This is a genomic window from Mucilaginibacter sp. P25 (assembly GCF_050859465.1).
Lineage (GTDB): Bacteria > Bacteroidota > Bacteroidia > Sphingobacteriales > Sphingobacteriaceae > Mucilaginibacter > Mucilaginibacter gossypii.
The window spans coordinates 4,309,426-4,367,096 of the sequence record NZ_CP193937.1 but is presented as its reverse complement, the minus strand read 5'-3'; the positions used below and the strand labels follow the sequence as shown (position 1 = coordinate 4,367,096).

The following is a 57,671-nucleotide window of genomic DNA, read 5'->3' as shown; positions in this document are numbered from 1 at the left end:
TGTAATAATGCCCTTGAACAATTGCTGTAAGGAAGTGGCGAGGTATTGCGCCTCTGCATCCGTATCCGCTGCCACTACATTCACACAGGCCAGCACATAGGGCTCGGACAAATGACGGGATGGCTTAAAAGTTTTCCGGTAGAGTTCAATAGCCTGCAGAAAATAGGCCGGTGCGAAATGGCTCGCGAAAGCATAAGGCAGGCCTTTGGCAGCCGCCAATTTAGCGCTGTCCAGGCTGGAACCGAGTATCCAGACCGGGATGTCCAAACCCTCGCCGGGAACGGCGCTGACCCCGTTCGGATGATCGCCCGCAAATAATGCTGGAGCAATGCCACATTCTGCGGAAAGTGAAAGGCTGCATTCATGTTCTCACCCCTGATGGCCAGGGCCGTCGCCTGATCGCTGCCTGGCGCCCTGCCCAATCCCAGGTCAATCCGGCCCGAATAGAGCGTTTCCAGCGTACCGAACTGCTCGGCGACTACCAGGGGTGAATGATTGGGCAACATAATACCGCCGGAGCTGACACGGATCGTGGAGGTATTACCGGCGATATGCCCGATCAGCAAACTGGTAGCGGAACTGGCCACGCTCATCATATTATGATGTTCGGCGAACCAATAACGTGTGTAGCCTAAAGCTTCTGCCTGTTGGTGGGTAGCCCATTACTTTGCAGGCCTGTGATACGCTACCTAAATGCTAGGCGAGTTCTAATATGCCCAGTTTGTTCCTGGTGATCTTTGCTTGTGTTGTCATTATTCGAATCTCAGTCAGGTTCTTTAATTTATCGTAACTGTCAGATTAAATTGTGACTATCTCAAGTAATCCTTATCAAATCGGCATAAGTGAATCGATAAACATCGCCTGCTATGAAACTCAAACAAGTATTTAAAGTCATGAGGTGTGATTTTGTCCTTTAGCGTGATGAATGAGTTGTTACCATAACTTGCCAATTATTGCTTGGAAGATTATAAAGAACATTGCAAGCTTCACGTATTGCATTGGGGTGTAACATATTTGCGTGCATTTTCTTCCGGGTGTTCATTTCATGGATTATATGGTGAAAAATCTATGAACCGCGACGTAAAGAGAGTCAAAGAATTGCCCCTCAGGACTTGATCAATTGAAAAATCCCAAAACCTTTCAGTCCCGCCGGTTTCTATACCTGCTTCCTCATTGACATGAACTATGGCTCTGCCGCTCAGTTGTATTGTTTCTCCGTTTGTAAAATCAAGCAGTAAAATCCCGGCGGGAGGATTAACGTAAAAATTCCCAAGCGTATTAAACATACTGTTGCCGGGGTAATCGGGGATTCGTAAAGTACGCTCATCTTTAAGTTGTATAAAACCGATATTCCCTCCCCTGTTTGACATATCGGCGTTTCCCTGGTCGTCCGCACTGGCGACAAATATCGTATCGGTCCTGCTGAGCCAATCTTTTAAATCACCGGCATTGTTTGTGGGGTTAACCCGATCGTAAAAGAGGTCTCTTCGCTGTATGTATTTCGGACAAACAGAATATACTTGGCAAATCCTGATCACTAACAAGTCGCCGTTTCTGCTTATACGCCCGTTGATACGTAAACGGCGCCGGCTGACCATGTCTATGCATAAAAGCCCTATGCCTGACTTTTCAGTAATATTTGTCCAAAAAATATCAGATCTGTCCGACAGAATCAAAGAAAGGTTAATAGTCAGATGTTGGTGATCTGATAACGAGATAAAGCCCTTTGACCCGGACAACACAGATGCCCATAATCCTCCCTCCGCGTCCACCGATGCTGCATAAATAACCTGTTGCTCTTGTAGGAACATGGCTGAGCTACCTGTAATTTTATCGCTTATCATTGCTGCATTGCGGGAAGCCATCGCACTTTCACCTGATTCCCTTTGAATGTATTTTTCTCCTCTGTGAAATATGCTGCTTGCCATCTTTCAGATTTTAAATAATGATTTAACTGTTACCCGATACCTGTTCCGTTTCAAAAGCAGGTGATCCTAAATGTTAAAAAACAGCTGTAGAATATCAGTCCCGTTCTGTCTATTGTTTGTTTGATAGTAAATCAAAAAAACGTGCCTGAGCGACTGAGGCGGATATTGCTCCTTTCTGTTCTTTTTTGCCGGGATCAAAAAATCGCTGACCTGCAAAACTTTTCATCTTATTCCAAGTAATACTTCTGCTGCAAATTCAGCGATCATCAGGGTAGGTGCATTGGTGTTGGCTGTGGGTATCCGGGGCATGACTGAAGCATCTGCTATGGTAAGCCCTTCCACTCCATATACTTTAAGCCGATCATTGACGACCGCATCGCCCCCTTTGCCCATAGAACAGGTACCTGCAGGATGAAAATAGGTAGAACATGCGTCACGCAGGAAGTGTCTGATCTCACTGCGGTCAAGTCTTCTGTCCGGTGCCACCCAGCTCTTCAGGATCGCATTCAGTTCGGGTTCTTCTGCCAGATCCATGCAAAATTCAATTCCTTTAACCAATGCCTCAAAATCGTCCGGATCCTGCATTAAATTCGGCTGAATTTCAAGGGGAGAGTCAGGCGAAGCGCCGGTCATCCTGATATATCCCCTACTCTTGACATCGACGAGGGTTACAAAAACACTGAAGGCATTTTCGGGAACCGGATATCGTTCAGAAATTTCAGCCGTCAGAATAGGATACTGGATCGGAATTAGCATCAGATCTGCTTTTTTAATTCCGGATTGCTTTTCCAGTACAGGTTAATTCCGCCGAGGTTGTAGGTGAGTTCTCCGAGTGGCTTTAAAAACTGATAGGTTACCGAAACTAACGGATGATCCTGAAAATTCTTACCAACACCCGGCAGATTTACTTTGGTTTCGATACCTGTTTTTTTCAGTTCGTCTGCATCACCGATTCCTGAGAGCATGAGTATCCTCGGGCTTTCTATAGCCCCCGCACACAGAATGGTCTCTTTCAGCGCCTGCACATTAACAACCTCTCCGTCTTTTATAAAAGCCAGCCCGGTGCATTTTTCGTTATCAATAATCAATTTAATGACTCTTGCTCCCGTGAGGATAGTAAGGTTTTCAGCATGCATGACAGGTTTCAGATAACCGGTAAACGGACTGCTCCTCGTACCCTTGTCAATATTCATACTCATTGGGCCGGCACCCAACGGTTCAGCGATATTTGAATCATCCATATAGGGCAGCCCATAGGTTCCCGCTGCACGAATAACTGCCGCATCTATCTGATGAAGATTCGCAGGACGAGCTACGTGGATAGGACCTCCAGCTCCGTGAAGAGCATTTGCCCCCGTATCCCAGTCTTCGATTTTTTTAAACAGGGGTAAAACGGACCCGTAGTCCCAACCCTGGTTGCCAGCCTTCTCCCAATCGTCATAATCGTGCCTGTTGCCCCGCGCCCAGACCATTGCATTGATGCTTCCGGAACCACCCAGCAACTTCCCTCTAGGCGCGTAAATAATCCTGTTATTAATTACCGGTGTTGGCTGATATTGATAAAGATAATCCTGGGCAGAGCCTATGTTTTCCAGCCAGCGGAGCGGGTTTTTGATCCGGTCCAGATCGTCAGCACCTTCGCCGGCCTCCAATATCAAAATATTTGCTTCTGTACTTTCAGAAAGACGTCTTGCCAATACGCACCCCGCCGAACCGGCCCCCACAATAATGTAGTCATAACTGATAGTCAGCCGGGATTTACCCTCAGCTGATACATTCACTGTTTCTTCCAACTTTTTCATAAACAAATACCTAGTTGATATAAACTGAATGAATACCGTACCAAAAAAACTAACAATTTAATTACCAACTACTTAAACAAAAAAAGAAATGTGTAACTATTGAAATAAAGTAATTATACGATCTATTAACTAAATATCGATAGTTTATAAATGCCGCAAACGGCCTTTAATTGCAGATAACTCTTGCATCGATCAACCTTAAACATGCTAAAACACTAAGCCAAATCTAACGGTTAAATATCGCCACCATCAGTATCGGTATTTAACTAATTGTTTCGCGATTTTACTTTATATCACGAATTGAAAAACAAGAAAATCAGCAAATCACTACATATCAATCAATTACAAAAAAGGCATTCAATTTGAATACATAGCGAAAAAATAGATCTGACATGCGTTGAGCGCGAAAAGCAAGCTGCCTTAAAAAACAAGCTCATGCGTATCAGCAAGTAATCACAGTTATACATAGCAATCAAAAAGTCATGAAAAAGACATTAAAAAAAGTAATTACAAGACACCTCATTACGGTTTCAGCCATTATTCTAACCGCTATTTTTTACGGAATCGATGCGGCGGCACAAGAGCAGCCTTCGGTTAAGAACATCGTCATCGTGCATGGAGCACTAGCTGATGGTTCTGGATGGCAGGGTGTTTTTAAAGTTCTTACTAAACAGGGTTATCATGTAACCATTGTACAAAATCCGTGTACTTCACTGAAAGCGGATGTTGATGCGACTAACTTTGCTTTAAGCAAGATGGATGGCCCTGTAGTTTTAGTTGGCCATTCCTGGGGTGGTACGGTAATCACTCAGGCAGGAGTCAACCCTAAAGTAAAAGCCTTGGTTTATGTAAATGCTTTTCAGCCTGAGCTTGGTGAAAACACGGTCAGTCTGGCCACCAGTCTGCCACCCAAACCCGAAAATGGCTTGCTTCCACCCGACTCGAGTGGTAATGTTTACTATGACAAAGCGAAATTCCATGCAGGTTTTTGTGCAGACGTATCTCAGGATTTAGCCGATTTCATGTTTGCTTCCCAGGGATTTATACCGGGAGCCGCATTTGGGACACCGGTAACCGAAGTGGCGTGGAAAATGAAGCCGACTTTTGGTATTTCATCCTATGATGACAAAAGTATCAACCCTGACATTACGATGAACATGTACCACAGATCGAAAAGTATCATAACCAGGATCAAAGGCAGCCATGTAGTCTTTATTACGCACCCTAAGGAAGTTGCAGACGTGATCATAGCGGCTTCAGTAAAAGCCGGTTCAAAATAACTTGTGATGTCTGGCAGTTAAGAGGCTGGCATTTTTTCAATCTGTTTTACGGAGCACTCTTTTTGAAAAACTCATCATTTAAAAATGATTGGTTAAGCTCAAAAATAGTAAATGATGAGTGCAGCCGCACTTTCCTGACTGAATCAGAAGAGAACAGTGTATCGCCTGTTATGTTTTCATGCCTAAGTAATCGGCTCAATAATAAAATTGTTTACGTATCGCTACCGGGTTCATTATATGAGCGGATGGATATATCAGAGAAGGGGTTCTACGCTTCAGATTTGAATTTTATTTGCAGCTGAAAAAGGCACGAAAGTTTCCCGACGATTACCGGACCTGATCATGTGCATCTGCGCGTTATGACCGAATGGAGACAGCACAGCGCTTCATTTTAAACCCGTGAACCGAGGCGCGATCCGTGATAAATCAGGTGTATGGGTGCTGGTTATAACCGGTACATATCTATCAATAGCAACGACACTTTATCTCAAACGGAAGGGTAGTTTTGCATTGTAGTAAATCACAGATGTATTAAATACGGCATAATTAGGGCCATGTCGCTTAAGCACAATGATCAATACTGATAGCACCGGCTGAAAAGCTTTTGGATAACTTTTATTAATGATAATGCAGAAATGTTCAGCCAGGCCCGATTCTCACATTCAAAATCAGGCACATGATGGATTTAAAAAGTAAATATGGCTTTTCTCTGATTGAGTTCATTAATCGCGATCTCCAATTAGATGAATATACTATTAATTTAATAAGCGACAATTGCAAGGAATTAACTTTTGCTAAAGGTGATATTATTTTAAAACAGGGCGAAGTAAGTAAATATGCTTACTTCATCGTTTCCGGAGAAGGCAGATCTTTTTACACAGATTTTACAGGAAAAACCACCACCTGGCTGTTCCATTTCAATAATGCCTCAAGTAATATCAAAAACTTGTTTATGGTAGATTATAAAAGCTTTCTGACCGGAAAGCCGGGAACTTTGGGAATAGAAACACTTTCCGAAGTTAAAGCTGTACGTTTAAGTTATAAACAGGTAAGATTTTTGCTTAAACATTCACCGTCATATGAAAAATGGACCAGACTGCTTAATGAAAAAGTTTTTATAGTGGCCTATAACAGGGTCTTTACTTTACTGACAATGAATGCCACTCAGCGATATGAAAAACTACTCGCTGAAGAGCCTCACCTTTTAATTTTGTTTTCGAACTATTATATTGCTTCTTACCTAAACATAACCCCTCAGTCTCTCAGCAGAATCAGAAAGAACCTTGTGAAAATTCCCATTTCCGGGCATGGTCAAGTATCTCATTAAAAAACAAAAGATTGCGTTTACAATCTTTTGTTTTTTTTCATCTTAATTCACCTGATTGCCCGGTCTTGCCCCCGGCGGACCCAGGATAGCGTCACCGAGTTTTTCAGAAACTGCCATAAACAATTCGATATCGTTTTTTTCTGAGCCGTCAGACCCGGGTTTATACGGAATACCCGTCAGTCGGATCAGTTCTGCAAATCCACTGGGAGATGAAATAGTTATACCTCTGCTGGGCACAGGGGCCGAAGCCGCAACCACGTGCGGTGCTCCTTTAGGTATAAAGGCCGTTTCACCTGGTTTCAGTACGATTACCTCTTCATCCAGGTATACAGTAAACTCACCTTCCAATACATATATGCTTTCGGAGTATTGATTGTGCACATGTAAAGGTGTCTCAACTCCGGGGAAAAGGTTCCCTCGATCAGGTCGTAAAGACCGCCGGATTGCTTTTCGTCGCTCAGGATCTCAACACCGGTTCCGAATAACCAAAATTTTTGTTTCATATCACTTAATTTATAACAATTTAAATCGAACTATTACAACGAATCAACAATAGTGTCCGAGATAACGTAAGACGTGGCAAACATCACTAATCCTTAAAACTGAAATATTACCATATGGTAATAAATGAAACAAAAGACTGAATATTTCCCACTAACTAAACTTAAGGCGGGTTGGCTGTCCTTTTTCCAGAATCATGAGCCGACTGCCAATATCAAGTACAGAGAACGCAGTCGCCAAAACCTCTGCGCCTTCCGTATAATGGGACCAACCTTCGTGGTGCAAAGGGATAATTCTGGCACGCGGAAAACAGAAAGCGGTATCAATCGCATCGTTCGTGTCCATGGTTACATTAAAAGGCCCCTTGGGCTTTGCCGCTCCGGCGAAGATAAAGACGTAATCCGGATCAAAACGTTTGGCAACTTCCAACACCCCTTCGTAAAATACCGTGTCACCCGTGATGTAGAGACTAAACTCTTTTGAGCCATTGACCTGCAACACAAAACCGGTCACATCACCCTGCATTTCATCGGTACCGGATGGACCGTGCCTTGCTGGTGTAGTGGTTGCCGTCATTTGCCGGCCGTCTGGCAAATCTATTTCGACATTTTCCCAGGGGATAAGCCTAAGGCTCCATTTTTCAACCGCTGGGCAGCGGCCGGCGTGGTAATTGTATGTCCTACTTTAAACATTAATTCCCGCCCCGCATGATCCAGGTTATCCGAATGCTGGTCATGGCTCAAAAGAACAAGATCAATGACACCGACATCATTTGTGGCCGGTCCGGAAAGCTTGCTTATGGTTAGTTTGTTATCAATCTTGAAAGAAGTGCCTTCCGGATCAAGTGTAGGATCCGTAATGATCCTTAAACCTCCAATTTCTAATACAAGAGTCGGACCGCCTATATAGATGGCCGTCAATTGAGACTCATTTAAATTTTCTGTCATATCTTTTTTTTAATGGTTGCTTTTTTCCCGGTTTAATACTTAAGCTGTTGCCGGATTAACTGTTTGTTACAGTTCGGGAGACAACCATCCACCTCAGCGGTTCACACTCCTGCCCGCTAACAACATCATATTCCTGCATCAATTTTGCGAAAAGCCAAAGTGATGCGGGAAATCCCGAACAAAATCATAGCATCTGCTAAATATTAAAGGAAGGATCGATGCACCAAATAAATACGGCTACTTTCTATTGAACACTTTAATTCCTTTTGACTTTCCTATCAAGGAAGTCACGGATAGCTCCGGCAATTTCAGTACCCGAACTTTCCAATGCAAAGTGGCCCGCGTCAAACAGATGATATTCCAGATTTTTTACATCTTTTTTGTAAGCTTCCGCTCCTGCAACAGGAAATATATAATCGTTTTTTCCGTAAACGATTAACATTTCAGGACTTTGAGTGCGAAAATACTCCTGCCATTGCGGATACATCGTAACATTGGTCTGGTAATCGTAAAAAAGGTCGAGCTGGATCCTGCCATTTTCCGGTCTCTCGAGATGACGCAGGTCAATCTCCCAGTTATCCGGGCTGATGACACTTGCATCAGGCACCCCGTGAGTATATTGCCATTTCAGCCCATCGGGGCTATGGAAACCTTTCAACGTCTCTTCGGCAACCAAGTCGTTTTTATCTTTCCAATATGCTTTAATCGGGTCCCAGAATGCCTCCAACCCTTCATCATAGGCGCAACCGTTTTGTACGATCAGGGTGTCGATCCTTTCAGGATGTTTATAGGCTAACCGCCAGCCAACGGGCGCACCATAATCCATCAGGTAAAGGCTATATTTATTAATGCCTAAAGTTTCGAGCAACTCTTCGATAATAATAGCGAAATTATCAAAGGTGTAATCGAAGTCCGTTATAGGTGGCTGTTCGCTTCTTCCGTATCCAGGGTAATCTGCAGCGATCAGATGGTATTTGTCAGATAAATCTGCTATTAAATTCCGGAACATGTGAGAGGAGCTCGGATATCCGTGCAGTAATACCAAAACGGGCGCGTCCTTAGGACCGGCTTCCCTGTAAAAAATGTTAACACCTTTGATTTGAATGTACTTGTGTTGAGTTTGATTTTCCATGACGTTAATTGTTTAACAATCAATGGTGAATTTAATGCCACATAAATAAAGCACTGTTTATCAATTATTTAAAATATAAAAAACATTTCCACCTAACGACATTTCGTGATCCTGCAGTGTAGCCTCGATATAACGACAATTGTCTACACTCACTTAAAAGACTTTGTGTATGATCATTTTTTAAGGCCGAGCACTGGCATGCAGGCTGCTGATCCGGAATATTTAAAATATGAAAATATTTATCTGAATTAATGAGGAGAAAGTCGCAAAAGTATATTAAACAATCCGCATGCAGCGAACTTCAGAAATTCGCCTGCGAAAGTTTCGAACAAAAGTATCATTTAAATGATTTGCCGGAAGAAAATCTATTTTGTTGGTTTTTCCCCAAAAAGCAGCAGGCTGCAACGGCTATAACGTTGCAGCCTGGCAGGATTATGAACAGGTCAAAACGAGTTGGTATAACGCAGATACAAATTCAATTTGATGAAATTGTAAATGCCTAAGGAACAATTCAGCAGAAGTGCGCAGATCTGATAATACGGTTATCACGCGTTCTGAATACGGTCATCTTCAGCCTATAATTAATATTCAAACCATTTGTTTAATTCATGGGCCTTTTCCGGGGTATAGGGTGCGAAAAGATGTTCAATACTTTCATCAGCCGGTGACACCAATACAGACTTGGCGTGGGTTAATGAATCAAAACCTTGTTTGCCGTAATAATTCCCTATTCCTGATTGCCCCACCCCTCCGAAAGGCATTGTAACGATAAAAAGATGAACGTTCGCTTGATTGACCGCGCCGCCGCCAAACGACAAAGTCGATAAAAGATGATCGACCAATGCTTGATTCCTGCTGAAAATGTAAGCAGCCAGTGGTTTTGGCGCTTTTTCAATACAAGATACTACATCTCCGATATTACGATAGGGAATTATCGGTAAAACAGGCCCAAAGATTTCCTCCTGCATAATTTTATCTGACCAATCGGCAGGATAAATCAATGTCGGGGCTATATAATTGTTTTCCCTGTCGGCGTTTCCGCCTGCAATTACTTTCAAAGGATCGATCAGTGATAAAAGCCGGTCCACTTCCGCCGGGTTGATTATTTTAGAAAAATCACTGTTTTTTTGCGGATCGGGCCCATACAGAGACAACAATGCTTTTTTTGCTTCATCAATAAACTCTTCAGCTTTTGACTCGTGAATGTAAACATAACCCGGAGATGTGCACCACTGCCCGCCCCATGCAGTTGCTCCCCAAACAAGTTTTTTCGCCGCATCTGCGATGTTTGCTGTTTCTGTCGACGATTGCTGGATTTTGTCCACCAAGCTCAAGGATAACAGGTGTAAGATTTTCAGCGGCGGCACGCATGATGACCTTTCCAACTTTAGGGCTGCCGGTAAAAAATATAAAATCAAAGGCAAGTTTAAGTAAACTTTCAACTTCCTCTTTGCCTCCGGTAACTAAGGCGACCGCTTCCTGTTCAAAATACTGCGGGATCAGTTTCTCCAGCAGTGCGCTTGTGGCTGCTGCTGCTTCATGAGGTTTAAGGACTACCGTATTGCCGGCTGAAAGCGCAGCTATAGCTGGGAGCAATAACGATATAACTGGTGCATTGAAAGGGCCTATCACCAGTGTTGCGCCATAAGGTTCTCTGAAAACATGCCCTTTATGACCGGATTCTGATAGAAACCGGGGCAGCGGTCGTTCTTCAGCTTTCATCCAGTCTTTCAGCTGCAGTTTTGTAAACTCGATCACGTGGATAGGTGCATTTGCTTCCAGTACAAATTCGGGCAAAGCCGTTTTAAAATCGCTGGCTACCGCCGCGTAAAATGCGTCAATATTGTCTTTTAACATGAGTGACATCCTGTCCAGCTGATCGATTCGCCATTCATAGCTCTTCGTTCTATTGGTAGCAAAGAAGGCCTTTTGTTTGTCAATGATTTTTTTATGTGTATTCATATCGTACTATTATAATCGACAAAGTTCGACATACCGTATTGCCGCTCCATTCACAAATGGTAAGAAATCAAAACACATTGTTGAGCTTTAAAAAAAGCGCCGGTTTACGTAGCACGGCTTATTAGTACGAATACCGGGGTGAAACAACGGCAGCCTTAGAGCAAATATTATATATCGTCAAAAATGAATTATTGAAATATCAATACAGGCGAAAAATTGACGAAATATCGCACTCAGTACTCGAAAGACAAATCGCAACTTACTAATAAACAAACATTTAAAAAACAGGCATATATTTAGCTATAGTGGTTTTATAAATAAATGCGTTATGAAAATAACTTACTATGGACATTCGTGCTTTTCCGTTTTTGCCGGTGGGAAAAATTTACTTTTCGACCCGTTCATCACACCCAATGAACTTGCGTCAGCTATCAATGTTGACCTCTTGAAGGCAGATTACATTTTCGTTTCACACGGTCATTTCGACCACATTACTGACGTGGTGCGCATTGCCTCTAATACGGGAGCCATGGTACTCGGAAACTGGGAAATTTACCAATGGTTGAACAAACAGGGCTTGCAAAAAACGCATCCTATTAATCCGGGCGGAAAATTCTTTTTGATTTCGGTTTCGTGAAATCATTTGCAGCTGTACATTCCAGCAGTTTTCCTGATGGCAGCTATGCAGGTATTCCCTGCGGTTTTGCTTTCGATACGCCAGATGGAAACTTTTACTATAGCGGGGATACAGGTTTAACGCTCGACATGAAATTGGTGCCGGAATGGGTTGAACTCGATTTTGCAGTGTTACCCATCGGGGACGGCCTTACCATGGGAGTGGAAGACGCTATCAAAGCCTGCGAAATGCTGAAGGTAAACAAAATGATAGGCGTTCATTATGACACCTTCGGATTTATCAAAATAGATCACCAAAAAACCTTGGAGGTTTTTAAATCAGCCGGAATAGATGCACACCTTATGGGCATTGGTACTACAATCGATATCTGATAATGTATTTTCCATAATCAATATTGCACAGAGCTTAAGAAACTTCAATTTAAAGCGGTATGACCAGGGTTACTATTGAAATATTGCAGTCGTTTGCGGCATTCAACGATGTTCCCGCGGAACAGCTTGACTGGTTTTTATCCCGTTGTTCCAACCGGATTATATTGGGAGGTAACCTGCTTTTTAAACCAGGTATGCCCATTGACTTCACTTATGTTTTTATTTCCGGAAAGTTAAGCCTGTACGTACTGAATAATGGGGAGGCGCGGGAATTCGCGTGTGCTGAGACCGGATCTGTTCATGGGTATTTGCCATTTTCCAGAGGCAAGGTCAATTTTGCTTATGGAAGAGCTTTAGAGAATACCCAGATATTGCTTTTCCCGGCAAATATGATGACTGAAATGATCTGCACCCAGTTTGAACTCACACAAGCGCTGGTGCATGTAATGAGCAGCAGGGTCAGAAACATCACAGCCCGTCAGCAACAGGATGAAAAAATGGCGGCACTTGGAAGACTTCATGCCGGGTTGGCACATGAATTGAACAATCCTGTTGCTGCAATACTCAGGGCTGTGGCCATTTTACAAAGGCAGCTTCAACATATGCGGCAAGCATTTGAGGAAGTAGCAGCAGAACGCCTTTCGGACGGTTTTGACGGCTTTGTCAATTCATTGATACTACGCGCTATAGCACATCGGCAACAATTGCCATTTAGTATGCAGGAAAAAAGCTTAAGAGAAGCACGACTCGTTTATTGGCTTGAAAGAAGGCATATTCAAAATGCATCGGATACTGCAGATGACTTCGCTGGCTTCGGCTTCACGGAGGAAGATGCAGACCGGTTTCTTGCTTATCTCCCCGGGCAATGGGCATCATCAGGTATCAACTGGTTAGATAGTCATTTGGTGGCAGAAACGCTCTTAAAAGATATTGAAGAAGCTTCGGGGCAGATTGACGCATTACTAAAATCAGTAAAAGCATTTATCCATGCTGATCAAAGCCATGACAGGCGGTTTGCTGATATACACGAAGGATTGAGGCATACCCTGGTAACATTAAAATACAGGCTGGAAGATAAAAATGTTCAGGTCATCCAACATTTCGATACGGAAATACCTTTTGTAAAAATAATGATTGGTGAGTTAAACCAGGTTTGGTCAAATTTGATCGACAACGCGATTGATGCAATGGAAAATACACAGATTCCTGTACTTGAATTAAATACACGAAGTGACGGAAAATTTGTATATGTCAGCATTGGAGACAATGGGATGGGTATACCTGCATGTATTGCTGATCGTGTTTTTGATCCTTTCTTTTCAACAAAACCAATAAGCAAAGGCACAGGCCTCGGACTTGACATTGTGTCGAGGATAGTGAAGCTCCATGACGGAACTGTTACGCTCCAAAGCGTACCTGGCCGCACAGAATTTATAGTTTGTATTCCAATAAACAGTTAAAATCTTTTAACACAAAACCCCAATATATGAACTTGCCAGTTATACTTTGTATAGATGACGATCCTCATGTCCTGAGGGTCATTTTACGCGACCTGAAAGATAAATATCGCAACGAGTATCGAATCATAGGCACAACGTCTGTAAAAGATGCATTTGTAACCCTTCTAGATCTCCGAAACAAAGGAGAAGCAGTAGCCATGTATGTCTCTGATCAGCGAATGCCCGAAATGGAAGGCGTTGCATTTTTAAAGCAGGCCATCAAATTTTTTCCTGAAGCAAAAAGGTTTTGCTCACAGCCTACGCAGACAAGGAAGTGGCTATTCATGCGATCAATGAGCTAAGGCTTGACTACTATTTGATTAAACCCTGGGATCCCCCGGCTGAAAAATTGTATCCGGTGATAGATGGTCTGCTTGAGGCTTGGCAATTAAACTATCGCCCTAAATTTACGGGTATAAAAGTAATTGGATTTCAATATTCCAGGCTTTCCCATGAAATCAAAGAATTTCTATCTGGAAACCTGGTGCCCTATCAATGGGTAGATGTGCAAATAACCGAGAACAGCGAAGAGATACTCACGCTGAACAAACTGGAACTGAAAGACCTGCCTGTCATATTTTTTGCTGACGGCACACTTCTGATCAAACCGGATATAAAGCAGATAGCGGAAAAAACGGGGCTCAGCCCCGAACTAAAAAACGAAGTTTTCGATGTAGTTATAGTTGGTGCCGGACCTGCGGGACTAGCTGCAGGCGTGTATGGAGCGTCCGAAGGGCTGAATACTTTGCTGATAGAAAGACATTCGCCGGGCGGCCAGGCCGGCACCAGTAGCCGTATTGAAAACTATCTCGGTTTTCCGGCCGGGATAAGCGGTGCGGAACTTACTACCAGAGCTTTAACACAGGCTAAACGCCTGGGCGTACAATTTCTTTCGCCCGCTGCGGTAATAAAGATAAGCAACCATCAGGGATATAAAAAACTGATGTTAGCGGACGGACGCTGTATCAATACGCGGAGTATAGTTTTAACCACAGGTGTAGAATATCGTAAACTGGAGGTTAATGGTATTGAAGATTTTACCGGAGCCGGAATTTATTACGGATCGGCGACTACCGAGACCATGGCCTGTAAAAATAAGGAAGTCTACATAGCCGGGGGAGGCAATTCCGCCGGACAGGCGGCAATGCACCTTTCCAAATTCGCAAGTAATGTTTACGTAATTATCCGCAGGGATACACTTGTGGGAACGATGTCTACCTATCTGATCGATCAGCTGCAGGAAACCACCAATATACACCTGCTTGGAAAAACTGAGGTTGTGGAGGCCCGTGGCACTGACAGATTGCAGGAACTGGCTTTATTTAACTGGAATACAAAGCAAACCAGCATCCACAAAGCCGAAGCATTGTTTATATTTATAGGAGCGAAACCTTACACCGAATGGGTTGGGCCGGAAATCATCAAAGATCATAAGGGATTTATAGCTACGGGGCCAGCCCTCGGGGCATTGAACGGGTTTAATGAATGCTGGAAGTTACGCCGTGAACCATTTGTTCTGGAAACTAGTTGTCCGGGCATCTTTGCGGCCGGAGATGTCCGTTCGGGCGCTATGAGCAGGGTAGCTTCCTGCGTTGGGGAAGGATCGATGGCCATCAATCTTGTACACAGATATCTCGCTGAAGTAAAATAAAAATATGTCGGCAAAATAATTTCACCAGATTATTAAAATAGCGTTACTATTCTTGTTTACGGTCTGCCTTAAATCCAAGCAGGGACAAATAACATCAGCACCATTGCCGGGAAAGAACTACGGTATAGCCCGAAAACGGCTGACGGTGCCCAATACCAACCAGTTTATAAACTTCATCAGCCAAGATAATTGAGACCCGGAAAGTGTGATGGCTATCGCCTGGCGTCTAACGGGGCTGCCGTTTCTAGTATCATAAAGTGAAGATTTTGAAAACCGGATTTCGATTTCAGACGCAGCGACGATCAACGCAGTTCACGTTTCTGCAGCGGCTAAGTCCCCTGTCTTAACCAAAGGAAGAAAAACAGATCCCTTTGCTACTTACGCTGACAATTTTCTACATCCATCAGCCTGGCTCAGGCCCAAACGACCTGAATAAAGCTGCGCCATGCTTGAGTGCTGCCACTAAGCTCAGTATAACGGAAAAACTTTATAACTGGCAAACAGAATGTTTATTTCTTTCCGTCAAATTATATCGCCAACAAGGAAAAAGAAAAGAATCGATAAAATCGCTTGTGAGCTTGTTTGAGAAAAATCACGGGCAGGTGAATCCATCCCAAGGTTATCAATAGCTGTCTGCCCTTTTATCATACCGTGATTCCGGCAAACTCGCTTATCTCCGAAAAGCAATTTACATCAGCAAACAACAACACAATGTTGAAAAAGAAATTGAATTACTGTTAAGCTGCGCGAATTATTATTCAGCAACAAACCCTATCCTAATTTACGAAGATCTGAATACCGTACTTTCAGTCATGGCTTCCATTAACTTTAAACACACCCTGCTTACCCAAACTGAGTTCGCCTATGTCTGTATAATACATTCAAAATTCGCAGAGGCATTGAAAGTAGCGAAGTCTGGCACAGATCCACTGTGTCACCTTCCTGTCGGGCAAACTGACGTATACCCTGAACATCCCTTCATGTATAAAACTTAGTTTATTACAGTAACGACCGCTTTTTAGAAAGTATTCGCCTTAGGTATCTTTTCCGGTTTAAACAATTCAGCCACTTTTTTAGCATCCTCTATGCTGATACTGAAATACTGATAAATATATTTTTCTATCGGATTGTCCATAAGAATGTATTTTCAGAAAAGCGCTCTACTAAATTAATAAAATTAAATCAGCCTTGCATTATTGAACAATGTTCATTTATATTTGTATCTAATTGATCATGGGAACTGCCGACCGCAAAGCAAAAGAAAAAGAACAGCTGAAGTCGCTGATACTGGACAGCGCCCGGAAGCTTTTTGTGGAAAAGGGTGTGGAGCAGACCACCATTCGCAGTATCGCAAAAAGCATTGATTACAGCGTGGGTACGGTATACGTTTATTTCAGGGATAAGAACGCAATATTAAACGAATTGCATACCCAGGGTTTCGCGCAGTTAGGCGGCCTGTTCAAAGTATTGGCCCATGTGGAAAATCCTATGGAACGGTTGATCGCTATGGGGCGGCTTTATATTAAGTTCGCGATGGAGAATCCGGACATGTATGAGCTGATGTTCACGCTTAAAGCCCCGATGGAAGTTTTGGATCAGGCCAAAAACGAAGAATGGAACGAGGGAATATCGGCATTCACCGTTTTGAAAACGACTGTTGAGCAGTGCATCGCGGCTAACCACTTTAAGGGGCATGAGCCGGAGCCGTTGACCTTTATGATCTGGAGCCTGGTGCATGGCATGTGCAGTCTGCATATCAGCGACCGCACGAACGGGGTTCATCTGAATCATGCAAATCACATCGTTGACGCTGGTTACGAAGAATTTTTAAAAATATTAAAGAAACTCTAAGTTTTTTTTGAATCAATAATGAACATAGTTCAAATATTAAACAATGATTAATAAATTGTAGCATGAAAGATCTTGTATTGGTGACCGGTGCATCTACCGGTATCGGCTATGAAATGGCCAAATTATTAGCAGCCCAAAAGCTTGACCTGGTGCTTGTAGCCCGGAGCGCCCAAAAACTGGCTGAATTGAAAAAGGAATTAGAAAACGAGCATGGCGTTCAGGTATGGGTATTTGATCAGGATCTATCCAAAGAGGCCAACTCGGTGCTATTATATGAGACCGTCAAAGCCGCCGGCCTGCAGGTGACCATGCTGGTCAATAACGCCGGGATGGGCGTTTATGGAGATTTTATGGAAACGCCGCTTCTGGAAGAGCTGCAAATGATCAATCTGAATATCTCCGCACTCGTCATTTTGACTAAATTGTTTGGCAACGACATGAAAGAAAATGCCTATGGCCGCATCCTGAATGTCGCTTCACTTTTATCTTTTTTGCCTTTCCCCTATTATTCGGTTTACTCTGCAACCAAGGCGTTCGTACTGGCTTTTTCTGAAACCATCGCGGCCGAACTGGAAGATAGCGGTGTGGTAGTTAACACTTTATGCCCCGGCCCTGTGGACACCCCATTTACTACCAGGGAAATGCTGGGTACAAATGCCTATAAAACCAACAAGCCGGTAAGCCCCATGATAGTCGCTAAAGTGGGTGCCGATCTTCTGCTTAAAGGAAAGGGTAAAAAGATAGTGGGCTTCAACAACTGGTTTATCTCCAACCTGCCACGCGTTACACCTGATTTCCTGATGATGAAGATCAAAAAGAAATTGGCCTCGCCGGTCATTAAAAAAATGTACAATTAAAAACATATCGATCATGAGCGATTTTATCACGGTCCTGAAATTCAGGAATGAACCATTATACTATTTTGGACTGGTCTGCCTGATCAGTTCGGTCATTTTTTCCTTTTATCACGAATAAGTTCCGTGCAGGTTGCCGGGACGAGACGCCTGGTATAAACCTTTGAAATTTGCATTGTCCATTGGGTCATTTTGCTGGGCAATGGGCTGGTACACCTGGTATCTTAAACTTCCGGGACAGGTAAGTGTTTACAGTTGGGTCACTATTTTGTTACTGGCTTTTGAACTCATTTACATCGCCCTCCAGGCCGGGCGCGGCGAATTATCGCATTATAACCGGAGCTCACCGCTTTATGCAGCACTATACAGCGGCATGGCATTGGCAGCGACCTTCGTTACCTTGCACACCGGCTACATCGGCCTCTTGTTTTGTACGACAGACATCCCTGAGTTGCCCGGTCACTACCTGTGGGCTATCCGTATAGGCATATTTTTGTTTGTTGTATTCGCAATGGAAGGAGCAGTGATGGGTGGGCGCATGTCGCATACTATTGGCGGACCCGATGGCGGCCGCGGCCTGCCATTTTTGAACTGGAGCCGAAAATTCGGGGATCCGCGCATTGCGCACTTTATAGGGATGCACGCCCTTCAAATTTTACCTTTAATAGCTTTTTATGTTTTAAAGAACGTACGGTGGACACAATTTTTCGGTGTCTTGTATGGCTGTCTGGCCCTGGCAGTACTGGTACAGGCATTAAACGGGAAGCCGTTATTTAAGTAAAAGCTGTTTTCATTAGCATTGTATCAAGCGTTCATCCACGATCCGGCTCAGTGAAGACATATGCTTTGCGTTTGGGGCCTTGCTGCCGGAAAAGATTTTTTACGCCTCTGGTTCAACATCCGTTGAAAAAAGCGAAGTGAACACGAATTGCGCCTGTTATTGAACCTTTCTTGAAATAACAACGAAGCCTGAAGTATAATTTTCTTTGCGATAAACGAATTTATAAAAACGTGTTTTGACAAGTCGCTAACGGCAAACTCTCAATTAAAAGGCCAATTTAATTATGAAAATTTTAGCTTCGAATGTATTTACAATGCAAAGGAAGCTAAAATGATTTTTTACCAGTATAAAGCCTTTTTATATGTGTCGAACTCTTAAATTATATCTCTATATACGCAGTTCTTAAGCTGGCATTATTAATGGCTCCCGACTGTTCAGCAAGCAATTAGTATATCAGGGCTGCAGCATATAAGGCACAATATTATTAACAAAAACAGGTGTACCACCTCCAGTAGAGATCAACCCAAACCACCCCCTGTCATCCCACGCGGTGCATGACATTTTTTGAGCGATACAAGTAGTTTTGATTAATTTATAATAATCACGCACAACATCGGTATTACGCTCTGTACCGTTGGTTCTACCTACACCAAACTCGCCATAATTCACCGGCACATCTATGGTTGCAGCATGTGCCGCAACTTTCTGAATTGCCGATGTAAACGCCGCACTACCGGGGAAAGCAGTATTGCTGCCGGTTTGTCCGCAAAAAGCCCATGGGTCGTAAGTATGCACCTGAATAGCCAGGAAACTATCTAAACCGCCTCCCGGTAAATTTGCTTTGGTTGCAAACACCTCGTCTATCATGCCCTGGTTACCTTGCCCATTCGGTTCTACCATTATTACACGCGTTGTATTATTACCGCCGGTTGCCCTTATAGCGTCATAAGCAACTTTATCAATCTGGCGTGTTAATGCTATTGCAGTTGCGTCAGTTGGCAATGGATACCCTGTACCACTCCACTGTCCCATTTTTCCTTCCGGCTCATTCAATACATCAAACAACAATTGCTTTGGTCTCGTCTTTAAAGAAAGTAGCAATGCCTGTCCAAAGTGTTTTAAACTTATTATCAAAAGCAGCACTTCCATCATAATTATTTTTTAGCCAATGCTCATGATGTGCGTTTATCTCTACATACATTTTTTTAGACAAGGCATACTCAACAATAGCTTTCAATTCAAATAACCTGGGATGCGCTATATTTATATTCCCATTTGCATCAGCAATATTGGAAGGAAATCCTTCCACCCAGGTTACCGGGATTCTGATATGGCGCATACCTGCATTATAATATAAATCAATTATAGGCTTTACACTGGCAAACGTTGGCGAATTACTTGTATTAGTTTCAAAAGTATTTCCTAAATTAAATCCAGCTCCCATATCTACTATTATTTCCTTAGCAGTGGAAGCGCTGGTATTGATAGAAGGAATAGCAACCGGCATCGTTGGAGGCAGTGTTGTAGTTGTTTTGGGGGCCGAACTGCTGTCTTTTTTAGCGCAACTCAGGTTAAGAATAACTACCAGCAGAAATCCCAAATATTTTATCCCGCAATTGCCTTTTAATGATAATAAATACATTTTTTTCATAATATAATTTTTATTTGTAATCGTTTAAATTTATTTATCTTATGTACCGCATGCATTCATGCTTAGGTTTTATCTATTTGACCAACAAAAAAATCAAATTCACTAACTCATATTTCCGTTGGTAAAAGCGCTTAGCATTAGGAGACATTTACCATTGCTAACTGTAAGTCTTGTTGAATTATCAATATGGTTCCAGTGATGCCACTGCCTCTAGGCAACGGCTTCCCTATCAATTCGTGTAGATGGAATGGCTTACCCGTGTTTTTCAGGTCTAAACTGATTTTAATGTCTCCGCTTAGTTTAGATTTCATTGACGACAGCCTGATATTGTTATACTGAAACGTGGTGTAACTTAAATCATAACCCAAAGCAAATTCGGGACTGATCTTTTGCTGGTCGTACCTTAGGGCCTGCAATACGAAACCGTTTTCTTGCAGCCTGCTCCAAAGAAATCGCCTGTCCGCTGCTTAAGATTAACGGGCGACTCCAATCTGCGGCCACAGCAATGGTAACCGGGAAACAAGAGCAGCCCTTTGTTTTATTTCCAATACCACGCGAAATGCCGCTTCCGGTAAACCGGAGGATACCTAAACATGCGCAGCTATCAGTATAATAATACCAATGCTCTACTTTCTCCTTTATGGTCATTGGAGAAATGGGGTTGTTTATCCGGCGATCGAGTTCAGAAAACGTATTTTTTGTTTGAGAAAATAATAAGAAATGAAAAAGCCAAAAGGCAAAAAAAGCAAGTAATATTTTTTTCATGATTAAGCTTTCCATCAAAAAATTCAAATACAGAAAAATTCTTGATAGCTATAATTGGTTTAGACAAACATCAGGCTTATAAAAAAATAAAGAGGGCGGTTAATATCCTTTTATAGGAGTAAAATCGTACAGATAATATTAACGGCTGCTACGATTTTCGCAATTTTAGCAGTATTATAATTAAATGCCCGTACGCTAGAATAAAGATTATCAATGAGGATCACAGTACTTATCGCCAGTTATAGTTTCAAACCCCACTTTCTATAAGGCCAGTGTAGACTTAGCATATTCAAATTCTGGACGATGATTTTTTGTCAAAAAACACGTATCTCTTTCTGAAAAATTACTTGAAACGTTGGGCGTTGAAAAGAAGCATGCATAGACATTGCCGGACTATCAATTATCCTGGTTAATGAAAATTTCGTCATCTTTACCATCTCTTGGGTTATAAAGCCAACAAGTAACGCATTCCTTTCCATGTCTCGCAAATCCTCGGCTTTGTGGATAAGATCAGATCGCTGGCACAGTAAGTGGAATACCTGCTAAAGCAGTTTTTTTAAATACTTTCTGACCAATTGATTTGCCTACCATGATTTTTGCAAAATTATTCCACTCCCATCTATTACTTTATCTTCCCTACCTATTTTAAATTTGAAGAATTAGAGATATTCTTGTTCCTGAAAATTTGTGATACCGTATTTTTGAATTTATGGCGCAAAGAAGAATCTCTCTAAACTATTTAGTTGGCAACTTAGACATGCTGGAATTGTTTATTAGTAGCCATAGACTGCCAATTGACAGAGCACTTGGTCATGTGTATAAAATTATCTTATTCAATTAAATTGATTTCTATATTCTCCAGGTGAAATGTTCATCTTGTTTTTAAATAGTTTACTAAAAGACTGTGAATATTCAAATCCTAAGCTATAAGCGATCTCACTAACCGATAAATCAGTTGTAGCCAGAATTTCCTTTGCTTTTTCTACAATCTTATTATGGATGTGCTGTTGAGAATTTTGTCCTGTTACGCTTCTTAACATATCGCTTAAATACGGAGGCGAAACATTTAATGAAGATGCTATATTCTGAACGGTCGGTAATTTCGGAACAGCATTAATATAAAAATGATCTTCCAAGATCTTTTCAAACCTGATTAATAAATCGTTTGATGCCATCTTTCGTGAAATGAACTGTCTGTTATAAAATCTGTTACAATAGTTTAACAAAAGCTCTAAATTGGATACGATCACATCCTGACTAAAATTATCCAATCTCGAATTAATTTCATTTTGAATGTTTTGAACAATATTCTCGATGGTCTTTTCTTCAAGGCTCGAAAGATGCAAGGCCTCATTCACCGCATAAGAAAAAAACCATAATGTTTGATAGTTTTTCCTAAAGGGTATTTCCTTATCAAATCCGGATTAAATAATAGTGACCATCCTTCTGTGTTCCTTTCTTCAATGTCATCTATATAGATTATTTGTTTAGGGGCAACAAATGACATGATACCTTCGTCAAAATCATAATGATTTTTGCCATACTTTAATTTTCCTTTGAAGCTTTTCTTAATAGTAATATTATAAAAATTCATCAATAATTTTTGCTGAACGGGCAAGTAAGTTTCTTTGGTCTGTGAATGATTAATGATGGTAATCAGCGGATTTAAAGGACCCGGTAAACCCATCAATGAATGTATTTCTTTGATGGTATCTATATTAAGGATTTTGCGATCTATATGATTCATAACAAAAAATGAACGGGGTGGACCATACATTTGTTCTGCCCACCCTACTTTATGATAATTTAAGCATTCAAAAAATCAACCCCCTCAGTCCTGTCCATGGTCATCACTTCAATAACATTCCCAGGATATTCAGCCGGTAGTTTACTGATTCTCGTCCAGCAAGCTTAACTCACTAGGTGTAAATGTAACATCAATACACCTTAAGTTGTCCTGCAACTGATGCGATTGGGTCGCACCAATAATTACACTGCTGACTACCGGGCGATGTAATAACCATGCAAGTGCCAACTGAGAAACGGCCACCTGTTTTTGTTCTGCCATTGGGATAAGCGCATCCAATACGTTATAAGCCCGCTCCTCGTGAAAAGGAGGGAACGGAAAACTTTTCAATCTACCTTCTTCCTTTTGTCCTCCTCGCGCGTATTTACCGGTAAGCAAGCCCCCGCTCAGCGGGCTCCATACCAACATACCCACTTGTTGATCTTTTAGTAACGGAACAATTTCACGTTCAATATCTCTTACATCCAATGAGTAATTAGCTTGAAGCGAAGCGAATCTGTCTAAATGGTTGTATTGAGAATACGCGAGCCCTTTCATTAATTCCCAGGCAGAAATATTACTTGCACCAAAGTACCTAATCTTTCCGCTTCTTACCAGATCATCCAGGGTTCTTATAGTATCTTCTATTGGTGTCAAAGGGTCAGCAGTATGAATCTGATATAGATCAATATAATCTGTCCCTAATCTTTTTAAGCTCCCCTCAACTTGCTGAATGATATGCTTTTTTGAAAGGCCCCTGTCATTTTCACTTTTGCCCATTGAACCTCTGACCTTTGTCGCCAAAACCAGATCGTCCCTATTGATAGAAAGATTTTTTATTGCTTGCCCTATCATCATTTCTGATAGGCCCTCTGAATAAATATTCGCAGTATCGATAAAGTTAACTCCAGCCTGCGTAGCTATGCGGATCTGCTCATCCACTTTGTCTTGGGCAAGTTTACCCATATAACCAAAAAAACCTTTACCGCCATAATTCATTGTACCTAAGCAAAGTACCGATACTTTTAAACCCGTGTTACCTAAAATTTTGTATTTCATAATCGTTTAATGATTGAAACACAAAGGTCATCGGTCCTTAATATTTACTCGTATCCAAATCGTAGTACTTTGTGTCCGAAATGGAGCAAACGTCAATACCATAATCTTTAATATTGAAGGTCATTGGCATAATACATTACAATCTGACCATGCTATCTTCTTCACTTACATTGCTAAATTAGAAATTCATTAACACAATTCGTTGCTCTAAAAGTTCAACATCATATAATAGACACACTAATGAAAAAATAATGGTAATAACAAACTTCCATCACTATCTCTTTGTTAAGAAGATATACAGGAGCATTGCTGAATTACAAGTTGACCTGGACAGGTGGATCCAAAAATCGGTATCCCTATTTCCAATAAATAGACCCCTTTTCAACCGGATAAATTAAATATAACATTACGAATCCACACCTTATTTGTTTTATCAATCATCATACTGCTAACATTATTTATGGCGTTAGCAGCCGCAATGTTTTAATTACATATACCAATAATATGACAAGAAGCACACATGCAGTAAGAATAGCAATAAAAAGAAATACGGCCCTGTTGGTAAGCAGCTGTGTTTGCAAACTAACTATTCTGGCTAAGGATGCATTAGCCGCCGCCGCGGCCTGATCAGGCGAAAAACCCTTACTCAGGAATACTTGTCTGAAGCCGTTGAGCCTTTCAGTTACATTTTCATCAATACCGGTTATATGATGAAGAAAATTTTCCTTATATAGCTGACTGTAATACAATTGTATATTATAAAAACCCGCGCTGGCATTCAGTAAAGAGGTAAAACGGGTACAGGCAGCAAATATCAACCCGGTATAACCAGTAGTTTGCGGCACCGCGCTTAAAGTAAATAACATGATGGGAACAAATAGAATGCCTGACGTAGCCCCCTGAAAAAACATAGGCAATATTAGGTCCTCAAAAGCTAAATCGGGTGTAAATATGCAATACATCCATAAATGGTATAAAAGCGACATGCTGAAACCAGCAAACAAAAAATAAAATATAGCATCCTTGCGGTAAACCAGGATTCTTGCCGAGATCACCATAAAAATAATAAGACCGGTTATGTTACAAAGCCCCAATATCATTTCCTGTGTTGCACTCCACTGCAACACGGATACAGTATAACCGAAAATAATATTAATACTTTCTTTACTTCCGTAATAAACTGCAAGTAGTATAAGCCCCACCCAAAAGTTCTTAAACCTAAAAATGGTCAAATCGAGGCCAGGTCGTTTTACTATCCTTTCCCTCCATAAAAACAGGATAGCGCCTGCTACTGTAACAACCGTCGATAATTGAATACGCGTGTCTGTAAACCAATAATATTTTGAGCCATAAAGTATTGTATAAGCCAATCCTGCGGCTACGGCCAGGAAAAATACGGCACCTGTCCAGTCGATCTGGTATAATGGATATTTCCGGAGGTTGGATACCTGGTTGAATGAAATTAGTATTACAATCAATACCAGTATCTGAAACAAAATGAGATAATAATACACGTTCCTGAAATCGGAGTTTAATGTCACAGCCGACGCAACAAGGCCTAATAATACACCACTGCTTAACACTGTACCGTAAAAAATAGTCGATCCAAATGCAGCACGGTGCTCCATCTTCAGAAAACTAGGAATGAGAATAAGCATACTTCCGGAAATACTGCCAACCACCATCCCCTGAAAAAAACGTATGAAAAAGAATGCCATAACACTACTAACATTGATGCAGGCTATATTTAGTATTATTGACAAAAATGTAAGGATCAAAAGATAGTTCCTCATTTCAAAGTATCTCAGAAACCTGAACTGTACAGGTAATATAGTAAGTATACCAACATAACATAGCTGTACGGAGAACGTGATATCTTCGGGTTGAGCTCCAAGGTATGACAATACATAATTCTGACTTAAGGAAATGGAAGCAAATTCCATTATAGATGACAGTAATATTAAAAAGAGGGCTATCCTTACCCCCCAGCTCCAATTCGAAAGCCAGGGTTTAATATATGTGGGTGCATTCATAACTATTTCTTTTTAACTGATACCAAAACGTTCATACCAGCCTTAACCTGTTCAATATTTTTGCTGGTAAATTTTATTTTAATTGGTACTCGTTGAACGATCTTGACAAAGTTTCCTGTAGCGTTATCCGGTGAAAGTAAAGAGAATTTAGCACCAGTTGATGCAGATATAGCTTCAATATGCCCATGATACACTTTATCGTCGATAGCATCAACCTTAATATCAACCGGCTGCCCAATATACATTCCGTATACCTGGGTTTCCTTAAAATTGGCGGTAATCCATTTGTCTCTTTCATTAACGATGGATACCAATGGCTGACCGGCCTGTATTTGTTGACCTTCCTGTATGGTTTTACGCCCCATCCTGCCTGTGTACGGGGCAAGTATTACAGTATATCCTAAGTTAATACGGGCCAATTTAAGTTCGGCGGTTTTACGTTTCAGATCTGCCGCCAGTAAAGCTTTATGTGATCGTAATTCCGCTATTTTAGCATAACTGGTGCGCAAATTATTTTGAGCTGCACTGTAATCGCTAACAGATACGTCATAACGTGATTGTACCAACTCCAGGTCTGCGCCAGTTGTAGCTTCTTCCTTCATCAGGTTTTTGTAACGTTTCATGTCGGCGGCCTGCTGTACCAATCTTGCTTTAGCACCATTTATCTGATCTTTATTTACAAGTGTACTTGTCTCGGATGAAGCAATTCCCGCATCTAAGACCAAAAGCTGAGCCTTTGAATCTTCAACCGCCGCCTCAGCCTCAGTAACTCGTTCGCGATATTCGCGGTCATCAATGGTTACTAATGTATCTCCTTCCCTAACCTGTTGATGTTCTGTCGAATCTCACATCTTTGATATAACCGCTTACTCTGGCCGAAACCGGATTGATATAGGACTCTACCTGTGCATCATTGGTTTCAATGTAGTTACTCCCCGTTATAAAATAATTGATAAAATAAACGATGGCCCCTAACACAACCAGGATGGCAAGTACCGATAATATGATATTACCTGGGTGTGTTTTTTTATAGTTGAGGTTTCCATGATATGCTATTGTTTAAGAGTGATGTATTTTGGGTAAATATATTTTTATAATTTCCCGGAGGTGAACAATAACCGGTAGTAAATAAGTTGCGCAACGGTTTGTGCCTGAACCAGGTTATATCTTGTTTCTTGATAAAGGTTATCGGCGTCCAGTAAGTCGGTGAGCAAAGCTAATTGGTTGAGGTATTTGGCATTTATAATACGGTAGTTAACTTTCGCCTGTGCAATCGATTTTTCGTTAACTGCGATACGGCTAAGTGCCTCGCGGTACTTGATTAATAGACTGTTAGCTTCTTGCTTTACATTATCGCTTATATTTTGCTGCACATATTGCAATTCCTGTAATCTAATACGACTTGCCGATGATTTATACTTATTTAGATATATCGATGAAATGTTGTACTGAATTTTAAAACCTACGAAGCCAATGGAATATCCTTGATCCACTGGTGGATAAAAAATGGTATTGGGATAGTTAAAGCCATAGGCGGAATACAACGAAAGCGCTGGTGAGAAATTACTTTTTACCCCCTGATCCTCGCATTCTGAATCTTGATGCTCTCGTCTGCCTTACGTATAGCATAAGCGTCGTGGGTCGTACTGTTAATCAGGTCAAGCAGCGTATCAACACTTGGCATAGTCATAGCCGCGCTGTCTGTTGGGTAGATTCTCGTGGAATCGGGCAAATTGAGCAATACGTTCAATTTTTGATTGCTAATTATAATATCATTCAGCGTTTGTTCAAGGTTTAACTTTACAGCCGAAAGATTTAGCTCTGATCGCAGCAGATCGCTCCGGGTTACTTTTTGATTCCGATATAAGGCATCTATGTTTTTAAGCCTTGTTTCTGCGCGTACTACCTGATCATCAATAAAGTGCTTTTGGTAAATAAGTCTGATCATATTCAGGTATTGGTCGGCCACCTCCAGCCCTACAGTGCCCGCCTGTTCTTTTGTGTTTATAGCAGCTAAGTCTCTTTTTTCTTTTTGCTCAGCTACCAGGGCTTTTTGTCTGCCGCCTGCATAAAGGTTAAAATTGGCAGACACACCAAGGTCAGCGCCGTTCGAAGTCGGTCTTTTGGGTATGGAACGCACGTCGTTTAAACCATGATTATATAGGGTTAGACTTGTAAAACGCTGATAATCGCCATTGGTCAGAACAGTAGGAAGTGCGTTCGTTTTAGCGTCTCTCAAATCTGATTCAGTGGCGCTTTCTTCTGATCTCGCAGCATGAACCTGCATATTTTGGGCCTTAGATAGATCAACAGCTTGAAGCAGCGAAAGTCTGACATTGGGAGTTTGCTGGGCAATAACAGGGAGGTCAAATGCAAAAATCAAGCAAAATAAGGATACTGTAAGCCTGCCGATGGCATGCTTAAACGGTATAGTTTTCATGATAATTAACTGTTTAGTGTTTGTGCTCTATATAACTGTTTTCTGATTTCTGAGCTTTCAATATGTAGTACAAGTACTTTTTTATTAGTTCGGTACTGAAGACATTACCACACGGTGCTATATTTTCCGATATATGCCTGCTTACCGGCGAACCCGAAATCATTACCGGCAACATTACGAATATCGTAAGATACACCAACTGACTATCTGTAGCTTTGAAATGCCCTTCTTCAATTCCGTCCTCAATAAGTTTTTTTAAAATAGCCAGTGTGTTATCCAAGTAATCGGTGATATGGTCCTTAACTGCAGACTCCGGTAAAAAAGTGATCTCGCGATGCAGCAAGCGGTGGAAATTTATATTATTCCTGAATACATTCGAATACTCCTCCAGGAAAACCATCAGTTTTTCCGGAGCTGGAAGCTCTACATATGGTATCCGTTCCAAAACGCTATTTAACCGCCCGAGCCTGTCCCTGAATATCTGGATGAACATGTCCCGTTTTACACCGAAGTAATAACTGATCAGCGCCAGATAAAGCCCACTATTCCCCGCTATCATACGAATTGTAGTACGATAAAATTCGTGATCGGCAAATAGCTTTTCAGAAACGAGAAACAATAAATTCCTGGATTCTATTTTAGTATGGTTCAAGTTATTCGTATTGTTCCTTTTCATTTTTTTCTTGCCGGCATTCGCGGTTTTGCACCCCGGCCGCCTGTTATTTCCTCGATCTTGAATCTTCTACATTTATTTTCATTGCAAATATCCTCTTCGGTGCGCTCTCTAAAAGGGTAAGATTGCGGTATGTTCTCGTCGGTTTCTCCGATCGTCTGGTTCAACCTGCTTCAGGTGCTGTATTTACCTGCCTGCAGGGGCATGTTTTAGGGCATAATCATGATGTAATTCCACGAGCCTGATCAAAAATAATTTTGACTTAACGCGTTTTACCTAAGCTTTTCCTGTATTCCAATGGAGAAATACCTTCCTGATTTTTAAAAAACTTCCCAAAAACGGATTGATCTGAAAAATTAAGTTTGTCCGCGATCTGTTGTATGCTGAGATCTTTGTTCTGCAATAGTACCTTTGCTTCCAGTATGATCGCATTATCTATCCATGCACCCGCGGTTTTACCGGTTTCTTTTTTGATTACTTCAGATAGGTATTTTGGCGAAACGTTAAGGTTACTGGAATAAAAACTAACCGAGCGATGCCTCCAAAATTGCTTAACCAGCAGATTCCTGAACCTGATAAACAACGAACTATGGTCGTCTTTATGAATGAGATCAGCATGTATGCACTTATGGATAACATCGATTTCATGTATCAGACAATAAGTATAGCTTCGCATCAGTGCGGCCTCATGCGAGTGTCCCTTATTAAACGTATCACTAATGATATCGAAAATTGCGCTCAATCTTTTTGACTGACATGCATTCAAGGCAGCGATATGGCTTTCACTGTCTTCAAAAAAATCAAAATGGTCAAGAAAAAAATATCTGCCCGCGTTTCGACGAGAAACGAATTTCTAAAAAAAGAATAACCATTTCCGGCATATCTTCAACACATCGGAAACTGCGCGTAACCATTGGTGCGATTGTAAGAACTGCAGGACCCTTTATTGTGTGTGACGCAAGATCAACCTGCAGACTTAGGGTACCCTTCTTTAGAAATAGGATAGAATACGTTTCCGCGCGAAACGGTACATCTGTGTATATAGGCTCCTTCCCGGCATCAACATAGAAATAGTCATGCTTCCCAGTGTCCATATCAAATACCTTTTGCAATTTAGAAATCGAATATGTACTTATATTTCCCATTTATCTGATAATTATTCTTTAAGGCGATAAAAGCATATAATTAAAAACGTGTGATATATTATCAATAAACTATCTGATGGTAATTATACATGTAAAATTACTCTACAACTTCACCGCCAGCGATGTAATAATGAAGTACCCCGTCCAGGCCACAAACAGAATGATCCCTACTACCAGCCACCAGGGGATACTTTGTGGGGTTTCGCTGCCCTGCAGCATAAACGTTTTCTGATCGCCTTTGCCATAGGCGTTGATCATGAGGGGTAACACGCCTTCTACAATCTCGTCTTTTTTTAAACCCTCAATGGCTATCGCAGGTCCGTTGCGTACCACAAACGGGATCAGTTTGACCCCTTCCTTCCCTTGGTGGTCCTTGCTAACTACTTTGAGTACGTGGTTGCCATCGGTTAATTTGCGGGTATCCAGATCAAAAGTTACCGGTGCCGGAAACTCCCCTATTGGTTTCAGATCTTCATCAATAAACAGGGTTACAAAACTTTGATCTCTCATGGCTTTAGGTCGTTTAAAATCATCCGTTTAATGTGTTCTTCGTTCTTTTCGCCGGGTTTTATAAAACATTTGATGGTTGCTACCAGCACGTACAGCGTAATGATTACCATTACAAAAACTATGAGGTAATCCCAATTACTATCGGGGCCGGCACCATGAGTGATATCCTCAAAACCAGCGGGCTGTTGCTTTTTACAAGCTTCACAGGCTATAACATCCAGTTTAAGAATGAGCATGAGCAGCAATGTGATATATTTTTTCATTTTTTTGGCTTCTGACTTTTTTTACTTTTTAGCAATTGCGGCTTCGGGTTTGCCAAATGAAGCAATGATCTTTTTCACATCGTCAACCGTTACTTTTTTTGAACTGTTGCCCCAGTTGCTGCGTTCATGATTTACAATAGCCGCCACTTCCTCGGCCTTAAGGTTGTTATTGGTACCCACGGCAGGCATTATTCCGTAGCCCTCGCTTATACGACCGTTATAGCCTTTCATGATAATGGTTACCTGGATCTCCGGATTATCATCAAGCACTACCTTGCTGCCTTTTAGCGCCGGGAAAGCGCCAACCAATCCCTCGCCATTTCCCTGGTGACAGGATTGGCAATTGGTAGCATAAAGTGCTGCGCCATCAAACTCAGGTTTAGCGGCTACGCCTTTGCCAGATGTTGCGGCGCCCGCCTTTTCAGCAGCACCTTTCCCGTACAGGAATATCGGCACCGGTTTGCCATCGGGCAAGGTAATTTCCTTTAGCGATCGCAGGTAGGCCACCAGCGCCACGGCTTTATACGATGCCACAATTTTCCCAGTGATGCCTTTTTTAAAATCATCGGGCACATTCACTACTACATCATTTGGCCATGCGTATTCTTTTATATCAAACAGCCACTCATATGATGGCATAACAGACTCCGCCACTACCGACCGCGGATTAAATAAATGCAAGTAATGCCAGTCGTTACTCGGCTGACGGGTACCTACATTGGTTAAATCGGGGCCGGTACGTTCTGAACCCATGAGCGTAGCTGTGTTACGCCAAACATCGGTACGGATGATGTTGGCATAATCGGCCGCTATGTTAGGGCGTGCGCCCCAAACTTTGTCCATATCTACATTACGTACCTGCTGGGTATGACAAGCCACACATCCTTCGGCTATAAATACGGCTTTACCTGCTGTTTCAAGCCGGTTTAGCGGCTTGCTGCCGGGCAGTGGTGCATTGTTATTCTGACTCGTAAATGCTGGCCCTATCGCCACAAAAAATGTGAGCAGCAAAAAGAAGCATAACGCAGCAGTAAAAAGTTTTTTATGGTCGTTATAAATTTCCATGGCTATCAAATTTCAGCGTTAAAGGGTATGGTATTTAATTTCTCAAAAACTTCCTTCCTTATATCAGGATGACTTTTATGCCCCGAAAACATCACATACATATTCCAGGCAAAAACCAGGTGCGATGCCCACATCAGTGAGCCGCCAATAGCCCGCCATAGCCAGTAAGGGGTCATCAGCACCACCCCATCAATAAATGGTTTTCCATCGCGCCAGGCTATGCCCTTCAGCGTGCCACCCACCATAAGCGGAATGGTGTAGAACAACAGACCTATTAAAGCCAGCCAGAAATGTGCACCAACTAAGCCCTGTTTGGGCTCGTTACCTGTAAGCCTTGGCACTATGGTGTAAATGCAGGCCCAAAGCATAAAGGCGATGATGCCGTACATGGTAAGATGTGAATGTGCCACCGTAAAATCAGTAAAATGCCAGATGAGGTTGGTTTCCCTGAAGGCTTCCGCCGTACCCTGCGTAGAACCCGTGAAGTAAAACAGGATACCAACGATGTAAAAAGGCAGTGTGTAGCTCCTGCCTATCTTATTAAAATTCCCTCTGAAGGTCATGATAAAATTGGTAGTTCCCGAAAACACCGGGATCAGCATCCCCATACTGCCTACAATAGCCACAGTTTGCAACCACCATGGTATGGAGCTGAAAATAAAGTGGTGCGTACCTATCAGCGTGTAAAATAAAATCTGCGACCAGAATGCCAGGATCCCTAAACTGTAAGAGTATATAGGCGTATTTAATTGCTGTGGTAAAAAGTAGTATACCAATCCCAGGTTAAAGAACATAAACCACATGCCCACAGCCTGGTGCATATAATATCCCTGCACAATGGTTTCGCCAAGGCCGTTCTGGTAAAAGGGCAAGTAGCCAACGGTTACGATCACCGTTAAAAACATCATAGCCGAAACGATATACCAGTTGGAGATATAGATCTCTCTGGTTTTGCGCTGCGCTATGGTTTTTATATAATTAGTAAGGCTTAACACAATACCACCTGCAAAAAGTGTCATAACCGGCCATATATATTCGCGGTATTCGCCACCGCCGTTATTGATGCCGGCCATCAGCATGCCGCTGCCGGTGATGATAGCTGCGTTCATGAGTATAAGCGAATAATACCCCCATTTTATACTATAAACCACAGTATTGCTAACCGTGGTAACTACGTAGTAACCAAGGCCCAGCATAGCCATTGACGACCAGCCCCAGAAAACCATATTGGTATGTACCGGCCTTAAGCGGCCAAAACTTAGCCAGCTGATATGATCAGCATCCGGCGATACGAATTTGATACCTATATACTCGCCTACCGAGGTACCCAGCACCAGCCAAAAAGCCGCGCTGCCCAGGTACCACATAATTAGTTTTACCAGTTTGGGGTCGGTTTGATGCTTGGGTGCAGCTTTGCGTTTAGATGCAAAAAACCGCGGGCCGTGAACCTCATCAACATTCAGCAGGATCCCTTTTGAATCTTCCGCTTCGATGGTACCTGCAAGCTCATTGTTGGTTAAACGATAGTTAAGCGCATGCTTGCGTTTAATAAGCTCCTCATAAACTGCGTCATCGTCATCAATGGCTTTGACCAGCTCGGTTGTTTCTTTTTTACACGGCTGTAACGGGTTTTGACAGCCAGATTACGGATTTTTAAAGTCACCAAAAAAACAATCACCACCAACGGAATAAAGATCAAGGTAAGCATAATGATCATTCCGGGACTGATTAATACATTTTTGCTTTCTGCGGCTGTTTGCGCCTGGACTGCTAATCCTGAAAATACAAGCATCAGTAACATAACAGCGGTGAAGCCGTTATTGCCCCCTTTGGCTTTGCCGATAGCTTTTTTACGATGGTTTCTGCGGCTTATTAACTGATCAAGCTGAGGGGCATCTAAGCTGTTTATTTGCCTGAAGATCCATTTATCGCCGTATTTTTCCTGCGCTACTTCGTCTTCTTTAAGACCGCGGGCCAAACGGATTAGCCAGAGCAGCAGTAATAACAACAAGAAAATGGTAACTGCTATAATGATGCAGGCACCGGTATTAAAAGCATGATCAGGCTTTAATACATCGGCTGCATAGGCAGCTGCACCGGGGATCAGCAGCAATACACCTATCAGGCTAATGGTTAAGTAAAATTTGAGTTTCATATAAAATATATTAACCACACATTAAAAATTGAATTGCGGATTATACCGACATAAACGCATGCTTGCAGGAAAAGCTCTTTTGCATTAAATAGCTAAATGGTATAAACTAGAGCTTCCGTATGAAAGAGCTTTAGTTTTAACTACATTTGGTGATCTAGTGGCACAACAACCGGCTTGTATTTGTCTTTAATATAAAACACAAGTAATTTGGCGGTATTGGTGACGCTATCGTTACGGCATCAGTATGAAGCCCATTGGGGCTTTCCTAAAATGCGTCACCCGCTTTATAATGATATGTTTTTCCCTCAAATACTGGTACTATTTCGCCGGGGATCAAATACCCGAAGGTTGGGCAGGGATGGCTATGCACTGCCGACCTGCTCCTTGGGGGAAAATCCACCAACATCATTTCTACTCCCTTATTAGCAAATCCTCTTTCCTGAAGTAACTTTTTCAAGATCACAGCGTGTGCTGAAGCCACGTAATTTGCGGAGTCTTTTGTTTCAGATTGTGCATCTGCTTTTAGGGCTAGCCCGGTTAGCAGCAGTAGGCTTATTAAATTTTTTTCATCGTATTATGTTTATGACGTATAGGGAAAAAGCGTGCCAAAATATACAATAAATTGAATATCAAATACTTAAAACGCAAAAATACTATTTAACTGCTAAATATCACGATCCTAACACGATATTTCGTATAATTGAAGACCATACACGAGGTTGACGACGTTTCGTACAAACCAAGAAACATCAGCGGCATCTAAAAGATTAACACCTAACTCAATCGCCCGATCAAGGGTTGCCCTAGATTCTTTGTCATCGAGAGTTCCATATCCGTAACTCATACTCATCACCCCTAATCCTACAGCCGAAGTCTTTTCACCTGTATTTCATAATAATCTGTATTTCATTGTTTATTATTTGTGTAATTTCTGTATCATTTCCGAATTGAAGTTGACTCATTTTATATCAAAATTTCTTTTATGAAAAGCGACACCAGTGCTACCTAAGCTATTATTCAACATGCATATTCGCATTCAGCTGAATAAGCAGCAGGTCGGTATCTTCTTCGAAATAAAGATCAACTGTATCGTTCATAGACAACATTATTCCGTCTCTGAAACCGAGCCTTATGCTATTTGCTATTACAGTACCGCTTAGCACAAATACGATGATACTATCGTATATGCCCCCTTCGATCTTGTGATCACTGTTTCTTTTGAATGTGCTTCGCCTGAGCCAGTGCCCATCTTGCAGAAGAATACTATCCGGGCCGATGGACGGAGCGTCAGAAGCCTCATTAAAATTCCCGTCTCTTGTCTCCGTCAAAGTATCAAAAAGCCTGATCCTTTCATTCGATTTCGACATGAGCCAAATTTCAAGTAACTCCGCCTCCTGTGTTTCATCATAATTATAAAATATAGACTGGACTGTGCTCTCGTCATATCCAACTACCAATGTATCTCGCTCCCTTAAAATCTTACGGTATCCGGTAGAATCGTAATAAGCTCCTGAACCATTAATAATTAAACGGATGATGAGCATGGGAATGCCTATGAAGTTTTGAATTTCCTGTCGCCCGGGCATAATTGTCTTGTCGTCAAACCGAACAATTTGTCCCCATTTTATTGCCTCGTTAGGGTATGTAGTAGGATAAATTGAATGAAATACTTTTAAATCTCCCATATCCGTAAACTTTCGACTTTGTTCTGCAAAATATTTCATCACGTTTGTTTTAACCAATTTTCGATAGGCCTTCCCTATTGGTTTGCAGATACAAATTTCAGAGCTTTAACCGGCTTAAAAAGGGCAATATCTCAGATCTTTTCGTCGATTTGTCGTATAGGAAGCTTTATTAGTACAATAACAATCAAAACAAAACAGCTTGAGGTGTACGCATGAAACCTAAAAAATTTTCGGAGTAAGGAAGGTCGGATAAATAAATATCTATCACAACGGCTTATTGGTTTTAAGACTTCCTGTATATGACATAAAAAAACGATAACATAATCCTTGATATACCGCATATTCCTTAGGTATAAAGACAAAAGCAGGTCTCGCATAATACGCGCACCTGCTTTTGTTGCCTAAATAATCTCGTTTAGTAAATTCCTATTCCTTGTTCTATAGGGTAATTTCACTAATGGTAACCGAGTCATCACTGCCATTACAATGTGTAAACCTAATCCTGATGTAACGCACCGGTAGTGGACTGGCTGTTAGTTGTGCAACAAGCACGTTTTACAGGGGATTTATTGATACTTTATTGAATACTAATTGCTTGGTTTAATCCTTCGTAAAATCGTTGATATGCGTATTTGCGTGAATAATCGATGTTATACAGCGTTGCGGCAGCACCAACCCCCAACGAAGAGTCGGCATCCCCTATATTCCACAAAGTAATTCCCCAGCGTTGGCTTGCAGGCACAATATACCGGTATTTTTGCGCGATGTAAAAATACCGGTATTGCTGCGCTGCTTCCCTATCTGCTTGAGTTGTGCCATCATTTCTATTTGTCACACTGATATCAAGCTCGGAAATGTGCACTTTTAGACCAGTTTGCTGCATTTTTTCTATCGCATATTCAATGTTGCCCTGTGTACCTGTATCATCGGTTAATCGGGCGTAATTGGTATGCATTTGTAAACCAACACCATCAATAATATGCTGCCCACCAATTAATGGCTCATTATAAAGGCGTTTGACCAAAGCTGCGATCGAGTCTGTTTTAGTTTTAGAATACTCATGCCCATAATCATTATAGAATAATTTCAGGTCGGTGTTCCCAGCATTTATAGCAGCCTGCCTTGCATACTGGAATGCCAACTTAATATCACTGTTGTCCGGTAAAGATTTTTTAGGGAAAAAGGAAGGGATAGCCGAAAGACTACCCCTTTGTGTTGATATTTGAGTTACCACACTTAAATACACAACATGAGCAAAAGTACTTTTTTACCGGACAGCCGGTCCTGAATCAGTTATTAGGTTTAATAGATCGTAATAATGTTCGATCATTAGCAAGACGTGGGGATCACGATCTCTACTACCGTTACTTTGATACCTATACACATCTTGTAACGATGCTTTACTGCGTTTTTAACAGATGCACCAGCAGCAGAGAAGTAATCAGCGGCATGAAAGCAAGCCTGCATAAGCTTCATCATATCGGTATAAGTAAATGTCCGGCCAGAAGCACCTTATGTGATGCTAATGCCCAGCGTAGCTTTGAAGTATTCGCCCGTATTTATGATAACCTGTATAGGCGACACAAGCAGCTTTTACCGGACAGCCGATTAAAGATCGACCCTAAGCTATTCATTGCCGATTCTTCAACAATTACCTTATTTCAGCAAATATTGAAAGCCCCAAGCCCGGGAAAGGCCAACGGTAAGAGAAAAGGCGGGATCAAAGTTCATACGCTCATTAAGGCAGCAGATGATGTACCGCTGAAAATTAGCTTCACGGCAGCCAGCGCTAACGATATGCCCTTCCTTAAAGAGATCAAACTCGAACCAGGTTCCTTTATCGTTTTCGATAAAGGTTACGTAGACTATTCTGAATATCAAAGAATGACAAATGAAGGCGTATTCTTTGTCACCAGGCAGAAAAAAGATGCCAAATACTCAACAATGTGGCTGAATGAGCTTAGCGAACAAAGCAAGGCACACGGTGTCATCGAAGATAAACTACTCCTCCAGGGCACACGTACTCAAAAAGAGGGTATCCAGTTGGAGATTCGCCTGGTTACTTTCTTTGACAAAGAAACCGAAAGGACATTTGAGTTTTTAACCAATAATTTCTCGTTACCACCTGAAGCTATTGCCGATCTTTATAAGAAACGATGGCTTATTGAAATACTATTTAAGCGGGTAAAGCAAAATTTCCCGCTTAAATACTTCCTGGGGGATAATGAGAATGCAATCAAAATACAGATATGGTGCGCTTTTATTGCCGATCTTCTAATCAAAATTGTCCAGGTACAACTCAAAAGACAATGGTCTTTCTCTAATCTGAGTTCTATTATAAGACTCCATCTGATGAGTTATATCCACCTATTTAACTTTCTGAACGATCCGGAGAAACTGTCCGTCATGTCAACAAATCACTCACGGCAACTAAAATTGGGGGGCTTGGACATCCGCTTTAAAACCTAAATCCTTCTTTTTATATCATAATGCAGTCTTTTTATAACAATAACAAACTTTACCGGACAACAGTGACTTAATATAAGTATAACCTTCGCCGGATATTTTATCCATCCAAACACAGTGGTCTTTAGCAGTATCATCGGCGTCCGACGGATCCGCCAAGCCGCTTCCTCTCAAAGTGCCATTATTGTTTACCGCTTCATTAACCACATCCCATGATTTTACACAGGGCGAGCCATCCGGGTTCTTATAGTGCTGGTAATAATACGTTATAACATTGGTAATATGGGTTTGCATGATAGACCGGTAAGTTTGATCGGCAGTTAAACCCGCGGTGGTTGCATTACTTAGCCATGTAGGATTGCTTGAAAACCAGATAAGGTTATGCCCATGTACCCTTGGTATACCATGGCTCTTCGCAAAAAGTATAACTGCGTCATTATAAGTAAAGCTACCCCTTGCTGGTTCAACGGAAGCAAATTTCATTTCATTTTCGGCAGTTAAACTATTGTATTGATTGCCTGCCAAATTAGTATAGGCTGAATTACTAAATTTGCTGGCGTTAATGGCAGCGCCGACTAAAACTGCATCATTAGCGTTCTTAAGTAAGGGATTATTACCCGAATATGGTACATTATCCACCACAACCTTTGTTGTTTTTACATCATTTATTTTTGATAATAAAAACTCTTTTTTACAGCCGGCTACACCTAATCCGACTAAAAAAAATAACACAATCTTCTTCATTTTAATTTAAATTATTGTTTATAAATTGGTTAAGTAATTGGCTATTTACGTTTATCGAAGTATTGTACAAGGTTAAAAACCTGTTTATTCAATTCTTTAATTTGTTGCACCAGCGGGTTATAATACTCGTAATCTGAATCAACTATTCCTTTATTAGAGTCTCTGTTGGAAAGATCTGTTTTCAAATTATCAGGGTCATTGTCCTGGTAAGTAAACCAATGCCAGCCAACACAACTTTTACTCTTAATAAGTGATAAGGCAAAATTTTCATAGAAATATCCTCTGTCTTGCTGGGTTTTAACAATCCAACCAGCTCCCCCATTATTTGCCAAACCCGAATCCTGGGCTTTTACATACCACTCCGTAATTAAGAAAGGTTTGCCAGACCATTTTTCCCAGTCAGCCATTTGCGCAGAATCCGGCTCCCATTTCCTGTAGTGGTTAATAGATATGACATCCATATATTTGCCCGCTACTTTAAAGATCTCTGGATTGCTTAGTTCCTGCCTATCCTGCTGGTTAAATCTGCAGCCCAAATACATATGGTTTGGATCATACTTTTTCAGTGCCGCGGTTACCTTCTGCATATAAGTATCAAAGTAAAAACCAGAAAAAGCCAGCCGGTCAGCTTCAGTGATATCTGCTAACGAGGAAGTTTTCCCTTTTCTTTGATCTAACCACTTCCGGGCTGCGATGTATCCCGGTCTCGTCCTTAGCCAGGTTCTTAAGCGAAATATCCAGAGCGTCCGTTTTCCAGGGTAATTCGTTGTCCGAATAATATCCCAGTAAGTATTTATCCTCTTTATATTTTGATAAAGGTTTAAAAGCAGCGTCACAATACGCGTCGAATTCCGGATCGAATACCATTACTAAATCAAACCTATAGCCTTGCCATCCCGCAATTTTATACTTTCCGCCGAACCTTTTAATATGGTCCGCCTTGTAGCTCCCCATTGCATTTACAATTACAGTATAAACCATGGGCGAAGGGCTATTGCGTATTAAATCAACATCAGACCAAGCTCCTGCTCCGTTAAATCCCAGATCTTTTAAAAAAGTACTTTCATGTTTGTACCAGTTATTAACAGACCCATATTTTTGTTTCAGTATTTTCTGTTGATGCTCAGATGTAAAAGGGCGAAATACGGCCACCCCCTTATTAATAAACGGATACCCATCCGGATCAATGAACCACCATCTATCATTGATCTTTTCAGTTCTGAAATACCCTGTACCCTTTTGCTTATTCATTTCCCAGCTTCCATATTTGTTTAGCGGGGGTTCAGTCTGAGATTTAAAGTCGGATAGCGCGACCAGGGTTTTTGTTTTGTAGTTTGTCCAAACGGTATCCTTATTTGATTTTTTCGCTTCGACGAATCTATAGCTTGAGCTTTTTTGGGCAAAAACAGCCCATGAAAAGGCTACAAAAAGCCCTATTAGAATTATTATTTTCATAATTTATGGGATTCTTATACTTTATTGCCATGCGGCCAGGAAACCGCTATATGCGAGTGTTTTGTTATAATTTTCATCAAAAAGTAAAGGGCACTTTATATTCCCGTTATTGCTATATCTTAACCACGTACACTTATCTGTAACTCCCCTCTGATCTTCAACTTTTAATACTTGCTCCGATGCCCGTGAGCTTTCCCTGAACAAACAAGGACTGATTTTTATTTGCGCTCTGGCAAAATGTGGAAAACCAAGTAAAACCATCTACAACCACCTTATGGGCTCTTTTTTTCATAGCGTAAGTCGATTATGGTTTATGATAATATCATATTTATAATTAATTGGCTATCTGGGTTATTTATAATTATTTCACCGTTAAATCCTGAGATAGTTGAATACTGTCGGAAGAATTTCCGATTTTAATTTTGAAAACACCGGGCTCTACAACAAAATTCATCTTGGTGTCAAAAACGGCTAAGTCATCCGGATGTATCCTAAAACTTAATGTTTTAGTTTCTGCCGGCAACAGACTTACCCGCTCAAACCCCCGTAAAACAGAATCATAAGTAGTTAGGCTACTTTGCTCATCTGTGATGTAAAGCTCCGCAACTTCATCCCCTTTTACTTTACCAGTATTGGTTACATCTACCGAAACAGTAACATCTTCTTTATTAGATATCTCCGAGGGACTTATTTTAAGGTTTGTAAAACTAAAGGTTGTGTAACTTAATCCGTACCCAAAAGGATATAAAGGTCCGTTTACACTAGTTTTGCCATAACCGTTGGGCCCCGCAGTAGGCTGGCCAGCTTGCGAACCCTTTTTAAAAGGAAAGTTAAACTCAATCTGGCCGGTTGTTTTAGGAAATGTAATTGGCAGTTTTCCGCCCGGATTGTAAGTGCCAAACAAAGTCTCGGCTATAGCTCTTCCACCTTGAGCCCCTGGAAACCATGCTTCTAAAATTGCGGGTAAATATTTATTTTCCCAATTAATAGTTAATGGTTGACCGTTTATCATTACCATTACTACAGGCTTGCCGGTGGCATATAGAGCCTGCAATAGTTGACGCTGCCTGCCAGGTAAATCTAATCCAGTTCTTGACAAGCTCTCGCCTACCCGCTTCTCATCTTCACCTACCACAGCTATCACTACATCCGAACGTTTAGCCATTTCCACAGCCTTATTAATCTCTTGCTGTTCTTGAAAAGTTAACGGAACTGGTATAAGCTCACTTTCTGGCCACGTTGAGTCTACGACATCACATCCCTTTGCGTAGTTTACCTTTACCCTATTTCCGACTTCATTGGTAATTCCGGATAAAACTGAGATCAAATGATTATTTGAAGGACCATATCTGCTTAACTCGTAATTGGTTTCAGCTGCCAATGGACCGGTAACAAGGATACTTTTCAATTTGCTTTTATCTAATGGTAGAAGTGGCTGCTTTTTATCCTTATAAGGTTGGTTCTTTAACAATACAAATGACTCCCTGTTAATTTGCATTGCAAACTCATCATCTTTTAGCGTGTGTACCTTTTTATCGGATAACTTCGTGTCATCCACATAAGGTTGATCAAACAATCCCAGTTTAAATTTTACCCTAAGTACGTCAGAAACCCTAGCATTCAATGTTTCCATCGAAACTCTGCCTGTTTTAACCAAATTTCTTAGGGGCAGAATAAAATCCTGTGGTGGTGTAAAATTGGTTCGAACGTTAAGGCCGGCCTCTACAGCTAGCCTCACTGCATCTTCGGCATCTTTTGCTACATGATGTTTTGTTTCCAGGAACTCTACCGCCTCACTATCAGAGACTACATATCCCGTAAAACCGTATTGTATTCGTAATAATTCCGTTAAAAAATACCTACTGCCAGTTATCGGCATCCCATTCCAGTCATTATAACTGCTCATTACGCCAAAAGGATGTGCTTCCTGAATTACTCGTTTAAAAGGATAGAGAAAAATTTCTTGCAATTCAATAGGCGCAATATGAGGATCTGTTCTGGCATTGCCATCCCTTCCTCCTTTGGGGACGCTGTAGGCCGCAAAATGCTTCAACGTAGATGCGACGCCATTCTCTTGTATACCCAATGTCATCTGCTTACCTAACTCGGCAACCAGAAAAGGATCTTCACCGTAGGTTTCAACTACCCTGCCCCATCTTGGGTCTCTGGATACATCCAAAATTGGAGCATAAACATTAGTATATCCCAATGCTTTAGCCTCTCTTCCAACGATATTACCTGCCGTTCTGACCATTGGCTTGTCCCAGGTGCTACCAATGTTGATAGGCGAAGGTAACGGTGTTGCACGATCATGATTTAGTCCATGAATTCCTTCATTAGTAAAATCGACTGGAATTCCTAATCTGGTTTGTTCTATAAACCATTTTTGAACCAAATTAATCGCATCGGCATGTTTACTGAAAGGGTAAGAATACTCAGACTGTGCATCGGGGTTAAAAGGTAAACTATTGAGGTGTTCATCAATATTTGCTATACCATCTTTCCAGATTTCATTTTTCCATTCCGCTGTTGGAAGCTGATCTTTTAAAACACGATGATAGCCGTAAAGTGTTGCCATTTGACAAGTTTTCTCCTCTAAAGTCATCTGCGATAGCAGATCATTTACCCGGGCCTCTATGTTTTGGGTGGGATCTTCGAAGATGTCCTCCTTTCCGTTTTTATTAAAATCTATCCACCTTTGATGATAGATATTAACAGATTTATCTTGAGAAAATAAAAAATCAACATTTAATAGCAAGCATATAATCAAGACAAAGTTTTTTAGGAAATATTTCATAGTAATTAGTTAAAAATTGGGGCTGGCGTGTTTTTTGATCGTTAGATTTGAGCAGGAAGACTGACAGGCCAAGAAATGGCAATTCTGTTTACATAAAGCGCAGTATTTATCAGCTAATTTTATTTCAATCCGTGGAACATCCCGGCCTTATTATATATAAATACCCATCAGCAAATAGATAACGATATTTGCCGATGGGTATAAAATAAATTAATAGCCCGGATTTTGCGGGAAATTTGGCGCCATAAGGTCAATTTGATCTTGTGGTATTGGCCAACGTACCTGAAAATCTTGCATCGGGAAAACCTTTTCGTTGGTGCTTGCGCTTCCAAATGTGTGGTATTTATTTACCTGACTCACCAAAACTCCCATTCTTTTTAATAAAAACCAGCGCCCTCCCTCGAACGCCAATTCCCGTGCCGATTCGTCTAGAATGGTTTGTTGGTCGATTGATGTAAAATTTGGCATGCCTGCTCTAGCGCGAATCCTGTTAATGTACATTAAAGCAGTAGGGTCCGAACCGTTGTTGGTCAGTCTCCAATGAGCTTCAGCTCCCAGCAATAGGGTTTCGGCGAGTCGATAAGCTATTACATCTTTGTAGCTTCCTGCACGGCCATCAGGCTTGGTGAAATCCTGATATTTCTTCACACTCCAGTGGTATTGCCTGTAATTATCTGAATAGGATGACTTTGGCAACTTTCTTCCGTAATAAGGATCTCCTGGTTTGTTACCGACTACAGTATCTGGGAAAAAATAAGTTGTGAAGCGCTTGTCAGGAGATAGCCCCGTGGTTTTATCCCATCCTAACAGCGTTTTAAGATAAAAATTCGGTGTTGTCCATGCAAAAGAATTGCCGCCCCAATTATTATCTTCAATCATATGGCCTCCAGGCATTTCATAGTAACGTGCAGTAAGCACAGCATTTAAAAAGTGCTGTTCTCCGCCGGCAAGATTTGAGCTTCCTCCTGTTAACTCATCAAACTGGTAGGTATAAAGAGATTCGTTATGATTGACATCCGCGCCAAACACCTTTTCCAGTGGTTGTAAAGCATAAGGGCCAGTATTAATCACTGCATCACATTGAGCGGCCATTGTTGCCCAATCACCCTGCCAGGCAGCAACTTGAGCTCTAAGGTGTCGGGCAAGCCCCTGGCTAACTTCCCCGGGTTGAGCAACATATGATAAATTGGCAATTGCAAAATCTAAATCGGAACTAATCAACGAAAGAACCTGCTGTTTTGTGGCTGGTTTATATTGAACAGGGTCAAAGGCGTTATTTACAGTCGTTGGGATGGTATCAATTAATATATTATCATACAACTCCCAAAGTTTAAAAAAAGTCATTGCTCTAATAACCCTTGCTTCACCGATAACTTTATTTTTAGCGGCTGCCGAGGAAAAACTAACTTTTTTCGCACCTTCGATAATCGCGCTCGCCCTGTCTATCAGTTGATAACCAGAATTCCATTTACCCCTTGGGAAATCTATAGCGTTCATATTTGCCTTGTAAATTTGAGCATCGTTAAAGGTCCTGGTGCAACCCAAATCGTCCGCGCAATAAATCCAAAGGTTATCCTGCTGCAAACCACTATTATAACTAACCAGTTCATATGCTCGCTGTAAATTATACAATGCCCCAAGGCCTACATTCAACCCTGCCTCATCCTTGTAGATAACATCCGAGCCAATTTTTGTAAAATTTTCTTCCGCTAGCCATTTTTTGCAGGAGGCCAAAAGGGACATTATTCCTACAATTCCTGCTATCAACATTTTATTATGATTTTTCATTTTATTATTTTATTAAGACATTTAAGAATTAAAAGATCGGCTGTTATAAACATTTTACTATTATTGCAAACCGATTTTTACTCCCAAAATAAAATTTCTTGTTGCCGGATAAGAGTACAAGTCTTGCTCTGGGCTATAAGCCTGATACTTGGTACTAGTGATTAGGTTTTGCCCTGTTGCGTAAATCTTCAGATTAGCAATTTTTAATCTTGAAAGCACTTTTTGGGGAAAGGTGTAGCCTATGGTGAGGTTTTGTAACCTCCAATATGAAGCATCTTGCAATCCAAGATTATACATTCCCGGAGGCGAAGTACCAGCATTTGGCTGTGGAAAAGTATTGGAAGGGTTCTCGGGAGTCCAATAATTCACCTTGATCCCATTTCTATTTCCTCTTAAATCCCCACCTGCGGTATAATCATATAAAAATTGATTGTTTTTTGTAATGCCTTGTACGGTATAAATATCCATTGAAAAATCAAATCCTTTGTAGGCCACGCTTAAGTTAAATGAGCCTGTCCAATCGGGATATTTAGATGTTATATAATTATCATCAGCATTTATTTTTCCATCACCATTTTTATCTTCCAATTTCACGGTTCCAGGTACAGGTGTTTTCTGGGTGAACGGATCAACAATAGGCTTTCCACTTGCGTCTAAAGCTACAGGAGCTTGCACACCATTAATTTCCCACTTTCCTGTTGCCTTATCAAAGGTCGAGCCGGGGTACACTTCAGTACCCTGCCACACGCCAAGATATTTCGCTTGTCTGTAAATCTCGATTGGCTGACCAATGAACCAATTATTTGCAACATCATCATCCTGTACACCATCGCCGTTAAGGTCTCCATATAGCTTCTTGATTTTATTCCTATTTTTGGAAAACAACACCCCCATCCTCACGGTAAGATCCTGGGTTTGTACAGGCACACCGTCCAATTGAATTTCTATGCCGCGATTTTGAATTTCGCCAATATTATAAGGTTGTGTAGTGTATCCGATTGAGGAATTCAACTGCCTATTTACCAATAAATCAGTTGTTTTGGTATTATAATACTCCACTGTACCGGAAATACGATCTTTGAATAAAGCAAAATCCAATGCAGTGTTTAAGGTTGTCGATGTTTCCCATTTCAGTTTAGGGTTGGACAGTGAACTTCCGGGTGTATAACCTGAAACTCTGTTGTTGCCAAATAAATAATCTCTTTGATCTGCGAGGCTCAAGCTTCCATAAGGAGGAATTCCTTCATTACCCACACTTCCATAGCTCGCGCGAAATTTAAGGTTTGTGATCTGTTTTACATCCGTCAGAAACTTTTCTTTATAGATATTCCAGCCTAAAGCAACAGCTGGGAAATAGCCCCATTTATTGTCGGCACCGAAAACAGATGATCCGTCAGCACGGGCACTTAGCGTTACATAATATTTTGACGAATAATCATATTGAACCCTACCAACACCCGAAACCAACCTGCGCCTGTTACCTCCGATTGTTGGCACATTAATTAAAGCTGACTGTAATCCGTAAATGCCAAGTATGTCATTCGGAATTTTAGATGCTGAGTTTCTGAAATATGTGTAATCCTGCTGAGTTGCACTGGATACAAAAGTAAACCCCAGGTTATGCTTTTTTATTTGAGTATTATACGTTATTATATCTTCCAGCAACCATTCTCTGTTATCCTGAAAGTAGATGCTTCCGTTAGCAGATCCATTGGCAACGCCGCTTTCGGAAAGTGCCGTATTGTAGTCCAATTGTTTATAATTCCAGGACCTGCGGCTAGCGTTAATTCTGTTATTGAATCCCTTGAACGGTTTTATATCTAAATAAATATTAATAATATCGTTGCGGTTACGGGTATCATCCTTTGTTTGCTGTAAATTTAATAAAGGGTTGAAACTTTCCTGATTACCTCCCGGCCTTACATTATAGCTTCCATCTGCATTATAGATATTACCTAACGGGGATGCTGTTATTACTTCACGGAGAATTGTGGATACTCCCGGATCATTTGATTTAGAGGTTTGGAATGAGGTATTAATTCCAACTTTTAACCAACTCTTTAAATCCTGGTCTAAATTTATTCTGATAGCTCCCTTTTGAATATTAGTTGTTGGCACTATGCCTTGCATATCCTGAAAATTCGCTCCAACATATAGTTTGGTTTTTTCGGTACCAGATGAAAAACTTAGGTTGTGATTCTGAATTGTTGAAGGTTTCAAAACTTCTTTTGACCAATCTATAGACCGATTTTCGGCGATAGCCTGTAATTCGTCTGCGCTGAAAATAAGATTGTCTGGTCTGATAATGTTATTATTAACCGCTCTATCGGCTTCTCTTTTTAACTGTGCAAACTCCGGGCCTGTATATACATCAAAGTTTCTGTGCACGGTTTGTGTTCCATAATAGCCTCCATAATCGATTGCCAGTTTACCTAGTTTCCCTCTTTTTGTAGTAATGAGAATAACACCATTAGATGCTCTTGCCCCATAAATAGCCTGTGCGGCCGCATCTTTTAAAATCTCGATTGATGAAATATCATTGGGGTTAAGATCGTTGATAGAACCGATAGGGACACCATCTGCAATTACAATCGGGCCATCTCCCCCAGCTAAAGACCCCCTTCCCCTTATTGAAATATTAGAAGAGCCCCCGGACCCGCGTCGTTTGTTGTTACCTGTACACCTGCCGCCTTTCCTCTTAGCATCTCCCCCACATCCAAAGTAACATTTCGAGTTGCGCTTTCAGGCTTGATAGAAGCAACAGAACTGATGATATCACTTTTCTTTTGCGTACCATAACCTATCACAACTACTTCGTTAAGATTACTGGAACCTGCTTTGAGCACTACATGCAGATCTCTTTCTTCCCCAACTTTAACCTGCTGTTCCAAAAAACCGACATACCGAAATACCAGGACGGCATCATTATCAGGTATCTTCATTGAAAATCTCCCGTCAGTGCCGGTTACAGCACCTTGTTTGGTGCCCTTTAACAGAACGCTAACTCCAGGCAGCGTTAATTTTTGTCTCGTCCGTTACAATACCCTTTATCACTATTTGCTGGGCTTGAGCCTTTAAACATAGCAATAATAAAATAGCAATTGCACTATGCCTGAGGTAGCCTCGGCTAAGCACATAAAAAGCATTTCTCTCTTTGTAAAAAGTTTTCATTCTAATTGGTTTGGTTAATAATTTGGTAATTGGTTGCGTTACTATTAGAGATAATAACTGCTACAAATATGATTGAGGAGTGCAGAATCGACGGTATTTTAGCGTACTGAAATGAGGGTTCAAATGTACTTTACAGGCAGAAACAACTATTACAGGAGTCTATTCAAACTATATATTAAATTGCCAAGGTTGCTTTTGAATGTGTGGAATGTTTGAATAAACTACTTTTTGACCCGATACTGCGGCCATTTTGTTGCTGTGAGAAAGCATCAATCGAGATGAATTAAAGATCCCATTACACGTCAGATATGATATGCGTGCATTTAGAATATCAGATAGTTAATTACTGGAGCTATGATTTGCATTGGCGGACAGAACGCAAAGCCAAAGACACTCCTTTGCATTTATTACCCCGTTGTTGCAAGCTACGAAATAAGCCCTGTTAGAGGGATCAAACTTTTTTCTGATGGAAGTTTTGAATATATTCTGAGGGCGAATACTCAAATTGCTTTTTAAATTCCTTACTAAAATGCTTTCTGTCATTGAACCCGACCATGTATGCCACTTCAGCAATAGAATAGGTATTTTGCTTAAATAGCGCGGCAGCCTTTTTTAATCTGATTTGTTTAATTAAATCTGCCACAGAATAACTGGTTAAGGCCTGTACCTTCTTGTACAATACTGTACGGCTCATCCCAATTTCGTTAACCAAGTCGTTTACTTCAAAAGTAGGGTCTTCTATCTTGCATTCTATAATGCTCATTAACTTGTTGAGAAACTTTTCTTCGGGAGAGGCTATATTACTGGGCGAAGGCATTAAAACAAACTGTTGTCCAAATTTTTCACGCATCACCTCTTGAGCATGCAATAAGTTCTTGATATTTAATTCAAGGATTTGAAAGCTAAATGGCTTAGAAACATATGCATCTGCCCCTGTTGAAAGACCATCAATTTGATGATCAAGTGAGGCTTTGGCTGTTAGTAAGATAAAAGGTATGTGACTGGTGTTTTCGTTTGACTTAACGCCCTTACAAAAATCCAACCCATTCATTCCTGGCATCATAATATCGCTGATTATTAAATCCGGAATTTCATGTTTCATTGACGACAAAGCATCCTCGGCATTTGAAAACTGCAAGATGGAATATTTCCCATGCAGCAAATCAACGATTAATTGTCTCACTTCATCATTATCTTCGACAATCAAAAGTGTATACTTTTTTGACGACCTGGAAAATAAAGGTGCGGCGTCATCATTAACAATAACTTTATCAGAATTCATAACGGCGGTATCCATTATATAGGCAGCCTTACTCGGATCAAGAATCTGCTGGCTATTCAGATGTTTACTTCCAATTGGAAGTGAGATAATAAAACTGGTGACATTTTCTGGAAAACTTTCACTGCTTATTTCAATTTTACCGCGGTGCAATTCAACAATACTTTTTGACAGCGCTAATCCAATACCACTTCCTATATCCTGCCTTCCCCGATCATCTACCTGAAAAAAGCTTTCGAATAATTTAGGCTGCATATCTTTGGGTATACCTTTTCCATTGTCAGTTATTCCAATTTCAATCCAATTGTCTTCTATGAAACTCTTGCCGACCGTTAGGGTGATTTTTCCCTGCTCCGGTGTAAATTTAAAAGCATTTGAAAGTAAATTATAAATAGCCTTCTCAAGCTGATTTGAATCAAAATATATAAATAATGGTGCTTCTGAAGCGACAAAATAATACTCTATTTGCCGGTCATCCGCTAAGGCCTGAAAAGATTCAAAAATACTCTTGCAGAAAGCTGTGATATCCTGGTTCGTACAATATATGTTCAAGCGCCCCTCTTCTGCTTTGCGAAAATCTAATAATTCAGTAACCAGTTTCATTAACCTGCCCGCATTGCTTTTAATTAAAGTCAAGGGTTTAACAAATTCCTTACTGCTATTTTCCTTTAGTATTTTATCTAAAGGGCCTAAGATCAGGGTTAATGGAGTGCGAATTTCATGAGATATATTGGTGAAGAAATTTAATTTCATTTGGTATAATTCTTCTTGCCGAATATTGTAAACGTGCTCCAGGTATAAATCCCTCTTTAATCTGGCCCTGTTTCTTAAAAAACGGACTACTATGATTGAAACTATACTAATGCAAAAAGCATAAATTAAATACGCCCACCAAGTTGCCCAAAATGGGGGTTTAACTATTATTTTTAAGGACCGGATGCCGTTTCCCCAAACCTTGTCATTATTTGAAGCTTTTACTTTAAATATGTAACTTCCGGGGGAGATTCGCGAAGTTGACTGTTCTTTGTGCCCCAATCTGTTGCCAATCTGTATCATTGGCCAAGCCTTCCAACTTGTAGGCATATTGATTATTTTCGGCATTGATAAAATTTAATGCAGAATAAGTAAAGCTCAAATTCGCCTGATCATAAGGCACAACAATTCTTTTCGCCTCTACAATTGAACTACTAAGCGGCGAGTCTTTTTGTCCAATTTCTACTGCCTTGTTATTAACCAAAACCCTGGTTAGGGCAACCTCAGGCTGTAAAGTGTTTTTTATAATTTCTTCAGGATAAAATACAGACAAACCATTCATACCACCAAATAAAAGCTCCCCGGTATGAAGTTTAATTGCTGCATTGTTTGAAAACTGATTGCTAATTAAGCCATCGTTTGCTGAGTATCCCGATATTTCTAAATTATGTTTTGAAAAAGGAACATCAAACAACTTAAAATCTATTTTGTATAAGCCTAAATCTGTACTAACCCATAAATTGTGCAAATCGTCTTCCACAATGGCATGAATAACATCGTCCCCTAATCCCAAATCCTTACTAATAACGTAAAACCTGCCGGTTGCCCGGTCAAAATAATTTAGACCTCCGCCTTCTGTACCGATCCATAGCCTATGTTTGGAATCGATAAAAAGAGCAGTAACATTACTATTGTCAATTTGAAATTTATTGTGTCTTCTTCGCTGGTAAATCTTTGTAATGGCGTTGGCTTTGGTGTCAAAACAATTCAATCCATTTTGTGTCCCCACCCACAAATTGCCATCAAAATCTTTAACTAAAGCCGAAACAAAATTATCGCTCAGGTTCAGACCTCCCATATTGTTTAACGCCTGTTTTCGTAAATAAACCGGAGATCGTCCATTTGGCAATACATACCTTAATCCACCGCCATTTGTTCCAATCCAAGCACCTTCTCCATCTGGCAAAATTGCACTGATAAGTTTTTCGCTCAATTTCCCATCGCTTACAGGGAATTCGAAATACCTGAACTTCTTCCTTTCCTTATTAAACAAGCTTAACCCATCTAACGATCCAATCCACAAATTTCCTTTACCGTCATCGGCCAATGATTTTATTCCGTTACTCGCCATTAATTGATTATCTGGCTTTATCGAGAAATATTCACATTTATGGTTATTGAAATCAAGATGGTTTAAACCGCCCCCAAATGTACCCACCCACCAAGACCCATCTTTGTCCTCAGTTACAGCATTCACCAAAACATGGTTCAACCCTATTTCATTACCAATACGTTCCACGATATTTTTGAAGTTCGCATTCCCTTTATAATAGAAGTTGATCCCCCTCCGAAAGTACCAACCCAAACACAACCTGCCCTATCTTTCATAAAGCTCCAAATTGCGTTATCATTTAAACTGTTTGGATTTAAGGGGTCGTGCTTATAATTGGTAAACTTCTGTGTGGCTGTATTTAAAATACAAATTCCAGTACGGGTAGCAAACCACAACGACTGTGCATCAAATAATAAAATATCCCGTACCCAATTGGAAGATATTGAATTAGGATTGCCCGTTATTGACAGGTACCTTAATAAGGTATTTTGCTTTTTTGATATGTGAAGGCCCCGGCCGTTTCCGTACCAAACCATAAATTACCTTCTTGATCTTGCCTGGTGACTAAGACTTTTAGATCTTTTACTTCTTTAAATGCTTCGGGGATTGTAAGCATTTGATAGGTTTTAGGATCAAACCTACGTAAACCAAGTTTGGTACCAGCCCACAATGAATTATCCCGGTCTGTAAACAAAGAAAATATTGCTTTTTTACCCAAAACTTCGTTAGATTCGGTAGTGAAAACCTCCTCCAATTTCCGCGTTTTTCGATTAAGCTTTCTAATTCCGGCAAAAGTACCCACCCATATATTGCCGAGGTTATCTTCCGCTAACGAGGAAATATAATTTCGTCCTCCTTTAATTTCTAAAATATCAATTGGCGTAAAGGTTTCAGTATATTTATTATATAAGCAAATTCCATTCGCAGTACCTATCCATAGGTTTTTTTCATGATCCTGGAAAATAATATTCACCCTGTTATTACAAAGGCTACTGGGATTTTTCTCGTCATAGACAAAAGTCTTAAACTCGTATCCGTCGTATCGTGTTAAACCTTTTAAATTCCCAAACCAAATAAATCCCTTATCATCTTGCAAAAAATTTGAAATAGGGCTTTGCACCAATCCTTCCTTATAAAAGATGTGCTTGAAATTGAGTGTTTGAGCACCAACCAGATTAGCAGTAAAAAATAAAATTATGAAGTAGTAATACTTACTTAAATTCATAAAGGGCTTTATAATTGGTTATTTGAACTATTCGAAGGGAACGGTGCCGCAAGATATAAACATTCGATTAATTTAAAGTTATTTTACAATGCTGGATTTTAAACAATAAAGCGCTATCACTATCGCAAGCGCCTGAATTTATGGTGGATATAATTATTTCGGCAGCTAAATATTCCAAGTCATTTCCGTTAAAATTAGAGCTAAACACGAGCAACTACTTCCGTTATTATTAAAAGGGATATTTTAACCCCACACTTGGGATGTTTATACCCCTATCAATTGCATGTAACTTATCATGTTTGCCAAGCTGATCTTTAAAATCAACCTCCAAACCTAATTTTAACACCCTGCATGAGTTTTCATCAGCATTAAATGCTGATGAAGCGATACATTCTAAATATTTATGTACAGAAAGTCCCTATTTAAAAACATTTGGAGAACAACTTCGCCGTTTTGCAGCGGTCAGAATCGCTACTCTTTTATAAAAGCGTTAAAATACGCTTCATTTTTGATTGCAGCAGTTTCAACCTTTTCTGTATCATATAGGCAAATCAATGTACAAACACCGAAAAAAATTCAAGAATCGGCTAAAAGATCCGCCTTGGTTTATAAAAACAAAAACATCCCCATTAATCAGCGGATTGAGGATTTACTGCGAAGAATGACAATCGAAGAAAAAATTCTTCAGATGACGCAGTGGACCTATGGTAAAAATGCCAATGCAAATAATATCGAAGCAAGTAAAAAAGCGGTCTCGTCCCGAAATCGGTTCTTTGATTTATCGTAGTGTTAATCCGGTTTATCGTAATGAGATTATGCGAAAGGCCATGGAGCAATCCCGTTTAGGGATCCCTATTTTGATGGGTTTTGATGTTATTCACGGCTTCAGAACGATATATCCAATCCCTTTGGCCCAGGCATGCTCTTGGAACCCCAACCTGGTGGCAAAAGCTGCCGCCGTAGCAGCCAAGGAATCAAAGCTTTCGGGAGTTGACTGGACATTTTCACCAATGATTGATGTAGCGCGCGATCCGAGATGGGGAAGAGTCGCGGAAGGATATGGTGAAGACCCTTATACCAATGCCGTTTTTGGCGTTGCCTCGGTAAAAGGATACCAGGGTAAAAATCTTTCCGATACCTTTTCTATTGCGGCGTGCCTGAAGCACTATATTGGCTATAGCCTATCCGAAGGAGGACGCGATTACCATTATGCCGATGTGTCGGCGCAAACTTTGTGGGATACGTTTATGCCACCTTACGAAGCTGGTGTAAAAGCAGGCGCTGCTACCCTCATGAGTGCATTCAATGATATCAGCGGCGTGCCTGCTTCGGCAAATCATTTTACTCTTACTGATATTTTGAAGCAGCGTTGGAAACATGATGGCTTTGTAGTTTCAGACTGGGGCTCAATTGAAAATTTAATTCCACAAGGTTTTGCAAAAGACAGGAAAGATGCTGCTTTAAAATCATTCACAGCAGGTGTTGAAATGGATATGGTTGACAATATATACGCTGACAACTTGCCACTGCTTTTAAAGGAGCATAGGATTTCGATGAAGCAGGTTGACGACGCGGTCCGTAGGATTTTAAGATTAAAGTTTAAACTAGGCCTATTTGACAAACCTTATGTAGAAGAGCTTCCAGAAAAAGACAGGTACTATCAACCTGAAAGTATGGCCATTGCAAGAAAACTTGCAGAAGAATCGATGGTGTTACTTAAAAATGATGGTCAAACACTTCCTATTGCTCATAATATTAAACAAATTGCTCTCATAGGTCCGATGGTAAAAGACAGTATTAATATCATGGGATCCTGGGAAGGGCAAGGCATGCCTTCGTCTGTAGAAACAATATTTGACGGATTTAAGAAAGAATTTCAAGGAAAAACCACACTGAATTTTGCTAAAGGCTGTGACTTTGACGGGGATGATGAAAGTGGATTTAATGAAGCTTCTATCGCAGCAAAAAAATCGGATATCATCGTATTATGTTTAGGCGAAATGGAAAAATGGAGCGGCGAAAATGCGACCCGCTCTACCCTTGCTCTGCCTGTTATCCAGCAACACCTCTTCAGTATATTAAAGCAATCAGGAAAACCTATTATTTTGATAATCTCCAATGGCCGCCCCATCGAGTTGGGGTCGTTGAATCGTTTATCTGGTGCTATTTTAGAAATCTGGCAACCTGGAATTGCTGGCGGAAGTGCAGTAGCAGGAATTATCTCAGGACGGTTAAATCCTTCCGGTAAATTAGCCATCACATTCCCTTTAACAACCGGGCAAATACCTACCTACTATAATATGAGGCAGTCTGCCCGTCCAAAATTAGGTGGTTACCAGGATATATCTTCAGAGCCAAACTATTGGTTTGGGCACGGATTAAGTTATACAACTTTTTCTTACAGTAAGATCACCCTTTCGGATAGTATCATAAGTAAAAACAAAAATCTAATCGCAAGAGTAGAGATCACCAATACAGGGTTGCGCGATGGTAAGGAAACAGCTATGTGGTTTATTTCGGATCCCGTGGCTTCTGTAACCCGACCTGTTAAAGAACTTAAATTTTTTGAAAAAAAGAACCTAAAAGCAGGAGAAAAACAGACTTTCCAATTTGAAATTGATCCAATAAGGGACTTAAGTTTCCCAGACGCCAATGGTGTTCGACATTTGGAAAGCGGTGAATTTTATATAATGCTAAATGAACAAAAAGTAAAGTTTGAATTGGTTGATTAGCCATGTTTTATCAAATAAATGTTAAACCTATGATGCCGAGCCAATTAAAAACAGACTTCAGTTGCAATTAAATAAAAGCCATAGCAATTTCAAAAACAAACATTATCACCACATTATAACATCCATTGACCAAATCACCTAATGAAATCGAAACTATTTTATTTGACATTGTTGACTGCATTTCTTTCAAATGCCAAGGCGCAAATCCCAGGAGCTAAAGTTGGTTCATTTGACCAATTCATAGATATTGGAACAACCCAAATTAAAGGATTCGCGAGTTACCAAGAGCCCCTACAGGCCTATCGTTTAATAGGTTCAGGTATGAATATCTGGTTCGGACATGACAGTTTTTCTTTTCTGAGTAAAAAAATCACCGGAGATTTCGTTATACAGGCGCAATTGAGTTTTGTAGGTGATGGGCATGAGCCACACGGAAAAGCGGGCTTAATGATTAGAACTTCTACCGCAGCAAACTCGCCGGTAGTAGCCTGAACCATTCATGGTGACGGCTTAACATCGCTTCAATACCGCACAACTACAGACACCATGATGAAAGAAATCAAACTAACCATCAAGTATCCCGATGTATTACAATTAGAAAAAAAGGGAATAATTACACGATGTCTGTGTCACATTTTGGAGAAAAGTACCTGGTACAAAAACTGGAAAACATTGACCTGGGCAACAACGTGGTTGCGGGCCTTTTTATTTGCGCACATACCAATAAGTTTACCGAGGAGGCAGATTTTTTCAATACACGAATATATAACACCGCCCCCAAGGAACTGGTTCAATACAAAGAATACCTTGGCAGTGCTTTGGAAATTATGGATATCAATACCGGGCTACGACAGGTTGTTTTAAGTGACAGTGGTTCTTTGCAAGCACCTAACTGGACTCCAGATGGCAAATCACTGATATTCAATAAAGCTGGTAACCTATACAATTTCAGCCTTGACAACAGTTGTGCAAATTTATTAAACACCGGCTTTGCTAATAAAAACAATAACGACCATGTTCTTAGTTTTGATGGACTGCAAATTGGCATTAGTCACCATGCATTAGAAGAAAAAGGACGGTCAATAGTATACACGCTACCCATCACCGGTGGTTTTCCAAAGCAAATAACGACCAAAAGTCCATCATATTTACATGGTTGGTCGCCTGATAACCAATTCTTGTTATATACAGGCGAACGAAACGGGGAGTTTGATATTTTTAAAATATCAAAAAATGGCGGAAAAGAAATCCGACTGACCAATAGCCCCGGTCTAGATGACGGAGCAGAATATTCACGCGACGGAAAATACATTTATTTCTGCTCTACACGCACAGGAAAAATGCAAGTTTGGCGCATGGATGTTAATGGAAAAAACCAAACGCAATTAACATTCGATGATTTCAACAATTGGTTCCCCCATGTGTCGCCCGATAATAAATGGCTGGTATTTATATCGTTCCAAAACCAGGTACCTGCTGACAAACATCCATTTTATGAACACGTATACCTAAGGTTAATGCCGGTTGAAGGCGGCCCAGCAAGAGTAATATCCTATTTATATGGCGGACAAGGAACAATAAACGTTGCAAGCTGGTCGCCAGACAGCAAAAAAATAGCATTTGTTAGCAATGGAAATTTTTAAAACACATAGAAAAAATTTAAAGCATGAACACTAATCAAATTAAGTCAACAATTATGGGTACCCATAAAAAAGCATTGAAAATAATCATTTTGGCTATTTTTTTATCACCAATATCAGCCATTGCACAAAGAAAAAATTTCTATCCATTAATTCCTTCGCTTAACGCCTACTCCTTCAGCGATTTATTAACAGCAAAAGATAATCGTGATAAACAACCGGTTTACAGCATATTCAACCTATTGGATTGGTGCGCCTCACAAAATATAAAAGGCCTTGACCCAACTGCTTATTTCTTCCCTTCCTATCCTAATGTTCCTTCAGACGAATATCTTAAAAGATTTAAGGAAAAAGCTACACAACTGGGTATAAAAATTACAGGCACCGGTATAAGAAATAACTTTGCCTCACCTGACCCTAAAGTACGAGCAGAGGGATTACAGCTTGCTAAAGATTGGATTGTTGCCGCCTCTAAAATGGGCGCTCCTGTGGTTAGAGTGTTTTCAGGAGACATTCCCAAAGGATATGAAAACAA

At 40.8% G+C, this 57,671-nt stretch carries 57 protein-coding genes and 1 pseudogene (2 of these 58 only partly in view); 15 read left to right on the top strand and 43 right to left on the bottom strand.

Annotation, left to right across the window (positions count from 1 at the left end; all coding sequences use genetic code 11):
- The 4 genes and pseudogenes from ACRQ5D_RS22065 to ACRQ5D_RS22050 form a co-directional block, all read right to left on the bottom strand.
- Positions 1-593: pseudogene (locus ACRQ5D_RS22065) on the bottom strand (LLM class flavin-dependent oxidoreductase) (it extends 246 nt beyond the left edge of the window).
- A 450-nt stretch (positions 594-1,043) separates the two neighbouring features.
- Positions 1,044-1,928, bottom strand: coding sequence for a pyridoxamine 5'-phosphate oxidase family protein (locus ACRQ5D_RS22060; protein ID WP_091176292.1), 885 nt, complete (start codon positions 1,926-1,928; stop codon positions 1,044-1,046).
- 222 nt (positions 1,929-2,150) lie between these two features.
- A complete protein-coding gene (locus ACRQ5D_RS22055) occupies positions 2,151-2,684 on the bottom strand; it encodes a GMC oxidoreductase (RefSeq protein ID WP_432326606.1) in 534 nt (177 codons plus the stop codon).
- Positions 2,684-3,730: a GMC family oxidoreductase gene (locus ACRQ5D_RS22050; protein ID WP_432326604.1), complete on the bottom strand. Its 1,047-nt coding sequence runs from the start codon at positions 3,728-3,730 to the stop codon at positions 2,684-2,686. The genes ACRQ5D_RS22055 and ACRQ5D_RS22050 overlap by 1 nt, the downstream gene beginning before the upstream one ends.
- Positions 3,731-4,212: 482 nt before the next feature.
- Here ACRQ5D_RS22050 and ACRQ5D_RS22045 point away from each other — a divergent pair, with 482 nt between their 5' ends.
- Both ACRQ5D_RS22045 and ACRQ5D_RS22040 read left to right on the top strand, forming a co-directional pair.
- A complete protein-coding gene (locus ACRQ5D_RS22045; protein ID WP_091176295.1) occupies positions 4,213-5,010 on the top strand; it encodes an alpha/beta hydrolase in 798 nt (265 codons plus the stop codon).
- Positions 5,011-5,686: 676 nt separating this feature from the next.
- The gene (locus ACRQ5D_RS22040; protein WP_143020911.1) at positions 5,687-6,337 is read left to right on the top strand and encodes a Crp/Fnr family transcriptional regulator; all 651 of its coding nucleotides are present in this window, start codon (positions 5,687-5,689) and stop codon (positions 6,335-6,337) included.
- 42 nt (positions 6,338-6,379) lie between these two features.
- On the opposite strand, the gene ACRQ5D_RS22035 is transcribed toward ACRQ5D_RS22040, so the two are convergent.
- From ACRQ5D_RS22035 to ACRQ5D_RS22010, 6 genes are all read right to left on the bottom strand, one after another.
- Complete coding sequence (locus tag ACRQ5D_RS22035; protein ID WP_432329836.1) at positions 6,380-6,781, bottom strand: cupin domain-containing protein; 402 nt, start codon at positions 6,779-6,781, stop codon at positions 6,380-6,382.
- Positions 6,782-6,991: 210 nt separating this feature from the next.
- Positions 6,992-7,414, bottom strand: a complete 423-nt coding sequence (locus tag ACRQ5D_RS22030) for an MBL fold metallo-hydrolase (RefSeq protein WP_432326602.1) — start codon at positions 7,412-7,414, stop codon at positions 6,992-6,994.
- A 20-nt stretch (positions 7,415-7,434) separates the two neighbouring features.
- Positions 7,435-7,785, bottom strand: coding sequence for a hypothetical protein (locus tag ACRQ5D_RS22025; protein WP_432326601.1), 351 nt, complete (start codon positions 7,783-7,785; stop codon positions 7,435-7,437).
- A 256-nt stretch (positions 7,786-8,041) separates the two neighbouring features.
- Complete coding sequence (locus ACRQ5D_RS22020; RefSeq protein ID WP_091176305.1) at positions 8,042-8,917, bottom strand: alpha/beta fold hydrolase; 876 nt, start codon at positions 8,915-8,917, stop codon at positions 8,042-8,044.
- A gap of 581 nt (positions 8,918-9,498) precedes the next feature.
- Positions 9,499-10,203, bottom strand: a complete 705-nt coding sequence (locus ACRQ5D_RS22015) for an aldehyde dehydrogenase family protein (protein WP_431200842.1) — start codon at positions 10,201-10,203, stop codon at positions 9,499-9,501.
- Entirely contained in the window at positions 10,103-10,879 is a 777-nt protein-coding gene (locus ACRQ5D_RS22010) for an aldehyde dehydrogenase family protein (protein WP_431200415.1), read from the bottom strand. The genes ACRQ5D_RS22015 and ACRQ5D_RS22010 overlap by 101 nt, the downstream gene beginning before the upstream one ends.
- A gap of 328 nt (positions 10,880-11,207) precedes the next feature.
- Between ACRQ5D_RS22010 and ACRQ5D_RS22005 the strand changes: the two genes are divergently transcribed.
- From ACRQ5D_RS22005 to ACRQ5D_RS21975, 7 genes are all read left to right on the top strand, one after another.
- On the top strand, positions 11,208-11,516 hold the full coding sequence (locus ACRQ5D_RS22005; protein WP_432326598.1) for an MBL fold metallo-hydrolase: 309 nt from the start codon (positions 11,208-11,210) through the stop codon (positions 11,514-11,516).
- Entirely contained in the window at positions 11,513-11,887 is a 375-nt protein-coding gene (locus ACRQ5D_RS22000) for an MBL fold metallo-hydrolase (RefSeq protein WP_432326596.1), read from the top strand. Before ACRQ5D_RS22005 ends, ACRQ5D_RS22000 begins: the two co-directional genes overlap by 4 nt.
- A gap of 59 nt (positions 11,888-11,946) precedes the next feature.
- On the top strand, positions 11,947-13,347 hold the full coding sequence (locus ACRQ5D_RS21995; protein WP_091176314.1) for an ATP-binding protein: 1,401 nt from the start codon (positions 11,947-11,949) through the stop codon (positions 13,345-13,347).
- 286 nt (positions 13,348-13,633) lie between these two features.
- Complete coding sequence (locus tag ACRQ5D_RS21990; protein WP_432326594.1) at positions 13,634-15,037, top strand: FAD-dependent oxidoreductase; 1,404 nt, start codon at positions 13,634-13,636, stop codon at positions 15,035-15,037.
- A 1,233-nt stretch (positions 15,038-16,270) separates the two neighbouring features.
- Positions 16,271-16,888 (top strand): TetR/AcrR family transcriptional regulator, encoded by a 618-nt coding sequence (locus ACRQ5D_RS21985; protein WP_091176317.1) that lies wholly within the window; start codon positions 16,271-16,273, stop codon positions 16,886-16,888.
- 62 nt (positions 16,889-16,950) lie between these two features.
- Entirely contained in the window at positions 16,951-17,745 is a 795-nt protein-coding gene (locus tag ACRQ5D_RS21980) for an SDR family NAD(P)-dependent oxidoreductase (RefSeq protein ID WP_091176319.1), read from the top strand.
- A gap of 160 nt (positions 17,746-17,905) precedes the next feature.
- Positions 17,906-18,523 (top strand): hypothetical protein, encoded by a 618-nt coding sequence (locus ACRQ5D_RS21975; protein ID WP_431200410.1) that lies wholly within the window; start codon positions 17,906-17,908, stop codon positions 18,521-18,523.
- A 453-nt stretch (positions 18,524-18,976) separates the two neighbouring features.
- On the opposite strand, the gene ACRQ5D_RS21970 is transcribed toward ACRQ5D_RS21975, so the two are convergent.
- The 22 genes from ACRQ5D_RS21970 to ACRQ5D_RS21865 form a co-directional block, all read right to left on the bottom strand.
- The gene (locus ACRQ5D_RS21970) at positions 18,977-19,555 is read right to left on the bottom strand and encodes a cellulase family glycosylhydrolase (protein ID WP_432326592.1); all 579 of its coding nucleotides are present in this window, start codon (positions 19,553-19,555) and stop codon (positions 18,977-18,979) included.
- Between the two features lie 25 nt (positions 19,556-19,580).
- Entirely contained in the window at positions 19,581-20,174 is a 594-nt protein-coding gene (locus ACRQ5D_RS21965) for a cellulase family glycosylhydrolase (RefSeq protein WP_432326590.1), read from the bottom strand.
- 357 nt (positions 20,175-20,531) lie between these two features.
- Positions 20,532-20,939: a hypothetical protein gene (locus ACRQ5D_RS21960; RefSeq protein ID WP_143020912.1), complete on the bottom strand. Its 408-nt coding sequence runs from the start codon at positions 20,937-20,939 to the stop codon at positions 20,532-20,534.
- An 833-nt stretch (positions 20,940-21,772) separates the two neighbouring features.
- Complete coding sequence (locus tag ACRQ5D_RS21955) at positions 21,773-22,075, bottom strand: helix-turn-helix domain-containing protein (protein ID WP_431200409.1); 303 nt, start codon at positions 22,073-22,075, stop codon at positions 21,773-21,775.
- A 218-nt stretch (positions 22,076-22,293) separates the two neighbouring features.
- On the bottom strand, positions 22,294-22,686 hold the full coding sequence (locus ACRQ5D_RS21950) for a hypothetical protein (RefSeq protein WP_431200408.1): 393 nt from the start codon (positions 22,684-22,686) through the stop codon (positions 22,294-22,296).
- Positions 22,687-22,827: 141 nt separating this feature from the next.
- Entirely contained in the window at positions 22,828-23,784 is a 957-nt protein-coding gene (locus tag ACRQ5D_RS21945; RefSeq protein ID WP_432326588.1) for an aldo/keto reductase, read from the bottom strand.
- A 458-nt stretch (positions 23,785-24,242) separates the two neighbouring features.
- Entirely contained in the window at positions 24,243-25,727 is a 1,485-nt protein-coding gene (locus ACRQ5D_RS21940) for a hypothetical protein (protein WP_432326586.1), read from the bottom strand.
- 92 nt (positions 25,728-25,819) lie between these two features.
- Positions 25,820-26,542, bottom strand: a complete 723-nt coding sequence (locus tag ACRQ5D_RS21935) for an HlyD family secretion protein (protein ID WP_432326584.1) — start codon at positions 26,540-26,542, stop codon at positions 25,820-25,822.
- Between the two features lie 94 nt (positions 26,543-26,636).
- Positions 26,637-26,795: a hypothetical protein gene (locus ACRQ5D_RS21930; RefSeq protein WP_432326582.1), complete on the bottom strand. Its 159-nt coding sequence runs from the start codon at positions 26,793-26,795 to the stop codon at positions 26,637-26,639.
- 113 nt (positions 26,796-26,908) lie between these two features.
- On the bottom strand, positions 26,909-27,361 hold the full coding sequence (locus ACRQ5D_RS21925; RefSeq protein WP_431200406.1) for a TolC family protein: 453 nt from the start codon (positions 27,359-27,361) through the stop codon (positions 26,909-26,911).
- Positions 27,362-27,387: 26 nt separating this feature from the next.
- Complete coding sequence (locus ACRQ5D_RS21920; RefSeq protein WP_431200405.1) at positions 27,388-28,257, bottom strand: TolC family protein; 870 nt, start codon at positions 28,255-28,257, stop codon at positions 27,388-27,390.
- A gap of 13 nt (positions 28,258-28,270) precedes the next feature.
- Positions 28,271-28,933 (bottom strand): TetR/AcrR family transcriptional regulator, encoded by a 663-nt coding sequence (locus ACRQ5D_RS21915; protein WP_432326580.1) that lies wholly within the window; start codon positions 28,931-28,933, stop codon positions 28,271-28,273.
- Positions 28,934-29,192: 259 nt separating this feature from the next.
- Entirely contained in the window at positions 29,193-29,672 is a 480-nt protein-coding gene (locus ACRQ5D_RS21910) for a helix-turn-helix domain-containing protein (protein WP_176844610.1), read from the bottom strand.
- A 505-nt stretch (positions 29,673-30,177) separates the two neighbouring features.
- Positions 30,178-30,585, bottom strand: a complete 408-nt coding sequence (locus ACRQ5D_RS21905; protein WP_091176345.1) for a cytochrome C — start codon at positions 30,583-30,585, stop codon at positions 30,178-30,180.
- Positions 30,582-30,848: a hypothetical protein gene (locus ACRQ5D_RS21900; RefSeq protein ID WP_091176347.1), complete on the bottom strand. Its 267-nt coding sequence runs from the start codon at positions 30,846-30,848 to the stop codon at positions 30,582-30,584. Before ACRQ5D_RS21900 ends, ACRQ5D_RS21905 begins: the two co-directional genes overlap by 4 nt.
- Positions 30,849-30,869: 21 nt before the next feature.
- A complete protein-coding gene (locus tag ACRQ5D_RS21895) occupies positions 30,870-31,913 on the bottom strand; it encodes a cbb3-type cytochrome c oxidase subunit II (RefSeq protein ID WP_091176350.1) in 1,044 nt (347 codons plus the stop codon).
- Between the two features lie 5 nt (positions 31,914-31,918).
- Positions 31,919-33,280 (bottom strand): cbb3-type cytochrome c oxidase subunit I, encoded by a 1,362-nt coding sequence (locus ACRQ5D_RS21890; RefSeq protein WP_432326577.1) that lies wholly within the window; start codon positions 33,278-33,280, stop codon positions 31,919-31,921.
- Positions 33,281-33,429: 149 nt separating this feature from the next.
- Entirely contained in the window at positions 33,430-34,068 is a 639-nt protein-coding gene (locus tag ACRQ5D_RS21885) for a hypothetical protein (protein WP_432326575.1), read from the bottom strand.
- A 265-nt stretch (positions 34,069-34,333) separates the two neighbouring features.
- The gene (locus tag ACRQ5D_RS21880; RefSeq protein ID WP_431200401.1) at positions 34,334-34,525 is read right to left on the bottom strand and encodes a cupin domain-containing protein; all 192 of its coding nucleotides are present in this window, start codon (positions 34,523-34,525) and stop codon (positions 34,334-34,336) included.
- A gap of 222 nt (positions 34,526-34,747) precedes the next feature.
- Positions 34,748-34,921, bottom strand: coding sequence for a hypothetical protein (locus ACRQ5D_RS21875; RefSeq protein WP_256337583.1), 174 nt, complete (start codon positions 34,919-34,921; stop codon positions 34,748-34,750).
- 160 nt (positions 34,922-35,081) lie between these two features.
- The gene (locus ACRQ5D_RS21870) at positions 35,082-35,654 is read right to left on the bottom strand and encodes a hypothetical protein (RefSeq protein WP_431200400.1); all 573 of its coding nucleotides are present in this window, start codon (positions 35,652-35,654) and stop codon (positions 35,082-35,084) included.
- Positions 35,655-36,330: 676 nt separating this feature from the next.
- Positions 36,331-36,987, bottom strand: a complete 657-nt coding sequence (locus tag ACRQ5D_RS21865; RefSeq protein WP_091176359.1) for an endo-1,4-beta-xylanase — start codon at positions 36,985-36,987, stop codon at positions 36,331-36,333.
- Between ACRQ5D_RS21865 and ACRQ5D_RS21860 the strand changes: the two genes are divergently transcribed.
- Positions 36,966-38,222: an IS4 family transposase gene (locus ACRQ5D_RS21860; RefSeq protein ID WP_431199200.1), complete on the top strand. Its 1,257-nt coding sequence runs from the start codon at positions 36,966-36,968 to the stop codon at positions 38,220-38,222. The genes ACRQ5D_RS21865 and ACRQ5D_RS21860 overlap by 22 nt on opposite strands.
- Positions 38,223-38,237: 15 nt before the next feature.
- Here ACRQ5D_RS21860 and ACRQ5D_RS21855 read toward each other — a convergent pair whose 3' ends face one another.
- From ACRQ5D_RS21855 to ACRQ5D_RS21805, 11 genes are all read right to left on the bottom strand, one after another.
- Entirely contained in the window at positions 38,238-38,963 is a 726-nt protein-coding gene (locus ACRQ5D_RS21855) for an endo-1,4-beta-xylanase (protein WP_091167677.1), read from the bottom strand.
- Between the two features lie 41 nt (positions 38,964-39,004).
- Positions 39,005-39,550 carry a hypothetical protein gene (locus ACRQ5D_RS21850; protein ID WP_431200399.1) on the bottom strand — a complete coding sequence of 182 codons (546 nt, stop codon included), beginning with the start codon at positions 39,548-39,550 and terminating at the stop codon, positions 39,005-39,007.
- Between the two features lie 43 nt (positions 39,551-39,593).
- Positions 39,594-40,418: a hypothetical protein gene (locus ACRQ5D_RS21845; RefSeq protein WP_432326573.1), complete on the bottom strand. Its 825-nt coding sequence runs from the start codon at positions 40,416-40,418 to the stop codon at positions 39,594-39,596.
- Between the two features lie 361 nt (positions 40,419-40,779).
- Complete coding sequence (locus tag ACRQ5D_RS21840) at positions 40,780-43,215, bottom strand: glycoside hydrolase family 3 N-terminal domain-containing protein (RefSeq protein WP_091167680.1); 2,436 nt, start codon at positions 43,213-43,215, stop codon at positions 40,780-40,782.
- Positions 43,216-43,425: 210 nt separating this feature from the next.
- Positions 43,426-45,003 (bottom strand): RagB/SusD family nutrient uptake outer membrane protein, encoded by a 1,578-nt coding sequence (locus ACRQ5D_RS21835; RefSeq protein ID WP_091167681.1) that lies wholly within the window; start codon positions 45,001-45,003, stop codon positions 43,426-43,428.
- Between the two features lie 60 nt (positions 45,004-45,063).
- Positions 45,064-47,634 carry a SusC/RagA family TonB-linked outer membrane protein gene (locus tag ACRQ5D_RS21830; RefSeq protein WP_432329834.1) on the bottom strand — a complete coding sequence of 857 codons (2,571 nt, stop codon included), beginning with the start codon at positions 47,632-47,634 and terminating at the stop codon, positions 45,064-45,066.
- Positions 47,631-48,017 carry a carboxypeptidase-like regulatory domain-containing protein gene (locus ACRQ5D_RS21825; RefSeq protein ID WP_432329832.1) on the bottom strand — a complete coding sequence of 129 codons (387 nt, stop codon included), beginning with the start codon at positions 48,015-48,017 and terminating at the stop codon, positions 47,631-47,633. The genes ACRQ5D_RS21830 and ACRQ5D_RS21825 overlap by 4 nt, the downstream gene beginning before the upstream one ends.
- Positions 48,018-48,625: 608 nt before the next feature.
- Positions 48,626-50,509: a hybrid sensor histidine kinase/response regulator transcription factor gene (locus ACRQ5D_RS21820; RefSeq protein WP_432326570.1), complete on the bottom strand. Its 1,884-nt coding sequence runs from the start codon at positions 50,507-50,509 to the stop codon at positions 48,626-48,628.
- Positions 50,433-51,725, bottom strand: coding sequence for a ligand-binding sensor domain-containing protein (locus ACRQ5D_RS21815; protein WP_431200393.1), 1,293 nt, complete (start codon positions 51,723-51,725; stop codon positions 50,433-50,435). Before ACRQ5D_RS21815 ends, ACRQ5D_RS21820 begins: the two co-directional genes overlap by 77 nt.
- Complete coding sequence (locus ACRQ5D_RS21810; RefSeq protein WP_431200392.1) at positions 51,701-52,075, bottom strand: two-component regulator propeller domain-containing protein; 375 nt, start codon at positions 52,073-52,075, stop codon at positions 51,701-51,703. The genes ACRQ5D_RS21815 and ACRQ5D_RS21810 overlap by 25 nt, the downstream gene beginning before the upstream one ends.
- Complete coding sequence (locus ACRQ5D_RS21805) at positions 52,015-52,764, bottom strand: ligand-binding sensor domain-containing protein (protein ID WP_431200391.1); 750 nt, start codon at positions 52,762-52,764, stop codon at positions 52,015-52,017. The genes ACRQ5D_RS21810 and ACRQ5D_RS21805 overlap by 61 nt, the downstream gene beginning before the upstream one ends.
- A gap of 403 nt (positions 52,765-53,167) precedes the next feature.
- Here ACRQ5D_RS21805 and ACRQ5D_RS21800 point away from each other — a divergent pair, with 403 nt between their 5' ends.
- The 5 genes from ACRQ5D_RS21800 to ACRQ5D_RS21780 all read left to right on the top strand — a co-directional run.
- On the top strand, positions 53,168-53,551 hold the full coding sequence (locus ACRQ5D_RS21800) for a hypothetical protein (protein ID WP_432326567.1): 384 nt from the start codon (positions 53,168-53,170) through the stop codon (positions 53,549-53,551).
- Positions 53,552-53,591: 40 nt separating this feature from the next.
- A complete protein-coding gene (locus ACRQ5D_RS21795; RefSeq protein ID WP_432326565.1) occupies positions 53,592-55,496 on the top strand; it encodes a glycoside hydrolase family 3 N-terminal domain-containing protein in 1,905 nt (634 codons plus the stop codon).
- Positions 55,497-55,637: 141 nt separating this feature from the next.
- A complete protein-coding gene (locus ACRQ5D_RS21790) occupies positions 55,638-55,988 on the top strand; it encodes a hypothetical protein (protein ID WP_218134410.1) in 351 nt (116 codons plus the stop codon).
- Between the two features lie 128 nt (positions 55,989-56,116).
- Positions 56,117-57,139, top strand: a complete 1,023-nt coding sequence (locus ACRQ5D_RS21785; RefSeq protein WP_431200390.1) for a TolB family protein — start codon at positions 56,117-56,119, stop codon at positions 57,137-57,139.
- A gap of 23 nt (positions 57,140-57,162) precedes the next feature.
- Positions 57,163-57,671: the 5' portion of a sugar phosphate isomerase/epimerase family protein gene (locus ACRQ5D_RS21780; RefSeq protein ID WP_091167685.1), read on the top strand. Its footprint extends 448 nt past the window's final position; the window shows 509 of its 957 coding nt (coding positions 1-509); it begins with the start codon at positions 57,163-57,165; its stop codon lies beyond the right edge, outside the window.

Coding starts and splice junctions, on each gene's coding strand:
- ACRQ5D_RS22060 (WP_091176292.1), bottom strand. CDS start 1,928: ATGGCAAGCAGCATATTTCACAGAGGAGAAAAATACATTCAAAGGGAA.
- ACRQ5D_RS22055 (WP_432326606.1), bottom strand. CDS start 2,684: ATGCTAATTCCGATCCAGTATCCTATTCTGACGGCTGAAATTTCTGAA.
- ACRQ5D_RS22050 (WP_432326604.1), bottom strand. CDS start 3,730: ATGAAAAAGTTGGAAGAAACAGTGAATGTATCAGCTGAGGGTAAATCC.
- ACRQ5D_RS22045 (WP_091176295.1), top strand. CDS start 4,213: ATGAAAAAGACATTAAAAAAAGTAATTACAAGACACCTCATTACGGTT.
- ACRQ5D_RS22040 (WP_143020911.1), top strand. CDS start 5,687: ATGATGGATTTAAAAAGTAAATATGGCTTTTCTCTGATTGAGTTCATT.
- ACRQ5D_RS22030 (WP_432326602.1), bottom strand. CDS start 7,414: ATGACGGCAACCACTACACCAGCAAGGCACGGTCCATCCGGTACCGAT.
- ACRQ5D_RS22025 (WP_432326601.1), bottom strand. CDS start 7,785: ATGACAGAAAATTTAAATGAGTCTCAATTGACGGCCATCTATATAGGC.
- ACRQ5D_RS22020 (WP_091176305.1), bottom strand. CDS start 8,917: ATGGAAAATCAAACTCAACACAAGTACATTCAAATCAAAGGTGTTAAC.
- ACRQ5D_RS22010 (WP_431200415.1), bottom strand. CDS start 10,879: ATGAATACACATAAAAAAATCATTGACAAACAAAAGGCCTTCTTTGCT.
- ACRQ5D_RS22005 (WP_432326598.1), top strand. CDS start 11,208: ATGAAAATAACTTACTATGGACATTCGTGCTTTTCCGTTTTTGCCGGT.
- ACRQ5D_RS21995 (WP_091176314.1), top strand. CDS start 11,947: ATGACCAGGGTTACTATTGAAATATTGCAGTCGTTTGCGGCATTCAAC.
- ACRQ5D_RS21985 (WP_091176317.1), top strand. CDS start 16,271: ATGGGAACTGCCGACCGCAAAGCAAAAGAAAAAGAACAGCTGAAGTCG.
- ACRQ5D_RS21980 (WP_091176319.1), top strand. CDS start 16,951: ATGAAAGATCTTGTATTGGTGACCGGTGCATCTACCGGTATCGGCTAT.
- ACRQ5D_RS21970 (WP_432326592.1), bottom strand. CDS start 19,555: ATGGGACAGTGGAGTGGTACAGGGTATCCATTGCCAACTGACGCAACT.
- ACRQ5D_RS21965 (WP_432326590.1), bottom strand. CDS start 20,174: ATGAAAAAAATGTATTTATTATCATTAAAAGGCAATTGCGGGATAAAA.
- ACRQ5D_RS21960 (WP_143020912.1), bottom strand. CDS start 20,939: ATGAAAAAAATATTACTTGCTTTTTTTGCCTTTTGGCTTTTTCATTTC.
- ACRQ5D_RS21950 (WP_431200408.1), bottom strand. CDS start 22,686: ATGAATCATATAGATCGCAAAATCCTTAATATAGATACCATCAAAGAA.
- ACRQ5D_RS21945 (WP_432326588.1), bottom strand. CDS start 23,784: ATGAAATACAAAATTTTAGGTAACACGGGTTTAAAAGTATCGGTACTT.
- ACRQ5D_RS21940 (WP_432326586.1), bottom strand. CDS start 25,727: ATGGAATTTGCTTCCATTTCCTTAAGTCAGAATTATGTATTGTCATAC.
- ACRQ5D_RS21920 (WP_431200405.1), bottom strand. CDS start 28,257: ATGAAAACTATACCGTTTAAGCATGCCATCGGCAGGCTTACAGTATCC.
- ACRQ5D_RS21915 (WP_432326580.1), bottom strand. CDS start 28,933: ATGAAAAGGAACAATACGAATAACTTGAACCATACTAAAATAGAATCC.
- ACRQ5D_RS21905 (WP_091176345.1), bottom strand. CDS start 30,585: ATGAGAGATCAAAGTTTTGTAACCCTGTTTATTGATGAAGATCTGAAA.
- ACRQ5D_RS21900 (WP_091176347.1), bottom strand. CDS start 30,848: ATGAAAAAATATATCACATTGCTGCTCATGCTCATTCTTAAACTGGAT.
- ACRQ5D_RS21895 (WP_091176350.1), bottom strand. CDS start 31,913: ATGGAAATTTATAACGACCATAAAAAACTTTTTACTGCTGCGTTATGC.
- ACRQ5D_RS21890 (WP_432326577.1), bottom strand. CDS start 33,280: ATGTGGTACCTGGGCAGCGCGGCTTTTTGGCTGGTGCTGGGTACCTCG.
- ACRQ5D_RS21885 (WP_432326575.1), bottom strand. CDS start 34,068: ATGAAACTCAAATTTTACTTAACCATTAGCCTGATAGGTGTATTGCTG.
- ACRQ5D_RS21870 (WP_431200400.1), bottom strand. CDS start 35,654: ATGCCCGGGCGACAGGAAATTCAAAACTTCATAGGCATTCCCATGCTC.
- ACRQ5D_RS21855 (WP_091167677.1), bottom strand. CDS start 38,963: ATGAAGAAGATTGTGTTATTTTTTTTAGTCGGATTAGGTGTAGCCGGC.
- ACRQ5D_RS21850 (WP_431200399.1), bottom strand. CDS start 39,550: ATGCAGAAGGTAACCGCGGCACTGAAAAAGTATGATCCAAACCATATG.
- ACRQ5D_RS21845 (WP_432326573.1), bottom strand. CDS start 40,418: ATGAAAATAATAATTCTAATAGGGCTTTTTGTAGCCTTTTCATGGGCT.
- ACRQ5D_RS21840 (WP_091167680.1), bottom strand. CDS start 43,215: ATGAAATATTTCCTAAAAAACTTTGTCTTGATTATATGCTTGCTATTA.
- ACRQ5D_RS21835 (WP_091167681.1), bottom strand. CDS start 45,003: ATGAAAAATCATAATAAAATGTTGATAGCAGGAATTGTAGGAATAATG.
- ACRQ5D_RS21820 (WP_432326570.1), bottom strand. CDS start 50,509: ATGATACAGATTGGCAACAGATTGGGGCACAAAGAACAGTCAACTTCG.
- ACRQ5D_RS21810 (WP_431200392.1), bottom strand. CDS start 52,075: ATGGTTTGGTACGGAAACGGCCGGGGCCTTCACATATCAAAAAAGCAA.
- ACRQ5D_RS21805 (WP_431200391.1), bottom strand. CDS start 52,764: ATGAATTTAAGTAAGTATTACTACTTCATAATTTTATTTTTTACTGCT.
- ACRQ5D_RS21800 (WP_432326567.1), top strand. CDS start 53,168: ATGTACAGAAAGTCCCTATTTAAAAACATTTGGAGAACAACTTCGCCG.
- ACRQ5D_RS21795 (WP_432326565.1), top strand. CDS start 53,592: ATGGAGCAATCCCGTTTAGGGATCCCTATTTTGATGGGTTTTGATGTT.
- ACRQ5D_RS21790 (WP_218134410.1), top strand. CDS start 55,638: ATGAAATCGAAACTATTTTATTTGACATTGTTGACTGCATTTCTTTCA.
- ACRQ5D_RS21785 (WP_431200390.1), top strand. CDS start 56,117: ATGTCTGTGTCACATTTTGGAGAAAAGTACCTGGTACAAAAACTGGAA.